Annotated in this window: 65 protein-coding genes and 1 pseudogene (1 of these 66 only partly in view); 31 read left to right on the top strand and 35 right to left on the bottom strand. The window is 42.2% G+C overall.

Annotation, left to right across the window (positions count from 1 at the left end; genetic code table 11):
• Positions 1 to 232, bottom strand: partial view of a ribosomal protein S18-alanine N-acetyltransferase gene (gene rimI / locus V7K36_RS19815; protein ID WP_335118496.1) — the beginning only. It extends 320 nt beyond the left edge of the window; the window shows 232 of its 552 coding nt (coding positions 1-232); it begins with the start codon at positions 230 to 232; its stop codon lies beyond the left edge, outside the window.
• A 605-nt stretch (positions 233 to 837) separates the two neighbouring features.
• On the opposite strand from rimI, the gene lysA reads away from it, so the two are divergent.
• The 3 genes from lysA to V7K36_RS19800 all read left to right on the top strand — a co-directional run bounded on the left by lysA (position 838) and on the right by V7K36_RS19800 (position 4100).
• Positions 838 to 2235 (top strand): diaminopimelate decarboxylase, encoded by a 1398-nt coding sequence (lysA, locus tag V7K36_RS19810; RefSeq protein ID WP_335118494.1) that lies wholly within the window; start codon positions 838 to 840, stop codon positions 2233 to 2235.
• Between the two features lie 195 nt (positions 2236 to 2430).
• Positions 2431 to 3354 carry a diadenylate cyclase CdaA gene (gene cdaA / locus V7K36_RS19805; protein WP_335118493.1) on the top strand — a complete coding sequence of 308 codons (924 nt, stop codon included), beginning with the start codon at positions 2431 to 2433 and terminating at the stop codon, positions 3352 to 3354.
• On the top strand, positions 3351 to 4100 hold the full coding sequence (locus V7K36_RS19800; RefSeq protein ID WP_335118491.1) for an isoprenyl transferase: 750 nt from the start codon (positions 3351 to 3353) through the stop codon (positions 4098 to 4100). The genes cdaA and V7K36_RS19800 overlap by 4 nt, the downstream gene beginning before the upstream one ends.
• Positions 4101 to 4162: 62 nt before the next feature.
• Here the strand turns inward: V7K36_RS19800 and V7K36_RS19795 are convergent, their stop codons facing one another.
• A complete protein-coding gene (locus V7K36_RS19795; protein ID WP_335118489.1) occupies positions 4163 to 4381 on the bottom strand; it encodes a type II toxin-antitoxin system RelE/ParE family toxin in 219 nt (72 codons plus the stop codon).
• Complete coding sequence (locus V7K36_RS19790) at positions 4378 to 4650, bottom strand: ribbon-helix-helix domain-containing protein (RefSeq protein WP_335118487.1); 273 nt, start codon at positions 4648 to 4650, stop codon at positions 4378 to 4380. The genes V7K36_RS19795 and V7K36_RS19790 overlap by 4 nt, the downstream gene beginning before the upstream one ends.
• Between V7K36_RS19790 and V7K36_RS19785 the strand changes: the two genes are divergently transcribed.
• The 6 genes from V7K36_RS19785 to V7K36_RS19760 all read left to right on the top strand — a co-directional run bounded on the left by V7K36_RS19785 (position 4649) and on the right by V7K36_RS19760 (position 6210).
• Positions 4649 to 4846 (top strand): hypothetical protein, encoded by a 198-nt coding sequence (locus tag V7K36_RS19785; RefSeq protein WP_335118485.1) that lies wholly within the window; start codon positions 4649 to 4651, stop codon positions 4844 to 4846. The two genes, V7K36_RS19790 and V7K36_RS19785, sit on opposite strands and share 2 nt — an antisense overlap.
• A gap of 28 nt (positions 4847 to 4874) precedes the next feature.
• Positions 4875 to 5123: a type II toxin-antitoxin system toxin DhiT gene (dhiT, locus tag V7K36_RS19780; protein ID WP_335118482.1), complete on the top strand. Its 249-nt coding sequence runs from the start codon at positions 4875 to 4877 to the stop codon at positions 5121 to 5123.
• 19 nt (positions 5124 to 5142) lie between these two features.
• The gene (locus V7K36_RS19775) at positions 5143 to 5430 is read left to right on the top strand and encodes a DUF2442 domain-containing protein (protein WP_335118480.1); all 288 of its coding nucleotides are present in this window, start codon (positions 5143 to 5145) and stop codon (positions 5428 to 5430) included.
• A 99-nt stretch (positions 5431 to 5529) separates the two neighbouring features.
• Positions 5530 to 5769 (top strand): hypothetical protein, encoded by a 240-nt coding sequence (locus V7K36_RS19770; RefSeq protein ID WP_335118478.1) that lies wholly within the window; start codon positions 5530 to 5532, stop codon positions 5767 to 5769.
• The gene (locus V7K36_RS19765; protein WP_335118475.1) at positions 5766 to 5975 is read left to right on the top strand and encodes a putative toxin-antitoxin system toxin component, PIN family; all 210 of its coding nucleotides are present in this window, start codon (positions 5766 to 5768) and stop codon (positions 5973 to 5975) included. The genes V7K36_RS19770 and V7K36_RS19765 overlap by 4 nt, the downstream gene beginning before the upstream one ends.
• A gap of 31 nt (positions 5976 to 6006) precedes the next feature.
• A complete protein-coding gene (locus tag V7K36_RS19760; protein ID WP_335118473.1) occupies positions 6007 to 6210 on the top strand; it encodes a PIN domain-containing protein in 204 nt (67 codons plus the stop codon).
• A 121-nt stretch (positions 6211 to 6331) separates the two neighbouring features.
• On the opposite strand, the gene V7K36_RS19755 is transcribed toward V7K36_RS19760, so the two are convergent.
• From V7K36_RS19755 to V7K36_RS19740, 4 genes are all read right to left on the bottom strand, one after another.
• Entirely contained in the window at positions 6332 to 6604 is a 273-nt protein-coding gene (locus tag V7K36_RS19755) for a DUF3143 domain-containing protein (protein ID WP_335118471.1), read from the bottom strand.
• Positions 6605 to 6696: 92 nt separating this feature from the next.
• Positions 6697 to 7212, bottom strand: a complete 516-nt coding sequence (locus V7K36_RS19750; RefSeq protein WP_335118502.1) for a J domain-containing protein — start codon at positions 7210 to 7212, stop codon at positions 6697 to 6699.
• A 199-nt stretch (positions 7213 to 7411) separates the two neighbouring features.
• Positions 7412 to 7816 (bottom strand): thiol-disulfide oxidoreductase DCC family protein, encoded by a 405-nt coding sequence (locus V7K36_RS19745; RefSeq protein ID WP_335118469.1) that lies wholly within the window; start codon positions 7814 to 7816, stop codon positions 7412 to 7414.
• Between the two features lie 176 nt (positions 7817 to 7992).
• A complete protein-coding gene (locus V7K36_RS19740; RefSeq protein WP_335118467.1) occupies positions 7993 to 8709 on the bottom strand; it encodes an IS1 family transposase in 717 nt (238 codons plus the stop codon).
• A gap of 286 nt (positions 8710 to 8995) precedes the next feature.
• On the opposite strand from V7K36_RS19740, the gene V7K36_RS19735 reads away from it, so the two are divergent.
• The 4 genes from V7K36_RS19735 (at position 8996) to V7K36_RS19720 (ending at position 11647) form a co-directional block, all read left to right on the top strand.
• Complete coding sequence (locus tag V7K36_RS19735) at positions 8996 to 9205, top strand: hypothetical protein (protein ID WP_335118465.1); 210 nt, start codon at positions 8996 to 8998, stop codon at positions 9203 to 9205.
• Between the two features lie 683 nt (positions 9206 to 9888).
• Positions 9889 to 10479, top strand: coding sequence for a hypothetical protein (locus V7K36_RS19730; protein WP_335118463.1), 591 nt, complete (start codon positions 9889 to 9891; stop codon positions 10477 to 10479).
• An 80-nt stretch (positions 10480 to 10559) separates the two neighbouring features.
• Positions 10560 to 11339 carry an SDR family oxidoreductase gene (locus tag V7K36_RS19725; protein ID WP_335118461.1) on the top strand — a complete coding sequence of 260 codons (780 nt, stop codon included), beginning with the start codon at positions 10560 to 10562 and terminating at the stop codon, positions 11337 to 11339.
• Positions 11340 to 11395: 56 nt separating this feature from the next.
• On the top strand, positions 11396 to 11647 hold the full coding sequence (locus tag V7K36_RS19720; protein ID WP_335118459.1) for a response regulator: 252 nt from the start codon (positions 11396 to 11398) through the stop codon (positions 11645 to 11647).
• Between the two features lie 177 nt (positions 11648 to 11824).
• Here V7K36_RS19720 and V7K36_RS19715 read toward each other — a convergent pair whose 3' ends face one another.
• From V7K36_RS19715 to V7K36_RS19700, 4 genes are all read right to left on the bottom strand, one after another.
• Positions 11825 to 12262, bottom strand: coding sequence for a PIN domain-containing protein (locus tag V7K36_RS19715; RefSeq protein ID WP_335118456.1), 438 nt, complete (start codon positions 12260 to 12262; stop codon positions 11825 to 11827).
• Positions 12263 to 12264: 2 nt separating this feature from the next.
• On the bottom strand, positions 12265 to 12549 hold the full coding sequence (locus tag V7K36_RS19710; protein ID WP_335118454.1) for a hypothetical protein: 285 nt from the start codon (positions 12547 to 12549) through the stop codon (positions 12265 to 12267).
• Between the two features lie 86 nt (positions 12550 to 12635).
• Entirely contained in the window at positions 12636 to 13241 is a 606-nt protein-coding gene (locus V7K36_RS19705; RefSeq protein ID WP_335118452.1) for a Uma2 family endonuclease, read from the bottom strand.
• Between the two features lie 92 nt (positions 13242 to 13333).
• Positions 13334 to 15280, bottom strand: a complete 1947-nt coding sequence (locus tag V7K36_RS19700; RefSeq protein ID WP_335118450.1) for an amino acid transporter — start codon at positions 15278 to 15280, stop codon at positions 13334 to 13336.
• Positions 15281 to 15672: 392 nt separating this feature from the next.
• On the opposite strand from V7K36_RS19700, the gene V7K36_RS19695 reads away from it, so the two are divergent.
• Positions 15673 to 15984 carry a transposase gene (locus tag V7K36_RS19695; protein ID WP_335118448.1) on the top strand — a complete coding sequence of 104 codons (312 nt, stop codon included), beginning with the start codon at positions 15673 to 15675 and terminating at the stop codon, positions 15982 to 15984.
• Positions 15978 to 16526: a transposase gene (locus V7K36_RS19690; protein WP_335118446.1), complete on the top strand. Its 549-nt coding sequence runs from the start codon at positions 15978 to 15980 to the stop codon at positions 16524 to 16526. The genes V7K36_RS19695 and V7K36_RS19690 overlap by 7 nt, the downstream gene beginning before the upstream one ends.
• Before the next feature lie 220 nt (positions 16527 to 16746).
• Here V7K36_RS19690 and V7K36_RS19685 read toward each other — a convergent pair whose 3' ends face one another.
• Together V7K36_RS19685 and V7K36_RS19680 are read right to left on the bottom strand one after the other, a co-directional pair.
• Positions 16747 to 18243: an HlyD family efflux transporter periplasmic adaptor subunit gene (locus V7K36_RS19685; RefSeq protein WP_334948061.1), complete on the bottom strand. Its 1497-nt coding sequence runs from the start codon at positions 18241 to 18243 to the stop codon at positions 16747 to 16749.
• A gap of 102 nt (positions 18244 to 18345) precedes the next feature.
• A complete protein-coding gene (locus V7K36_RS19680) occupies positions 18346 to 19221 on the bottom strand; it encodes an SDR family oxidoreductase (protein ID WP_335118444.1) in 876 nt (291 codons plus the stop codon).
• Between the two features lie 437 nt (positions 19222 to 19658).
• Here V7K36_RS19680 and V7K36_RS19675 point away from each other — a divergent pair, with 437 nt between their 5' ends.
• The 4 genes from V7K36_RS19675 (at position 19659) to V7K36_RS19660 (ending at position 22670) form a co-directional block, all read left to right on the top strand.
• Positions 19659 to 19847 carry a hypothetical protein gene (locus V7K36_RS19675; RefSeq protein WP_109007706.1) on the top strand — a complete coding sequence of 63 codons (189 nt, stop codon included), beginning with the start codon at positions 19659 to 19661 and terminating at the stop codon, positions 19845 to 19847.
• A 639-nt stretch (positions 19848 to 20486) separates the two neighbouring features.
• The gene (locus V7K36_RS19670; protein WP_335118442.1) at positions 20487 to 21194 is read left to right on the top strand and encodes a hypothetical protein; all 708 of its coding nucleotides are present in this window, start codon (positions 20487 to 20489) and stop codon (positions 21192 to 21194) included.
• Positions 21195 to 21746: 552 nt separating this feature from the next.
• On the top strand, positions 21747 to 21917 hold the full coding sequence (locus V7K36_RS19665) for a toll/interleukin-1 receptor domain-containing protein (RefSeq protein WP_335118440.1): 171 nt from the start codon (positions 21747 to 21749) through the stop codon (positions 21915 to 21917).
• 204 nt (positions 21918 to 22121) lie between these two features.
• A complete protein-coding gene (locus tag V7K36_RS19660; RefSeq protein WP_335118438.1) occupies positions 22122 to 22670 on the top strand; it encodes a GUN4 domain-containing protein in 549 nt (182 codons plus the stop codon).
• Between the two features lie 535 nt (positions 22671 to 23205).
• Here the strand turns inward: V7K36_RS19660 and V7K36_RS19655 are convergent.
• Together V7K36_RS19655 and V7K36_RS19650 are read right to left on the bottom strand one after the other, a co-directional pair.
• On the bottom strand, positions 23206 to 24108 hold the full coding sequence (locus V7K36_RS19655) for a S1 RNA-binding domain-containing protein (RefSeq protein ID WP_335118436.1): 903 nt from the start codon (positions 24106 to 24108) through the stop codon (positions 23206 to 23208).
• Between the two features lie 127 nt (positions 24109 to 24235).
• Positions 24236 to 24976 (bottom strand): dienelactone hydrolase family protein, encoded by a 741-nt coding sequence (locus tag V7K36_RS19650; RefSeq protein ID WP_335118434.1) that lies wholly within the window; start codon positions 24974 to 24976, stop codon positions 24236 to 24238.
• 309 nt (positions 24977 to 25285) lie between these two features.
• Here V7K36_RS19650 and V7K36_RS19645 point away from each other — a divergent pair, with 309 nt between their 5' ends.
• Entirely contained in the window at positions 25286 to 26269 is a 984-nt protein-coding gene (locus tag V7K36_RS19645; protein WP_335118500.1) for a GntR family transcriptional regulator, read from the top strand.
• Between the two features lie 605 nt (positions 26270 to 26874).
• On the opposite strand, the gene V7K36_RS19640 is transcribed toward V7K36_RS19645, so the two are convergent.
• From V7K36_RS19640 to tig, 4 genes are all read right to left on the bottom strand, one after another.
• Positions 26875 to 27792 carry an alpha/beta fold hydrolase gene (locus V7K36_RS19640; RefSeq protein ID WP_335118432.1) on the bottom strand — a complete coding sequence of 306 codons (918 nt, stop codon included), beginning with the start codon at positions 27790 to 27792 and terminating at the stop codon, positions 26875 to 26877.
• A 97-nt stretch (positions 27793 to 27889) separates the two neighbouring features.
• On the bottom strand, positions 27890 to 29230 hold the full coding sequence (gene clpX, locus V7K36_RS19635) for an ATP-dependent protease ATP-binding subunit ClpX (RefSeq protein WP_335118430.1): 1341 nt from the start codon (positions 29228 to 29230) through the stop codon (positions 27890 to 27892).
• A 9-nt stretch (positions 29231 to 29239) separates the two neighbouring features.
• Positions 29240 to 29938, bottom strand: coding sequence for an ATP-dependent Clp endopeptidase proteolytic subunit ClpP (gene clpP / locus V7K36_RS19630; protein ID WP_335118428.1), 699 nt, complete (start codon positions 29936 to 29938; stop codon positions 29240 to 29242).
• Positions 29939 to 30210: 272 nt separating this feature from the next.
• The gene (gene tig / locus V7K36_RS19625; protein ID WP_335118426.1) at positions 30211 to 31644 is read right to left on the bottom strand and encodes a trigger factor; all 1434 of its coding nucleotides are present in this window, start codon (positions 31642 to 31644) and stop codon (positions 30211 to 30213) included.
• A gap of 97 nt (positions 31645 to 31741) precedes the next feature.
• Here tig and V7K36_RS19620 point away from each other — a divergent pair, with 97 nt between their 5' ends.
• From V7K36_RS19620 to V7K36_RS19600, 5 genes are all read left to right on the top strand, one after another.
• Positions 31742 to 31954: a hypothetical protein gene (locus V7K36_RS19620; RefSeq protein ID WP_335118424.1), complete on the top strand. Its 213-nt coding sequence runs from the start codon at positions 31742 to 31744 to the stop codon at positions 31952 to 31954.
• 523 nt (positions 31955 to 32477) lie between these two features.
• Positions 32478 to 33515 carry an aspartate-semialdehyde dehydrogenase gene (locus tag V7K36_RS19615; RefSeq protein ID WP_335118422.1) on the top strand — a complete coding sequence of 346 codons (1038 nt, stop codon included), beginning with the start codon at positions 32478 to 32480 and terminating at the stop codon, positions 33513 to 33515.
• Between the two features lie 113 nt (positions 33516 to 33628).
• Positions 33629 to 34513 (top strand): 4-hydroxy-tetrahydrodipicolinate synthase, encoded by an 885-nt coding sequence (dapA, locus tag V7K36_RS19610; RefSeq protein WP_335118420.1) that lies wholly within the window; start codon positions 33629 to 33631, stop codon positions 34511 to 34513.
• 279 nt (positions 34514 to 34792) lie between these two features.
• Positions 34793 to 36565, top strand: coding sequence for a ribonuclease J (locus tag V7K36_RS19605; protein WP_334948082.1), 1773 nt, complete (start codon positions 34793 to 34795; stop codon positions 36563 to 36565).
• 244 nt (positions 36566 to 36809) lie between these two features.
• Positions 36810 to 37136, top strand: coding sequence for a hypothetical protein (locus V7K36_RS19600; protein WP_335118418.1), 327 nt, complete (start codon positions 36810 to 36812; stop codon positions 37134 to 37136).
• 163 nt (positions 37137 to 37299) lie between these two features.
• Here the strand turns inward: V7K36_RS19600 and V7K36_RS19595 are convergent.
• Positions 37300 to 37449 (bottom strand): annotated as a pseudogene (locus V7K36_RS19595) (anion transporter); the annotation flags it as partial.
• Positions 37450 to 38003: 554 nt separating this feature from the next.
• Between V7K36_RS19595 and V7K36_RS19590 the strand changes: the two are divergent.
• A complete protein-coding gene (locus V7K36_RS19590; RefSeq protein ID WP_334833504.1) occupies positions 38004 to 38381 on the top strand; it encodes a Mo-dependent nitrogenase C-terminal domain-containing protein in 378 nt (125 codons plus the stop codon).
• A 97-nt stretch (positions 38382 to 38478) separates the two neighbouring features.
• Here V7K36_RS19590 and V7K36_RS19585 read toward each other — a convergent pair whose 3' ends face one another.
• Complete coding sequence (locus tag V7K36_RS19585) at positions 38479 to 40350, bottom strand: caspase family protein (protein ID WP_335118416.1); 1872 nt, start codon at positions 40348 to 40350, stop codon at positions 38479 to 38481.
• A gap of 200 nt (positions 40351 to 40550) precedes the next feature.
• Here V7K36_RS19585 and V7K36_RS19580 point away from each other — a divergent pair, with 200 nt between their 5' ends.
• The 3 genes from V7K36_RS19580 to V7K36_RS19570 all read left to right on the top strand — a co-directional run bounded on the left by V7K36_RS19580 (position 40551) and on the right by V7K36_RS19570 (position 42280).
• A complete protein-coding gene (locus V7K36_RS19580; protein ID WP_334833500.1) occupies positions 40551 to 41051 on the top strand; it encodes a hypothetical protein in 501 nt (166 codons plus the stop codon).
• A 163-nt stretch (positions 41052 to 41214) separates the two neighbouring features.
• On the top strand, positions 41215 to 41388 hold the full coding sequence (rpmF, locus tag V7K36_RS19575) for a 50S ribosomal protein L32 (RefSeq protein ID WP_094328804.1): 174 nt from the start codon (positions 41215 to 41217) through the stop codon (positions 41386 to 41388).
• 286 nt (positions 41389 to 41674) lie between these two features.
• Positions 41675 to 42280: a sulfite oxidase-like oxidoreductase gene (locus tag V7K36_RS19570; RefSeq protein WP_335118414.1), complete on the top strand. Its 606-nt coding sequence runs from the start codon at positions 41675 to 41677 to the stop codon at positions 42278 to 42280.
• A 238-nt stretch (positions 42281 to 42518) separates the two neighbouring features.
• Here the strand turns inward: V7K36_RS19570 and V7K36_RS19565 are convergent, their stop codons facing one another.
• Both V7K36_RS19565 and V7K36_RS19560 read right to left on the bottom strand, forming a co-directional pair.
• Positions 42519 to 43901, bottom strand: coding sequence for an aldehyde dehydrogenase (locus V7K36_RS19565; RefSeq protein ID WP_335118412.1), 1383 nt, complete (start codon positions 43899 to 43901; stop codon positions 42519 to 42521).
• A 188-nt stretch (positions 43902 to 44089) separates the two neighbouring features.
• On the bottom strand, positions 44090 to 45235 hold the full coding sequence (locus tag V7K36_RS19560; protein WP_335118410.1) for a hybrid sensor histidine kinase/response regulator: 1146 nt from the start codon (positions 45233 to 45235) through the stop codon (positions 44090 to 44092).
• A gap of 405 nt (positions 45236 to 45640) precedes the next feature.
• Between V7K36_RS19560 and V7K36_RS34195 the strand changes: the two genes are divergently transcribed.
• Together V7K36_RS34195 and V7K36_RS19555 are read left to right on the top strand one after the other, a co-directional pair.
• On the top strand, positions 45641 to 46330 hold the full coding sequence (locus V7K36_RS34195) for an NACHT domain-containing protein (protein ID WP_442948486.1): 690 nt from the start codon (positions 45641 to 45643) through the stop codon (positions 46328 to 46330).
• Complete coding sequence (locus V7K36_RS19555; protein WP_442948487.1) at positions 46219 to 47703, top strand: NACHT domain-containing protein; 1485 nt, start codon at positions 46219 to 46221, stop codon at positions 47701 to 47703. Before V7K36_RS34195 ends, V7K36_RS19555 begins: the two co-directional genes overlap by 112 nt.
• 246 nt (positions 47704 to 47949) lie before the next feature.
• On the opposite strand, the gene V7K36_RS19550 is transcribed toward V7K36_RS19555, so the two are convergent.
• The 12 genes from V7K36_RS19550 to V7K36_RS19495 all read right to left on the bottom strand — a co-directional run bounded on the left by V7K36_RS19550 (position 47950) and on the right by V7K36_RS19495 (position 56317).
• Positions 47950 to 48321 (bottom strand): type II toxin-antitoxin system VapC family toxin, encoded by a 372-nt coding sequence (locus V7K36_RS19550; RefSeq protein ID WP_335118406.1) that lies wholly within the window; start codon positions 48319 to 48321, stop codon positions 47950 to 47952.
• Positions 48315 to 48530 carry a hypothetical protein gene (locus V7K36_RS19545; protein WP_442948485.1) on the bottom strand — a complete coding sequence of 72 codons (216 nt, stop codon included), beginning with the start codon at positions 48528 to 48530 and terminating at the stop codon, positions 48315 to 48317. Before V7K36_RS19545 ends, V7K36_RS19550 begins: the two co-directional genes overlap by 7 nt.
• Positions 48531 to 48654: 124 nt before the next feature.
• Positions 48655 to 49608 (bottom strand): transposase, encoded by a 954-nt coding sequence (locus V7K36_RS19540; RefSeq protein WP_335118402.1) that lies wholly within the window; start codon positions 49606 to 49608, stop codon positions 48655 to 48657.
• A 3-nt stretch (positions 49609 to 49611) separates the two neighbouring features.
• Entirely contained in the window at positions 49612 to 51327 is a 1716-nt protein-coding gene (gene ureC / locus V7K36_RS19535) for an urease subunit alpha (protein ID WP_335118400.1), read from the bottom strand.
• A gap of 13 nt (positions 51328 to 51340) precedes the next feature.
• Positions 51341 to 52009, bottom strand: a complete 669-nt coding sequence (locus tag V7K36_RS19530; RefSeq protein ID WP_335118398.1) for a Coq4 family protein — start codon at positions 52007 to 52009, stop codon at positions 51341 to 51343.
• Positions 52010 to 52040: 31 nt separating this feature from the next.
• Positions 52041 to 52355, bottom strand: a complete 315-nt coding sequence (locus tag V7K36_RS19525) for an urease subunit beta (protein ID WP_335118396.1) — start codon at positions 52353 to 52355, stop codon at positions 52041 to 52043.
• 19 nt (positions 52356 to 52374) lie between these two features.
• Positions 52375 to 53037, bottom strand: coding sequence for a DUF4276 family protein (locus tag V7K36_RS19520; protein ID WP_335118394.1), 663 nt, complete (start codon positions 53035 to 53037; stop codon positions 52375 to 52377).
• Complete coding sequence (locus V7K36_RS19515) at positions 53034 to 54227, bottom strand: AAA family ATPase (protein WP_335118392.1); 1194 nt, start codon at positions 54225 to 54227, stop codon at positions 53034 to 53036. The genes V7K36_RS19520 and V7K36_RS19515 overlap by 4 nt, the downstream gene beginning before the upstream one ends.
• A 55-nt stretch (positions 54228 to 54282) precedes the next feature.
• Positions 54283 to 54585, bottom strand: a complete 303-nt coding sequence (gene ureA / locus V7K36_RS19510) for an urease subunit gamma (RefSeq protein WP_335118390.1) — start codon at positions 54583 to 54585, stop codon at positions 54283 to 54285.
• Positions 54586 to 54624: 39 nt separating this feature from the next.
• Positions 54625 to 55464, bottom strand: a complete 840-nt coding sequence (locus V7K36_RS19505; RefSeq protein WP_335118388.1) for an urease accessory protein UreD — start codon at positions 55462 to 55464, stop codon at positions 54625 to 54627.
• Between the two features lie 65 nt (positions 55465 to 55529).
• Entirely contained in the window at positions 55530 to 55751 is a 222-nt protein-coding gene (locus V7K36_RS19500) for a hypothetical protein (protein ID WP_335118385.1), read from the bottom strand.
• A gap of 227 nt (positions 55752 to 55978) precedes the next feature.
• Positions 55979 to 56317: a hypothetical protein gene (locus tag V7K36_RS19495; RefSeq protein WP_335118383.1), complete on the bottom strand. Its 339-nt coding sequence runs from the start codon at positions 56315 to 56317 to the stop codon at positions 55979 to 55981.
• Positions 56318 to 56382: the final 65 nt, after the last annotated feature.

Genomic DNA, 56382 nt, shown 5'->3' with positions numbered 1-56382 from the left:
CCAAAATTGTAATGTGGGCTTCGTCTAAAATTGACCAAAAGCAACCCATTCCCAGCAGTCTCGAATTAGAGACAGGGGAAAATAAACCCAGCAGATCGCTGTTGGGACTGTCCAACTCTCGTTGATAACCCTCCATTGTCCATAGACCGCCAAAACAGGCTTGATCGAGTTCCAACAATGCATTCAGATGCTCTGGAGTCAGTAATTGAATTTCTAAGTCTAATGAGATCACATTTATTGAATAAGATTACAAGTTCAGAAACCTACTCATATCTAGTCATTGCTAGACGGAGTTAGACAAGCTACATTCGTAATGGGTGAACCACTACAGGCACAAACGACAGTGCCTCTATTCCCTTGATCAAGTCGGGGATTACAAGTTTCCCGGTAAGCGTAAAGCGAGCGTGTCTTTAGACCGGAGAGTGTCAACGAAGAGGCTCTTGGATGGGGGCTAAAAGCTTGGGGAAATGACCCCATGCTTTTAGCTGTGAAGCTGCATCGGAACATGGGTCTGAGTCCCCCACTTCTTATAAGTGGTTCTCGTGGCTGTGGGGTCGAATCCCAATTCTGTTCTATCCCCGCTGCTAAGAGCTCCCTTGCCTCTTTTTCAATTTTCGCCCGATGTACCATCCAGTGAGAGAAAAACTTAAAGTCATCCCCAACTGGCAACAACGGCTGAGGGAATTTGTTGACCAACTTATATCAGACCTACCCAAAAATGACTAGCAATGGTTAGATATGGGTAGGAATTAAGTTATAGTTCCTTTCCCTTTGTAAACTGGGAATGGGGAGACGAACTCAAAGCCCGTAATTTGAACAAGGAAAACTTTTATAGTTATGGTATCGACTCACCCCACTGGGGTTCAACATTCTGGAAGTCAATATTTACCTCAAAGACACGACACCAGCGCAAATCCATCGCCTAATCAAGAACTTTTACCTTTGACTGCCAGAGTTCATCATCATGACCTCCTGGAAATTGGTGGGTGTGATGTGAAAACCCTAGTTGAGCAGTTTGGTTCACCTTTATATATTTTAGATGAAGAAACCCTGCGTTCGGCTTGTCAGCAATACCGAGATGCTTTTAAGCAATACTACAAGGGCGAATCTCAAGTATTGTACGCCTCAAAAGCTTGGAATTGTTTAGCAGTTTGTGCGATCGCTGCATCTCTTGGTTTAGGAATCGATGTAGTTTCTGGGGGCGAACTCTACACTGCCTTGCAAGCGGGTGTTAGTCCCAATAAAATCTACCTCCACGGAAATAATAAATCTCATCAAGAACTAATTTTAGCGATCGAGTCTGGTGTCACCATTGTGGCGGATAACTGGTATGAGTTGCGTACCCTTGTGGAAATAGCCCAACCCTCTCTTCCAATCCGCATCATGCTACGGCTAACTCCCGGTATCGAGTGTCACACCCACGAATATATTCGCACGGGACACTTAGATAGCAAATTTGGCTTTGATCCCAACGATCTAGATGAAGTTTTTACCTTTGTCAGTCAACAACCGGCCCTTAATTGCGTAGGAGTACACGCTCATATAGGTTCCCAAATTTTTGAGCGCCAACCGCATCAAGATTTGGCGGCTGTCATGGTGCAGTGGTTGCGGGATGCTGCAAAGTATGGTTTAAATATTACAGAATTAAATGTTGGTGGCGGTTTAGGGATTAAGTATATAGAATCAGACGATCCCCCTAGCATTGAAGAGTGGGTGAAGGGGATTTGTGAAGTCATCCAAGAAACTTGTGTAGCGGAAAATCTGCCTTTGCCGAAATTACTTAGTGAACCAGGGCGATCGCTAATTGCCACAGCTTGCGTCACTGCCTACACCGTCGGTTCATCCAAACATATCCCAGAAATTCGTACCTACGTAGCGATCGATGGAGGAATGTCTGACAATCCCCGCCCGATTACTTACCAATCAGTTTATCGGGCAGTGATTGCCAATAAAATGTCTTCTCCCTTAACCGAAACAGTCACAATTGCTGGTAAACATTGTGAATCAGGAGATATTCTGATTAAAAATGCCCTACTCCCAAAGACTGAACCAGGAGATATTCTGGTAGTTATGGGAACTGGTGCGTACAATTACAGTATGGCATCTAACTACAACCGCTTGCCCCGACCGGCAGCAGTTGTAGTGGCGAATGGCGAAGCAAATTTAATTTTGCAACGTGAAACTTATCAAGACTTAATTCGACAAGATCGCCTACCAGAAAGACTAAAGATTTAGTCATTTGTCCTTGGTGAGTCCAGCACTGCGGGAGGGTTTCCAACGCCAGTCGCTCATGGGGAAAACCCCCAAGACCGCGCTGGCTCCTTTGCAGGTGACTGGCGAACCCGGAGGGTCATTAGTCATTAGCCAGGAACTAATGACTAATGACTAATGACTAAATGTAATTAGAGGCAAAAGTGTAATCCAGATGTCATGAGAGATTGGTGGAAGCAATGGCTGGCAAACCTAGGATGGTCACAGTCCTTGCTACTTGGGACTCTGGATATTGTCTTAGTGCTGGCGCTGACGTACATGATACTAGTTATTATTAGTGAGCGCCGGACACTGTGGATGGTGCGGGGGTTTATTATTTTAATGCTAGCCTCAGCACTAAGTGCCAGATTAGGACTACTTCTGCTAAGTTTTGTACTAGAAAAGTTGGTGATTGGTTGTGCTGTGGCGATGGCAGTTGCGCTACAGTCAGAGTTTCGGCGGTTTTTGGAGCAATTGGGGCGGGGCGAATTCCGCCAGTTGTTTCAACCCGACCGTCTGGCAATTCCCAAATCTGATAGTGTAATTGATGAAATTGTCGAGGCTGTTAAAGAATTGTCAAAAAACCGCATTGGAGCTTTACTAATTTTGGAAACCACAGGGCCAATTGATGAGCGAGATTTTTCTGTGCCAGGAGTAAAGCTAAATGCGGAGGTTTCTAAGGAACTGATCCAAACAATTTTTCAGCCGAAAACTTTGTTACACGATGGAGCGACATTGATTCGTGGCTCACGCATCGTGTCATCGGGTATAATTTTACCACTTTCGGGACGCACAGCTTCGCGCCAGTTGGGAACACGCCACCGGGCGGCAATGGGAATTACTGAGCGGGTCGAAAATTGCATTTGTGTCGTTGTATCTGAAGAAACGGGTTCCATTTCTTTAGCGGAACGGGGAACCCTCAATAGACCACTGACGATTAAGAAGCTGAAAGAGTCATTAGAGGCTCTTTTGTCCCCAACCGTGGATAGGGAAGCTGTTGCTCCTGGTCTGTTGAGTTTTGTTCATCAGATAGGTGGGAAGACACTAGCACTGGTTTCACGTTTACTCGGATTACCATCGACCGCTTCTCGAGATAAAAAATGACAGGACAACAAACTAAACTGCAAGATTTGCCTACTGACTTAAAACGAGAACTATTGCCCCAGCACGTTGCGGTGATTATGGATGGTAATGGTCGATGGGCTAAACGTCAGGGTCTACCCCGGATTATGGGTCATAAGCGAGGAGTAGATGCTCTCAAGGATTTACTTCGCTGTTGTCAAGATTGGGGAATTCAAGCGCTGACAGCTTATGCTTTCTCGACAGAGAACTGGAAAAGACCACAGGAAGAGGTGGATTTTTTGATGACTCTGTTTCAAAGAGTTTTGCGCCAAGAACTGCGGGAAATGGTCGAAGAGAATGTGCAAATTAAGTTTGTGGGAAATTTGCAAGACTTGCCACGATCGCTCCAACAAGAAATATCCCGTTCAATGGCAGAAACCAAGGATAATCGCGGTATCCGGTTTTCGGTAGCAACTAATTATGGCGGACGCCAGGAGATTTTACAAGCTTGTCAGGCGATCGCCAAGCAAGTTCAGCAAGGTTTGCTACAACCCGATGAAATTGATGAACAGGTGTTTGAGAGCCACTTGTACACAGCAGGAATTACTGACCCAGATTTGTTAATTCGCACCAGTGGAGAAATGCGCCTCTCAAATTTCCTTCTTTGGCAAATGGCCTATGGGGAAATTTATATCACCGATACTCTCTGGCCCGATTTTGACCGGGCTGAGTTTCATCACGCCTTGTGTGCCTACCAGCAACGGGAGCGGCGGTTTGGGAAAGTGTAAATTTACCTTAAACAGCAAGAAGGCTCACACCGTAATCTCTGATTCGGTGTTGAAATGAATTACTATTTAAGGTAATTGTCTATTGAGAGGCTACCGATACCAGGTAAAATTTCATCACGTCCTCGTCCGAGATGAGGGAACTGAGCAATTTGGGCAAATTTCGCGTCCACCTTACTCAAAAAACCCTCAGACTGAGCCAAGTCAGATTGTCTAGCAATGTAATCCGCTATCTGCTCGATATCTTGAATTGCGGGTTTGGTAAGGCGATATTGTGGGGTCATGCTTCGTCTGAAACACCGTAGCGCCATCGCACATTGGCGCGAATTTGAGCCATTGCAGTCGAGCCATCAACAACTTCGCCCCGCCCGGACGCTTCCCACCCAATACGCGCTTCTTGTTGTAGGTATTGCAATCGTCCTTGATAGATATCTTCTTGCTGTTCTAGGAGTTTTATGCCTGCAAGAATAACTGCGATCGCGTTCTGATACTTACCGCTACTGAGTTGGCGTTTAACTAGGGCTTCTACTTCAGGTGGCAGAACGATTTGCATGGATTTTTGTCGGAGTAGGAGTAACTTTAATTGTAAGCGATCGCTTTTGGTGGGTGCTTTTGTTAGCTATACCTACTTTAGAAGATTGGCGATCATGTTGGAAGCGATCGCTTCTCTCGACAATGGCAGCGATGCCTACGGCGGTAAACTACGCACCTCAACTCAAACGATGAGCGATCGCATTTTGGTAAAATAAACGGGTTAAGTATTTGTTAGATGTGGTTATGCCAGAGGTTACACGGTTCTATGGAATTGTGATTAAAGTATTCTTTGGTGATCACCCTCCACCTCATTTTCATGCAATTTATGGCGAGTACAATGCGTTATTCAGCATTGAATCACTTGAAATCATAGAAGGAGATTTGCCAAATCGAGCACAAAAGCTAGTTCTAGAGTGGGCAACTTTATATCAGCAAGAACTGTTGCAAATGTGGAATACCCAAGAGTTTCGTAAGCTACCTCCTTTGGAGTAAATTTAGGTTAGGAGCAGTTATGTTGTATCCCCGAATTCATCAAGCCAAAGCAATCAATGATACTACTCTAGTCATTGAATTTACCAATCAAGAGGTGAAACAATACGATGTTCGTCATCTCTTAGATACTCCAATGTTTTTTCCACTTCGACAACCTGCTTTTTTTAAGAACTTTCAGGTCGAGCAAGGGGGCTATGGGATTGTATGGAATCAGGAGATTGATCTTAGCGAGTATGAGCTTTGGAAGAATGGTGTGTCCTTGATGGAGAGTGAAGACAAGGCTGGCGATCGCATTCAGCAGTCATAGTGCTATCGCTCTCACCTCTGACTTTTTTCTTTGGCACTCTCGTAGGATGCCTTAGCGAAGCTACAAGATCGGCGATCGCACTACAATTTAATAAACTGAATGATGGCTATTGATATGGTATCGATTCCTATCACCCTAGAACAACTCATTACGGCTGTACAACAGTTGCAACCAGACGAACGGGCACAGGTTGCCAGAGCCTTGGTTCTAGTGGATTTACATTCAGATTTGACCGCTTTAATTCAAGAACTTTTTGCTCAACCCCTCGTTGATGACATTACAGACGATAATATCATGGCTGAAATTAAGGCTGTGCGCGAGCAATCTTACCAAGCATGACGTTCCGAGTAGTCATCGATACTAACATTTGGATTCGCATTTTGCTGAAAGGGCGAGTTACATTGCCCATCTTGGAAGCATTTAATCAGAACAAATTCCAGTTGGTGATGAGTCAACCCCTAATGGAAGAACTCCATCTAGTTTGGAATCGCCCCCGGTTAAGAGAACGGATTGACCCAAGTATTGCTATTCACCTTGAACAGTAGTTGCAGTAAGTACCGAGCAATATGGATTGAGTTGCAAACACTTCCTCCTAATTGTCGAGATCCAAAAGATTTAGTTGTGCTTGCTACGGCTATTGATGGCAAAGCGGAGATTATTGTGTCTGCGGATGATGATTTACGTGCTGATGATGAATTGAGGGCGGTAATGGCAACTTATGGCATCCGATTGCTGGGTGTTCATTCTTTCTTGAAATATCTGGATGAAAGAGATTGGTAAACCAAAGCCCCGTGTTGGGTTCCTCAGTGTCCAAGTCCTTAGTGAGAGAAGGGAAGAATCTGAAAGTTATTGCGGCTTGATTTCCGTACCCTTTTTACGGTGAACTGTACTCAGCACTTCCTTATGGCCCAGAAAACACAGCTTGTTCTATATCATCCCGACTAAGGGAATATTTGAATGAGCGTTGGATATCTTGTCCATTTTCCCCAGATTGGACATATCGCACTACGATTTGCTCAACATCAAGCCATAGTTCGGCTTGCCAACTGGGCTGCTGTATATGCCAGCAATGCCTCTGTGTTTCGTCTTGTTGACAACCTTGGTCTTTTAGCCACTGTTCAATTTGTGGTAGAGGATGATTATATAGGGGAGTATCAGAGGGAAGAAGAGGCATAGGAATTTTAGATTTTGGATTTTGGACTTCGGCTTCTCTACGAGACGCTCTTCGCGTTCGCTCAGTCGAATGATTTTGGATTAGGGAATTTTTTAATTTTTAATTATCATTAGTTGCAACACATGGATAAGATGCTGTTGTACAGATGGAGTTGGCTGTAGCAAATGGGTTTGGAAAGCAGCATCGCCACGGGTTAAGCCGATGGCAACTGCTAATAATAGACAACCTACAAATGTTAACACCAGCATAAATAAAGCAAAGATTTCGCCAGATGAGAGGGGGCGATCGCTCGGATCGAGGTAAGCTGATTTTGACCAGTCATGAGAACGCGAGACGGGATGATTCAAATCAGCAGGTGGTTGAATCACTCCAAAGCGGGAATAGCCAATTTTTAAATCGTACCTTAACCGATGTTCTGGATGGCTAAGGGTGGCGTAGGCTTCGTTGATTTCCTGAAATTTGGGAGTGGCGATCGCAGTCGGCAAATCTGTAGTATCAGGATGATAGCGTTTGCTCAGTTGCCGATAAGCGCGGCGAATGTCGATTACCGATGCCGAGGGATGCAGTCCTAGCAGGGAGTAATAAGTTGGTTTACTGCTTTGTGGTATTGCCCCGTTGTGATTCACGGCTGTTTGAGTCACTTTGGTCAAAGAGATTTTTTATATTTTAAATCCTTTATGAATTAGAGAACACAGAAGAAGACACAGCAGTTAACAATTCAAAATTCAAAAATAAAATATCAACCTCCCAAATTCGCACTAGAGCCGCAATCAGGAGCATTTCCAGCCTCTAGATTTTAAAGCTATTTTATGGATTGCAGCTACCATCCGTACAGTATGACGATTCATAAGTATTAGAACGCTTACCGAAGAGTGCATAGCGATGATCGCGGATTTGTTCGTAAAAGCGATCGCCTACCCATTTCATCCCCGGTAAGGCTCGATAAGTGTCTACAAATATATTTCCTACTGGCAATAACCGCCCCATCTCTTCTGCTGCGTTACTACCTTGCCAACGTCTCTGAGGTTCATTGCCATCAATTAAAATAACCCCCTGTTCACAGTCTTGGGCTGTAATTCCCCACTGCAAAAGTGTCTGCTCATCTTGCATGGGAGCGTAGCGAAATAACTTTCCCTTGTCTAAGGTTTCTAGCAATTGCACTAGGGTAACGCAGAGATTACAATTCCCATCGTAGATTATGTAGTAATTCATAGAAATAACGGCTCTTTTGCAATGATAATTAAACAGGACTTACGCAAAAAAGTTCTGAAGTAGCGGTAATTCATGAATTACCGCTATGACAAATCAGGTTTTTGAGAGAATTTTGCGTAAGTTCTATTAAATTAACACTAGACTCTTGATTTGGCGTTGCTGAATTAAAATATGAATTATGCGATCGCCTCAACCTTGCGGGCGCTATACGCCCGCAGCGCTACTGAGCCATACCCAAGATAATGTATTACCAACTGAATTGAATACCTCAATATTTTTACGGATTTAGAATCACAAAAAGTCTTGCGATGGAGTCGAGCGAGATAATGTCTTAAACGACAGTTTTCTCCTTCAACTCTTGTCATATATGTCTTGCTAACAATGTGATCTTCATTACTAATAAAAATTGGGTAAACAGGATACCCGTCTGTTATGTAGAAATAAGAATGCCAACATCTTATTATCAACCACAAATATTTAAAAGTTTTTGCACTTCTATCCCCCATAACCCAAGCTATAATTCCTGGAACACTATGGTTTACGTCCGTCCACAGCCAAACTTTGTTTTTTTTTCCAATAAAAGTTTCTAGCTCATCAACTTCTGTAACTTCGGGGATTTCGCTCCTACTGGATGTATAGGTTATTGCACTACCAACCTCTCTTACCCAATTGATTACTGTGGTATGATGCACTTTTTTGACTCTTTCTATCGCACGAAAACCCAAACCATTTACATACATTTCTAGACACTCACATTTAAAATCTTCGGAATATCCTTTCGGTTCATAGGCATCAATAAACTGACGGCCACATTGAACACATATGTAGTTTTGTTTACTACGTTGCCGACCATTCTTACGGGTGTGAGTTGATGCACATTTTGGACATTGCATAGCGATCGCCCTAATTCATATTTCTATTCTGCAACGCCGAAAATTTTAGATGAATGATTTCCTGTAACGCGAGTGAGGATATTATTAATACTATTAATGTTGCCGATAAAATTCCAGTGACGCTAGGTGAAGTCAGGTCGTGGTCAGTACCAAATTAACGTGAGGGAATAAAAGATGATGACTACAGAGCAGTTTACGATATTGCATTTAAAGCGATCGCCCTTCTTATAAAGACGAAAGTTTGTGTCCATTCGGCGACGTACCAACCTAATGGAATTCAGCTTGGATGACTAGTCGAGCATTTTGTAAGTTAGAGAGGGAGCAACGCGAAAAAGTCAGATCGGGCTTTAGTTCTGAATTACACCCCTATATTCTCAAAAAAACTTGGTTTTTTAGTTGCGATCGCATCCTGAAACAAGCTGTATACGTCCCAGGTTTTAGCACCTCACAAAATCGCGTTGCTCCCGTTAGAGAAACGCTTCTACCTTATCCCTGATTTTTGATTCGATAACTACTTTCAATTCAGAAACGGAGTCTATAGTCATCATGTCTTTAAAAACCTACACAGTTTGCTTTAGCGGAACTGACTGCACGCGAGACGAGGGAGAAGAGACGCGCCCTGGGAACCCTGGGAGTGACAAGAGAATATACTGTAGCGATACGGGTTACATCCCGGTGCGGATTCACATGGAGATTTCCGGCACCCTTAGCGCAACAGACCCAAGCGTCACCGTAAGAGGTGTAGGTGAAAACGACTGGCACCAACCAAGGGATAATAGCGAGCCTCTCCGCTTTGATGGCCCGCTCAAGGCTCCAGATGACCTGCGAAGCTACGTCAAAGGATACTCAGGCGGTGACCAGCGGTCCCCCGGATGGGCCGAGGCGACTGGGTGGGCGGCTGCTGCCCTTGCGTTGCATGGTGCAAACTTCGCGGTCGCCAGTGAGGCTCAGCAGTATAATTTTATCGGGCACAGCCGCGGCGCAGTTGAATGTATCATGGCAGCCTGGTTTCTCTATGCTTACGGCCCCCGAGACATCCCCATCAACATATTTGCGATTGACCCCGTTCCTGGCACAGGAGAATGGTATGGAATACTAACCCAACTGCCTCCCAACGTCGCCAATTATGTCGGAGTCTACGCGTGGGATCATTGTGGCTGGCTTACGGACAAACCTTTTATGGCATTAGTTCCACGGCCCAATGGTCAGATGACCGGGCAACTTCAAAAGGGAGAACTGGGGAGTTCGTGGAAATCTCTCGCTGACAACTGCCAACTAGCCGATCCGCTAGCCCCTAGTAACGTACCACAACCCCAGAGATACGAACTCTATGCGTGCCGGGGAAGGCATAGTACTGTCGCGGGAAGTACCACTGCTGATGCCCAATACGACCCTAACAATGTCAGCGAGAGTGTCGCGCCGGTTCCGAAACTAATTTACAAACTTGCCAGAACCTACCTGAATAACTGGGGAACGATATTTCCCAAGGAGTGTGTAGTCAAAGAAACCGAAACACAACTGAGCGAAAAAATCCGTACAGATCGCCGAGAATTCGATGCCATGGGTGGCGGTGTACCCCGAACAAGCATCAAGCCATACCGACCTTATGTGCGACGAGTATCGTCCATCTCGGGGAGAAACACCTTTGATAGTTACTACATGGATGACGTGGTGGGGGATCCTCCAGATAAATTGGTCTATCCTGTAACTGACCAACGGGAGAATGCGGGTTGGGTGAAATGGAAATTTTTAGGCTTTCCTGAGAAGTAATGATTTTTCGGCGGAAGAATCAGCCTTTGAAGTGTCAATACCATTCGTAATTCAGCAACGCCCTTGATTTTTTACTAACAATGACTTCCCTACAAAATCAAATTATTTTGATCACTGGTGCAAGTAGTGGTATTGGTACTGCTTGTGCAAGAATCTTCGCTGGAGCAGGTGCAAAACTGATCTTAGCAGCACGACGGTTAGAACGTTTGCAGCAGCTAGGAGATACTCTCAATAAAGATTTTAGTACTGAAATTCATTTGTTACAGCTAGATGTGCGCGATCGCAACGCTGTTGAAGAAGCCATTTCTACTCTACCCCGCGCCTGGTCTGACATCGACATTCTGATTAATAATGCTGGTCTAAGTCGTGGTTTAGACAAGTTGCACGAAGGCAACTTTCAAGACTGGGAAGACATGATTGATACTAACATTAAGGGTTTACTTTATCTTTCCCGCTATGTTATTCCTGGAATGGTGAGTCGCGATCGCGGTCATGTGATAAATTTAGGTTCCATTGCTGGACATCAAACCTATCCCGGTGGCAATGTCTACTGTGCTACCAAAGCTGCTGTGAGAGTAATTTCTGAAGGTTTAAAACAAGACCTATTGGGAACGCGGGTACGTGTAACTTCTGTTGACCCTGGTATGGTAGAAACGGAATTTAGCGAGGTGCGCTTTCACGGAGATACTGAACGCGCCAACAAAGTCTACCAGGGAATTACACCCCTGAGAGCAGATGATGTGGCTGATGTGATATTTTTCTGCGTGACGCGATCGCCCCATGTCAATATTAATGAAGTTGTGCTGATGCCTGTTGACCAAGCTAGCGCTACTCTAGTTAATCGGCGAACAGAAAAGTAACCCATCTTAATATACTTGGACTATTTCGTATAAGCCAATCCAATGTTATTCGCATCTTGATTGCTGACGCTCATCCGATTTTAGGACAAGCTTTTACAATGTTTCTCGAATGTGAGCCAGATATGACCGTAGTCGGCTATACTTGCAACGAGCGAGAAGCGCTAGAATTTTTCCGCCAACATCAGCCCGACATAGCACTGATGGATTTGCAGATGGAAGGTGCTGATGCGATCGCTGCCATCTGTGCTAAGTTTAAATACGCGCGGATTATTGTGTTGATCACCTTTGATGGCAATTTTCCCTATTGACGAAACTATACGTATAAATAAGCATTATTTAAAACAGGAGTCAAGGGTTTAAAACTAGCACGCACTTTTAGTAATATGGTAATGGGGTTAAAGCAGGTGATATCTAGGACGGGCTATTCGGCGTCGCACTCCAAAAATCATACTTTTATAAAGGCGATCGCAACTCAAGTAACCTCTCTACCTTGATTTAAATGGATTCACAATTTCTAATTGACCAGCTACTATTAACCCATTCGGCATATCTTCAGAATAAAGAATACTTGCTCTTGCGGAGAGCGCACAAGCAACAATTAAACCATCCCAAAAAGAAAAATTATATCGACTGCGGATATCCGATGCAGATTCAAAAATATTTAAGTTAAACTCTACCATAGTACAGCGACGATAAAGAGACTGAATCACAGCTTTGATTTGCTCTTCGTTAAAGACTGCTTTTTTCAGTAAATTAGCAGAAACCTCATTCACAACCTGCGTACTGATAATTATTCCTTCATCCGACGTAGTTGAAATAGCAATATTACGCTTTCTGTCTCTTTCTGCAACTTCTATCTTTTTGTGATCAAATAGACGATAGAGCCAAACATTCGTATCAATAAAATATAGAACAGCAGTCATAACTAATGACTATAAATTTCCTCACGGGCGAGTACACCATTCACTTGAACAGGATTATCAGTCAATTCATCAATTATGTCTTTTTTTGGAAATGATTTTTTATTCACCAAAACAATTACTTTAATATCATCTCCTTCCCTGAGTTCTTGTTTATACTCATCGGGAATCTGAATTAAACCATTTTGAATCTTTGCTTGAAACTCTAGCGCATTTAACATCATATTCATAATCTCGTCAAGGCGATGTCTGACGACAAGAAGCAAAGCTTCTACGCACTTCTGAATCATAAGGTTTTTGAAAGCGCTGATTGTACCACTCCCATATTCTTCGTCACATCGCTTTGAGTATGTCCAAGAGATTCTGGAACCTACACTTAACGAGGCAGGATATCATCTAGGCGAAGTTGGAGACGAGGCAAAAGCGGTGAGTTAATTAATTGGTTTAGCCGATATTTTTGTTGAGTATAGGTATCTTCAACCAGTTGACAGATAGTAAAGGTAGGTTGTTTGGGTTTACCAATGAATGCCATACCGCCTAATCCTCGATAATCTACAATCCAATATTCAGGAATGCCTAAGAGCGCATATTCCTCAACCTTGCGAGCATAGTCAGTTTCCCAGTTGCTACTAACGACTTCAACCACCAGTTGAATCGAACGTCCCAGCGTAATTACGGCTTCTCGCTCCCAAAGTGGTTCACGGTGGAGAACGGTTTCATCCAGAACTACGACATCAGGACGACGAGCTGTAGCTGCATCTGCAAATGGGTAAATTAAACAAGTGCGAGGAATAAACCAGGGGAGTTGTTCTGCAACAAGGTAGATCCCAATTTGGGTTGCAAGTTTGCCACTCACTGTTTCGTGCGGGCCAGTGAGTTCCATGTCAATTAGTTCTCCATCTGCCAGTTCATAGCGGGGATTATCTCGATATTGAGAGAGAAAATCTTCAAAGGTAAGGGTTTTTGGGGAGATATATGTCATTGAGTCAATCTCCTGAAGGCAGACTTGTTTAGATTATATTTCTTTAATTTTGAATTTTGAAATACTTACGCGACACCCTACACCCTTTTGATTTACCCCCCGACATGAACGCCAGGACGCCTGTGGGAATTCTTTTCAGCCCGACGGAGTACTTCACGGGTAACTACAGCAATATCACCCTCTCCAAACAAGATAAAACGCAGTAAGTATTGTATGGGGTTGCCTTCAACCCAGCCGAAGTAGGCATGGGGAATCTTACCTGTTTGGTCACGAATATACAGCAATAAAGCCGCGATCGCATTAGGAACTGCTGCACTCTCAGCCCGGAGGATGCGGTAATCACCAACTTGCACCCCTTTTACTTTGATCACATCCGCAAACTCCGAAGCATCTGATACATGAATCTCTAGAAAAAGAATTGGATCGTTGGGTGGAATATGGTTATCCTCGCGGACTTCTTTCTCTTTCATAAAATACTCTAGAACATCGCCCTTATTCAACCGATTTGCAATCAATCGTATTGCTCCCTGGCTCTCTTCGGCAAGGAATTGGCTAGCAAGTTCGTCAAATTCGATCTGCTCTGTTCGCAGTTCTGTTGAACGCCAGACACGAGAAACCAGCGAGGTAAAAATGATCGCACCGATGAAGAACCCCGCGATCCTAATACCTTCTGGTCTTTCGATGATATTGATAATAGTGGTATATAAAAACAACAGTGTGATTATGCCAAAAACGAGTTTTGCCTGCTTCTCTCGATGACGGTGGGCTGATAAGGTTACGGCAAAGGCCGCTGAGGTGATCAACACAAGCACACCAGTTGCGTAAGCCCCACCTTGGGCTTCCACATTTGCCCGAAAGATAATTGTCACAACAAAGGCGATCGCTGTATAGACCAAAACTAAAGGTCGTGCTGCTCGTGCCCAATTTGGTGCCATGCCATAGCGTGGTAAGTAGCGGGGCACAATATTCAGCAGCCCTGCCATTGCAGATGCACCTGCAAACCACAAAATGGAAATAGTACTTAGATCGTAAATTGTGCCCAAGCCATTGCCTAGATATAGATGTGCTAAATAAGCAAGGGCCCGTCCGTTAGCTTTGCCCCCAGATGCAAATTCTGCGGTTGGAATCAGTAGAGTAGTTATAAAGCTGGTGGTGAGCAAAAAGAAGCTCATAATCAGAGCAGCACTGGTGAGCAGCTTGCGTGTATTCCGAATCCGCCCTTTGGGATGTTGGGAAGTGTCACTGTTGGTACCTTTGACGAGGGGCATAACGGTCACGCCAGTCTCAAAACCTGACAATCCCAGCGCTAGCTTGGGGAATATCAAAAGAGCTATGCCGAGTAGCATCAAAGGGTTGGAATGGCGTGCAAAAAGTGCCGTCTGCCAGTTAACGATCGCTTCTGGGTGAATTAGGATCTGATACAGACCGACGTTAACGATAATCAAGTTTAACAGCAGATAGACTGCCACTAAAACTACTGCAATCCCAATCGCTTCTCGGAAACCTCTCAAGAAAACTGCGCCTAGTAATGCAACTAAGATGAGAGTGATTGCGATCGTCTGATTGTGAAGCCAAATTGGGGCTAGTGGATTTTCGATGATATGGGCTGTAGCATCAGCAGCCGATAAGGTAATGGTAATAATAAAGTCGGTTGCGACAAAGCCAAGTAGGCACAGCACAAGTAATTTGCCTTGCCACCAGGGGAGCAAACGCTCTAACATTGAGATTGACCCTTCCCCACGAGGGCTTTCGGCAGCAATGCGCCGATAGATTGGCAATGCTCCAAAGAGCGTCAGCAAAACCAGAATCAGGGTAGCTATAGGAGAAAGAGCGCCAGCTGCCAGTGCTGCAATCCCAGGTTGATAGCCAAGGGTCGAGAAATAATCTACACCAGTCAAGCACATCACCTGCCACCAAGAATGCTGGCGATGTGGTTTTTCCTTGCGGTAAGGCCCTTCCTTCTCTCGTCGGTCTTCTTCAAGCAACCAGTCGATTAACTGTTTGCCGAGCCGTTTTGTTGAAACAATTGATTTAGCCATCAAATACGGTTGTGTTGCAAAAGTCGGCTTTGTGATTTTTTTAAGCCTTTATAGTTTATTAAAATTTTGAACTACAAAGATATAGCACTATTATTGTAAGTTAAGCATCCTGTCTGATTTACAAAATATATAATCGCTGCTCGTAGTCGTCTGGGGTATCAAGAGCAATTGTAGCTTTTGGTATCAGAGTAATCAATAATGTAACCGTATATTTTCGTATTAAGGCTTTTGCACCCTTAGCACCATCATCAGTGGTGAGGAATTGTCAGCATTAAAAATTGAAGATGATCATGCCAATATTTTACTGAATGGAAAAGTTCTTTCTATAGAACCCATTTGACATCTTTTACTGTCTTAAAGTAAAGTTAGCGCAAAAGCCGTATCCAGCAGTCATGCCATACTCTAGCAGCCTCACAGACGAAGAGTGGATAATCCTCGAACCCTTATTGCCTCAGATATTACCGATTAAGAAGCAGACAAGACCGCCTAACTGGACAAAGCGAGAAATTTTGGATGATATCTTCTATCAACTCAAGAATGGCTGCAATTGGGAAGACTTACCCAAGGACCTGCCCCCTTACTCGACGGTATATTGGCATTACAAGCAGTGGCGGGCTGAGGGAGTGATCGATAAACTGATGAGCATCTTACACGCTCAAGTACGCGAACAGGTTAAAAAAAAGCCAAGTGGACAACGTTGCTGATCATCGACTCTCAAGCAGTAAAAAACACTTGTAATGCCAGCGCTGCATCGAAAGGATATTGTTTCTACAAATCGACTAATGGCATTAAAAGGCATTTAGCCGTTGATACCCTGGGATTTCCCTTCTTTACTCACTGCACCAAAGCGAATGTATCTGATGATACGGGTTTGATTGAGATGTTAACTGAAAAAATCGATTATTTCAAGTCAAAACCCGTCAATATTCCCAAAATCACCATCCTGCTGGACCACGGTTATCACCCTGAACATCTCACAGAGGAGTTACAAAAGGTTTATCCCCAGATCATGACGAAAATCAGATTTGAACTTTCGGCTAAACCATCAAAACTAGAATTGAAAGCGCAAGGGAAATCTGGGTTTGTTCCGGTTGCAGCAAGATGGGTAATTGAGCGGTCAAATGCTTGGATGGAGAGATGCAAAATTCTCGTCAAGAACTTTGAGAGAACTCTAGCTAATGCGACTACCAAGGTTAATCTTTGTTTTATTCGGCTGATGGTTAAGAGGCTTGCAGCACCTTCTTAGATGTCAAATGGGTTCTATAATAGGTTTGGTAATATCGAAGGTGAGCGCCTTTATGATTACCTACTAGCCCGACGGTGGTTCAAACCCCCGTCTCATAACGCAAGTCTTCTGAAGATGCGATCGCCTTTCTATTACCTGGAATAATAGAGGGCGATCGCTCTTTAGTGTGGGTTGTAGCGATCGCCTTTAAAGCGGTATAAAAACAGCAGAGCCTACAAACCTATCTAACCGAAAATGCCTCGTTGAACCGCCGTGTCACAGGCTCAGTGATGAATGTCAAAATTGACTTTTTACGAGTGACAATTTCACCTGTAGCAGTCATCCCTGGTGTAAATTCTACTTCTTGACCCCGCACGTTCACTGAGTGTTTACTTAACTTAATTCTTGTCGGAAAAACTAAGCCTAATTCTTTATCAACAATTGCATTCGGACTGACTTGCATAACTTCGCCCTCCACAGTGCCAAATTCCTGGAAGGGGAAAGTCGCCATTTTCACTTTTGCCTTCATTCCTTGACGAATAAACCCAATATCGCGGTTAAGAACTTTTACCTCTAGGAGCATTTCTTCCCCTTCCGGCAAAATTGACACCAATTCTTCACCCGATTGTACTGGCCCCCTGGTGGCTTTGACTCTGTAAATTGTACCAGCAACGGGAGCTTCAATCGTTTCTAAAGCTTGCTGCTTCCTCGCCTGATCTAATTGACCTTGAACAGTTGTTAATTCTTCTTTACGCTTGTTGAACTGGGTCAAAATTTCACTTTGGCGTTCTGATGCTACACGTTGGGCTTGACTGCGTGCAGCGTTGTAAGCTTGTTCTGCTTGGTGAATTTCTTGGACTTGGGCAGCAATATCTTTTTCTAATGATGTGACTTTATCTTGAGCCTCTGTGATTTTATTCTGGGCGTTAGTCACTTCATCTTGTGATCTAGTGATTTCTGTCTTTGCACGAGTTAATTTTTCTTGGGCATCCAGGTAATCCACACGAGGTACAGCGCCAGGAGTAATTAGGGTGTGTAGGCTTTTTTCCCTTTGTTGTGCAAGCGTCAAATTACTTTCAATTTTAATTCGGATGCTATCTGCGTTGACAAGATTGGTTTTGGCATTGCCAACGCTGCTTTTGGCATTAACTAAATTGTCTTGCAATCGAGTCAAGCGGACTTTGGCTTGATTGATGAGTGCTATTTGGCGATTTGCTTCTGCTTCCGCCGCAGCTTGACGCGCTTGGTAGTCTTGTAGACGGGAGGTTAAAAGTTCATCTTGCAGTTTTGTCCCAGTAGTTTTGCCTCCGGTGCGTTCTGCATCCAAACGTTGTAAATCGTCTTGAATTAATCTAGTAGATTTAGCTAGGCGGGAAACATCGGTTATTTGCAAGTCTGGATCTTTTTGAATCAGAATTTGACCTTTAGTAACGCGATCGCCTTCTTGCACTTTGACGGCGACAATTGACCCTCCACCCAAGGATGTCACGGGTCTTACCTGTGTGGAAGCAATTAATTCCCCTGGTGCTGTTGCTACTTCATCTATTTGTGAGAAGTACGCCCAAGCGATCGTCCCAAATACGATGGCAGTCATCGTTCCCGCTAATAATCTCGTGTACAGGGGTGGCAATTCCTGTACTGCCTTCCCCAATTCATAGGTGAGTTGTTCCTCTGGTTGGGCGAATCGCTCTTTCGTCTGACGTGCTTGAGCAGCATTTGCAGCTAGGGAAGATTTCATAGAATTTTAGATTATTGGGCATTGGGCATTGGGCATTGGGCATTGGGCATTGGGTATTAGTTTTTCTGCTCATGCCCCATGCCCCATGCCCCATTACCTAATTTAAACTGCTAGATAGCGCCGCAAAAAGTTTTCTAATGTCTCCAACTGGAAGTTAAAAATCGCCTCTAAATTGGCAATTTCATCTTTTGTACAGAGAAATTCATTTGCTAGCAATGTGCGATAAGTTCCCAAAGCTTTTTGGATTTGGGGATTAAATAAGCCTAATGCACTCTGTAACCCATCAATGACAAATAGTGGTGAGTTAATTATTACTGGTTCTTTGATAAAGATCCGACCAAAAATCCGAGGAATATCTTCTCGTAATAAAATCTCCGGGCCTCCCACTGGTAAAATCTGGTTGCGAGCGCCTTCAACTGTCACAGAATCTACCACTATCTTTGCCAAATCATCGGTACTGACAATTGAGGTACGGTTTTTGCGATCGCCAATCAGCAGATACAATCCTGTTTCCCGGAATCGTTCTACTAGTGGCAGCAAGTTAGATGCTAATCCAGCTGGGCGTAAAATTGTGTAATTTAAGCCACTAGCTGCCAAATATCGTTCTACTGCTCGTTTGGCTTTGAACACAGGAGCATCTTCATATCCGCGATCGGCTCCCAATACGGAAATGAAGACAAAATGCTCTACGCCATTGGCTTTTGCTTGGTCAATCAGTTCAATATTGGCGCGGTAATCTAAGGATAGAGCATCGCTATCAGAACCGTGGGCGCTGATAATATACTTCACACCCCGACTAGCTTTCTGAATATCTTTTTCCTCTAGCAAGTCACCGATAAAGATTTCTGCACCCCGGTGTTCTAACTCGCTGTAGCGCGACGTAAGGCGGACAAATGCCCGCACAGACTGTTCTTGTTGTCGTAGGAGTCGCACAACTCTGCGACCAATTCCTCCCGTTGCTCCAGTTACTAGAAACATATAAATACCTAAATTGAATACTTTCAGCGTTTATAGTTCTTGAAATCCTTGATATATGCTCAAAATCCGTTGAACAATACTTAAACAACATGAGCATATCTTTATACTTTGTTACTATGCTCAAGCTCTCCTCACGCCAATTAAGCCAATAGGTCACACCTTATTTATCTTAATACTCTAAAAATTATCCCCCATATCTTTAGTAGATGCAGGGGATAGGTTAATGGGATTAGTTTTACTGGCTCAACAAGTCAATAGCTTGTTCAAGCGACATCTTAGCTTTGTGCAAGTTCAGAACGCGTGAACATAAAATAGTAGTGTCCATTTTTTGAATTGGATATTGGTGGTTGTACTTCCGGCAAGTTGTAGCAACCACCAAAAAACAATTTAATCTGCTGCCTACCAGTGATTCAGCTTATATTTATATTTATACATAAATGCCTAATCCTAAAGGTCATCCAGAAAATTTAAACCCATTTAAATCAGAGAGGGAAGAACCTTTAAGTGAGCGTCTTAACTTACGTGTCACAAAAACTATGAAAGAAGAACTATCTACTAAGGATGATCCTCCAGAATTTTGCCGTCGTGCAATCCAGGAAGCATTAGATAAAGATAGAGAAAAGTAATCTCAAAGGGATAGTTCTCAGGAGTGTGTGAATTACTGGGATGAGTCAGCAATCAAGCATATTGCTATCTCAATATGCTTGATTGCTTGCGGAAAACACCGAAATGAGAAAGCAAACACAGCTTTTGAGTAAGTCAAATGCCATTTTGCTTGCGGAATACACCAAAATGAGTAAGCAAATACAGCTTTTGAGTAAGTCAAATGCCATTTTGCTTATTAAATTCGACTTTAGGGACTCCCAAATAAAAAAATACTCAACTACTTCTTGTGGGCATCTCGCCATTGGTCAACTTAAGCGCAAACCCCTTTAAAACCTCGTTTCCAGCCTCTGGCTGGAAATGCTCTTCAATTGCGGCAGAGCCGCAAGTCTTGAGGCCGCAACCCCCCGATTAGGCATTCCAACTGGGAACGAGATAAAGTAGACCCGCGCTGTAAGGGTTTCTTAAGGGTCATACGTGGGTTGACTTTCGGACAGATACTGAGGCTATGGAGCAGTTAATTTGGGGTATCACTGGAAAACCGCCAGAGCGAAAAGTTCTGTAACAGTTTGCTGAGATATTTATACTCATGAGATAATTTCCTAACTAACTAACAAAATAAATTACTCAATATTAGTATGACCAAAGTATCAATCTCTAGTGTGGAGTTACCAATTCATCTCCGTACTAAAACAATTGCTCGACGTTTAATAGTCATAGTTATCAGCCTCACCTTCGCAGGCGTTTTAAGTGGCTATTTTTGGCTCTCGAAGTTTCCCTTGCCTGCTAGCAAATGGTTTTACCAACTATTTAGCCTTGATGGCGAATTTAATATTCCTGCTTGGTATTCCGCATTCTCTCTATTATTTTGTTCGGGATTACTTAAAGTAATTACTGTTATTAAGACGAAAGACCGCCATTTCTCTTACTGGAAAACCCTATCTTTTATATTTCTATATTTGAGTTTGGATGAAGCATTTAGTTTTCACGAGATTTTGATCATACCGTCAGTGCGACAAGCGCTTCATCTCAATCCTATATTTTTCCAAACCTGGGTTATTCCTGGTGTGGCTTTAGTGGCAGTTTTTGCATTTAAATATCTTAAATTTTGGCTTGCTCTCCCGCCAAAGACTCGGTATTTATTTTTTATTGCCGCAGTTGTTTATGTAGGTGGAGCATTAGGTATGGAAATGATCGGTGGGCTTTTGATAGAAGATTTTGGTCGCCGTAGTATCATAGCGTTAACGGGTATAGTTATTGAAGAGTCTTTGGAAATGATAGGAATTGTGATTTTTATTTATGCGTTGCTAGCTTACCTTAGCAGCTTGAAAGAAAGTATTCAACTGAAAATCTATATCTCTGATCAATAAATTTAGGCGGCTCAATATACCCAACTTTGTGGGTTAAAAAACCTTAATTTTCTCTTAGCCCACGGAGGAAAGCTCTTGTTTGTGTAGCCGCGTTCGCGTCAGCGTGCCGGAGGCTCTATTCCATTCACCCTGGCTCTAAGTTGATACCAATGAATATTGTTAAACCCCTACGAAAAATATGTTTTTTCAAACAATTCATATTTGGTATTTTCTGTCAATACGTAAGTCCTATATTTTTTGAAAATCCCTTATTTATTTTTCCGATGCAGTAACTATTAACTATAGGACTCATATTTTATTTTTGAAATACAGGTAGTGGCGTGGCAAGGCTAACGCACCACTTCAGATTTTAGGTGCGTTACGCTACGCGATAACACACCCTACATATACTTAGATTTTTTCAAAAATCAAATCGAATTGCTATAGTAACTTAAGTAAGTAGGCAAGAATAAATCAAACTATATTACGTAATATAAAATTAATTAAAGCAGTAAAGATAATGCGTTGGCAATTCTTGCCGATATAGAGAAGTGGATGTGAGGAGACTTATAAGTGAGTGACGAAGATCAGTTTGATGTCTTCCTTTGCCACAATAGCAAAGACAAGCCTGAAGTAGAAGAAATTGCTCATGAATTAATAAGACAACGAATTAAACCTTGGCTAGATAAGTGGGAACTTCGTCCTGGTTTAGTATGGCAGTCTTTACTAGAAGAACAAATATAAAATATTAAATCAGCAGCAGTTTTTGTCGGTAGCAGTGGACTTGGCCCCTGGCAAAGTCAAGAGATGAGAGCTTTTTTAAACGAATTTGTAGAGAGAGGCTGTCCCGTGATTCCCGTTTTGCTTGGGAATACACCACAGCAGCCTAAACTTCCAATTTTTCTTAGGGGTAATACGTGGGTTGACTTTAGGACAGATACTGAGGCTATGGAGCAGTTAATTTGGGGTATTACTGGAAAACCGCCAGAGCGAAAACCAAAGCCACCGCCAGTAATTCAAGCCGATGACCTCAGTTCTGAGAAGGGAGTAAACTACACGCGATTGCGAGATTTGCTAGCAGCAGGCGAGTGGAAAGAAGCGGATGAGGAAACTTTAGCTGTTATGCTCAAGGCATCTGGCAGTAAAGAGGGAAACAACTTTACTCAATCCATAAGTATTTTTCCCTGTACTGACTTACGTACTATTGACCAACTCTGGGTAAAATATAGTGATGGGCGCTTTGGCTTCAGCGTTCAGAAGAAGATTTATCTGAGCGTTGGTGGGAAGGCTGACGGTGAATATTATAAAGAAGTCTGGGAAAAATTTGGCGAGCGCGTAGGATGGAGAGTAAAAGAAAACTGGATTTCTGACTCAGATATAGCTTTTAACACTTCAGCACATGAGGGACACCTACCTTGTGCGTATAGGTTTGTGGAGAGTTTCTTTGGTTCTGAGGAAGAAGTTCTCTTTTCTCGCGTTGAGACTTGTGAAGTTTAAAATTTAAGCACTTTAGACTTTTATAAATATTTATAACAGGGTTGTTTTCAACGAGTTAATAAACATTTCAGTGTCCCGGTGGTTGAAATTTCGGGGTAAGCGAGTCATGAAGTGAGATAAGTTCTTGTTTAGTCCTCTTCAGAGGACTTTGGCTATTAGCCGTAGGTTTCTAACCTATGGCGGGTGACGGGTTCAAACGTGAGATTGTGGACTAAGATTTGCACCATTGCAGAATGTTGGCATTGCCCACACGTCCTCCTCAGAAGAAATTCTGCGGCTCATAGCGAAAGTCATCTAAAGCTGACTGAAATTCTTGTTTTAGCGTGAATTCGACGGCTCATATCATGTTCGCTTGATTACTTATTAAACCCGGAGAACCCCACCCCGCCAAAGCTGTGCTTTGTCTCCCTGCCCCTAATCCCCAGAGGGGACCCCGAGTTCCCCGCAGGCGGGGAGGGGTTGGGGGTGGGGTTCTTTTTTTGGGCGTTATCGGAAACGCACTATTTATACTTTATGCAAACAGCCCACCTCAAAACTATTCAGAAGCTTTGTTATTAGCCCTATTGGCACGCGCCTCAGCTGAAGCCATCACTTCATCCATATTCTCTAAGACTTCGCCAGGGAAGTTTTCCAAAACTCTGGTAGAAAGAGCAACCCGCCCTTTACCCTCATCCAAGTCAATAATTACAGCTTTAATTGGCTGACCAACTTTAAATACCTTTTCTAGAGATTCAATGAATTTTTGGCTTACCTGCTTGATATGAAGCAAAGCCCCCATACCATTTAAATCGACAAACACACCAAAAGGTTTGATGCCAGTAACTTTACCTTCCACCAGTTGACCTAGTTCTAATAAGCTGAAGTTGCTAGAACGAGTTGCTAAACGCTGGGAAAGGATGAGTTTGTTGGTATTACGATTAATTTCCAAAAAGCCCACAGTCAGATTTTGACCTTTGAGTGCTTCTAAATTATCACGCTCTGCCAGGTGCGATCGCGGAATAAACCCCCGCAAAGAGAGAATATCGACGGTAACACCACCTTTATTTACACCCATAACCCGTACTTGCACAGTCTGAGCATTTTCCTGCATTTCCGCCAGTCGTTCCCAGATGTGCTGAATTTCCAACTGCTTTCGAGAAAGGGTGACTTGACCTTCTGCATCCTGATCTCGGATAATCAAAAACTGCATATCCTCTTGCAATGGCAGCACCTCCGATAAATCGGTAACTGCTCTCAAAGAAGCCTCATCGCGCGGCAGAAAAGCTGACGACTTGCCACCAATATCGACATAGGCTCCATCGTGGTCAAGTTGGAACACTTTGCCATGTACAACCTGTCCCTTTTGAAACTGGTAGTCGTGTTTTTCTAGTGCTTTGGCAAAATCGTCCATTGTAAATGACGAATTGGCTGTTTGAGAAAGTTGCGATTCGGAATTCATGACTTTTGAAGATTAATTGTTATTTGATCTGGTGCCACTGGAGTTTAGATTGTCCTTTGTCATTTGTTCTTTGTCTCTAATTCTTACTAATAACAAATGATCAAAGACGAACTTGGTTACATAGTTTTTAGGTCAGTTGACCAAAAAGTTGTTTCACTTGCTCCCAAGCATCGGCTGCCGCTTTAGGATTATAACTGGCACGAAGGTTACAGAAAAATCCGTGATTAGCTCCATCGTAGCGAAACACACGATGAGGAATTTTATATTTTTCTAACTCTGCTTCAATCTCATCTACTTGTTCGGCTGGGATGCTAGCATCTTCTTTACCAAAGAAGGCATAGAGAGTGCCTGGAATTTCTCTGGTGCGGGAGATAGTAGGAGCGCCACCTCCTAGTGTGCGGGTGGTAATTCCAGCACCGTAGAAGGAAGCCGTAGCTTTAATATCTGGTAAGGTGGCTGCAAGATATGCGACATGACCACCAAAGCAGAAACCAATACAGCCAAAGCCATCTTTTTTGACTTGGGGCAGATTTTTGAGGTAGTCAATTGCTAATTGAATATCGCTCAATAACTCTGATCCTTTAGTTTGCATAGCGTAGCCTCTGCCCGTTTCCATATCTTCGGGTGTGTATCCGGTTTCAAAACCAGGAGCAACCCGTTGGAAAAGTGCAGGTGCGATGGCTACATACCCAAGTTTGGCAATCCGTTCTGTAACTTCCCGAATGTGAACATTGACACCAAAAATCTCTTGTAGTACCACCACTCCTGGGTAAGATCCAGATTCTTTTGGCTCTGCCAGATAAGCAGACATTTGAACATTATCTTGCAAAAGATTAACCGTTGTGGTAATTATTGCTTGCTCTGTCATAATAATTATTACCAGTGCTATGTGATTAGCCTTGTGTTTATTTGATATAACTATGCCAGTATGGCCAAGTTATTTCCAATTAAATTATTAATTACCAATAATGAACGCATTAGAAATTTTTCCCCGAAGAACTTTATATGTAAATAGAATATTTGATATGTAGCAAATGCAGCTGGAACCAAAAGAGTGCTGAGTTAAAAGTGCTGAGTAGGAAAGCAATACTCCCCACTCCCCACTCCCCATTACCCCTAATCCCCAGAGGGGTCCCCACCTTCCCCACTCCCCACTTAGTATTCAAGAGGTTTGATGATGATTCAATTTCGTATTCAGCCAGACAGCGAAATTCCCGCATCAACCCAGCTGTTTAATCAAATCCGGTTTGCAATCGCTTCTCGGCAATATCCCCCTGCTTACAAATTGCCAAGTACACGCGCGCTAGCAATGCAAACGGGATTACACCGTAATACCATTAGCAAAGTTTACCGTCAACTGGAGGAAGACGGATTTGTTGAAAGTATTGCTGGTTCAGGAATTTATGTTCGTCCCCAAGGTCATGAGGGCGGTAGCAGGCTGCAATCACCAATTCTCAAACAAAATCCTGATGCATATCAAGTTGTCCAGCAAGCACTTGATAATCTGCTCTCTCAAGGATGTTCACTGAATCAAGCTAGAGAACTATTTTTAGCGGAAATTGACTGGCGCTTGCGTTGTAGTGCGCGAGTACTGGTTGCAGTTCCATCTTATGACATGGGTGCTGGTGAGTTGATGGTGTATGAATTAGAACGAGCTTTGAAAATCCCAGTACAGTTGGTAGCAATGGAAGAATTAACATCTGTGCTAGATAAAACTACCTCTGCGACAGTAGTCACAAGTCGGTATTTTATCAGTAATGTGGAAGCGATCGCAGCTCCTAAAGCTGCACGGGTAATTCCTCTAGATATCTACGACTACACCAAAGAACTCAACTTATTAAAAACCCTACCAAAAGAAAACTGTGTAGGCATAGTTAGCCTCAGTTCTGGGATTGCACGAGCCGCAGAAGTAATCCTCCACGGTCTGCGAGGGGATGAACTACTAGTGATGACTTCTCAACCAAAAGATGCTTATAAACTTCAAGCAATGGTTAAACGAGCTGAGGTAATTATAACCGATCAAGCCAGTTTTGCCGCAGTGCAAGCAGCCGTGCAAGCATTTGATGAAGATATTATTCGTAGACCAAAGCTGATTAAGGTTGAAAATTATATCGGCACTAATTCAATTAACTTGCTCAAACGAGAACTGGGTTTGAGTTAATCTAAAACTTAGAATATCAGGTCAAACTGAGTAATCGGCAAGTCGCAAGAGGTTTGATATAGGCAGAACATAAACCGCCAAGTTCCCTTTGTACAGCTTTGTCTAATTGTGGATAGTTTTGTACAGATTTTTAGAAGCGGTACTGAAGAGAGGATAAGAATGGTATAGGCGGACACACCTAACAAATACTCAGGATTATGATTAGACATCTGCTAAAAATAATGTAGAGACCTACCAGCGCTACGTCTCTACAATGCTTCTAGATCACAAATATTTCAATCAAAAACGAAAGCTCAAAAAAGAGCAAAACTAAATAACCAAAAACTTATTTCATTGGTGATTGTAGTTGGTCAAAAATTGAGGTATAATTTGCACAAATAGTCAAAAACCAAGACTAAAAACCAAAAAGTTAGCAACCCTTAGTTAGCTTTTAACAAAAATATTATCTCGTCTTAGATTTTTGAAGTCACAAGTACGGTTGGCCTGACCGAAAATTAACGTCTGGGGACTGTTGTAGCCGACTACCTTGGGCGAAGCAGGAAGATAACATCAAAGTTAGTTTTACCTAAGTTTGAGTAAGTTTATTAGAGCAGATTAACAAATTATCACACCTGTGGTTTTGGTGTGGTAATCTGCAAAAACTCTTGCACCCGTTGCAGGTAAGTTGGAGCGTCTTCCAACATCGGGAAATGCGCTGTACCGGGAATCATCGCAAATTCAACTTTGTCACTCAGTGCAGCTGCTTGACTCCCCATCTCGGCTGAAATAATTTTGTCATACTCCCCTGCCACTAGCAAAGTCGGCACAGTCAGCTTGGCAAACTCTTGCGGCATTAATTCAGCTTGAGCTTTACTGACTGAAGTAAAAATTGTCCCTAAAGCCGCATCATAATCTGCTTCGAGAAAATCTTGCAAAAAAGCTTGACGCTCAGAATGTGGTATGGAACTATGTAAAAATCTTGCCATAAACATCCGGTCAACAAATGGGATTTTACTTAACCACTTGGGACGAAATTTTACTACATAGCCACCGAATTTATGAAAGGCACTAAAAGATTTTTCGTCATACTCAAAAACGCCGCTACACGTTAAAATTCCTCGTTCCACTCGTTCGGGGTAGCGGTTAAAAAATAAAGTGGCAACAGATGCGCCCATTGAGTGAGCATGGATATGCACACGCTCAATATCTAACCCATCTAGCAAAGCTGCCAAATCATCAGCATATTCCTCTAATTCATAGGTTAACTCTCTAATTGCCTCCGATTCTTCCTGGGGGGACTGAGACTCGGCAAAAGATTCACTTGCTTGAGCTATAGTCGCCTTACCACGAGAACGGCCAAATCCCCGCAAATCGTAGAGTAAACAATCAAATTGCTCTGATAAAACATCAGCCGTATTTTGCCAATACCTAGCGGAACCAGCCCAACCGTGCATGAAAACCATGACTGGTTTTACCAAAGAACCAGATGGCTTTTTCACCCATTCGTAGTAATGCTCAACCCCACGAACACTAATATAAGGCATTTATCATTTGTCCTTTGTCGGTTGTCATTTGTCCTTGGTACATGGTTATTAGTCCTTAGTTTTTGACAAATAACCAATGACCAATGACTAATGACCATTAAGCTGACTCTGGCTTCGGTAGTGAAGATGGATGCATTATCAGTTCGGCAGTCGATCGCTTCTCGACCATCTCCCGTGTTACTGTACAGCGTGTCACATCCTTACGGGATGGTAACTCGTACATTACGTCCAGCATCAGTTCTTCGACAATGCCCCGTAACGCTCTAGCACCAGTTTTACGGCGGTAGGCTTCTTGAGCGATCGCTCGCAAAGCATCTGCTTTAAAATCTAACTGGACATTATCCATCTTCAGCAGCTTTTGGTACTGCTTCACTAAGGCGCTGCGTGGTTGGGTGAGAATCGCCATCAGCGCTTCTTCATCTAGCGGATCTACTACTGCTACCATTGGCACGCGCCCAATAAATTCTGGAATCATGCCAAATTTGACTAAATCATCTGGTTCGAGATGGCGGAGAGTGTCTGCGGCTCGTTTCTCCTTCGATTGCCCTTCTCCCGGTTGCACAAAGCCGATTGCTTTTTTGCCAACTCTCTGATCTACAATCTTTTCTAAGCCCACGAAGGCACCACCACAGACGAACAAAATATTACTTGTATCAATCTGGATGCAGTCTTGATAGGGATGCTTGCGTCCTCCTTGGGGTGGTACATTGGCGATCGTTCCCTCTAACATTTTCAGCAAAGCTTGCTGCACGCCTTCGCCAGAAACATCGCGGGTAATTGACGTGTTCTCGCTCTTACGGGCAATTTTGTCAATTTCGTCAATGTAAATAATTCCCCGTTGTGCTTCCTCTATATCCAAATCTGCCACCTGCAACAATCGCAGCAAGATATTTTCCACATCTTCTCCCACATACCCCGCTTCCGTCAGTGTCGTAGCATCAGCGACGGCAAAGGGTACATCCAAGATTTTTGCTAGGGTTTGTGCTAAGAGAGTTTTGCCGCAACCAGTCGGGCCAATTAACAAAATGTTGGACTTTTGCAGTTCTATTGCATCATCTGCCCCAGCTTTGCCACTGGCTTTAGACTGAATCACCGCCAGCCGCTTGTAGTGATTGTAAACAGCTACTGACAGCACTTTCTTCGCTTCGTCTTGACCAATAACATGTTCGTCTAGATATTTTTTAATCTCTCTGGGCTTGGGTATTTGATTAAACGAAATACTAGAAGAATGGGTACGCCGTTTTTGAGGTGGTTCTGCTCTTGGTGCTGGTTGTGCTGCTGCACCAGTGGTATCGAGTAACTCCTCGTCTAGTATTTCATTACACAAGTCAACGCATTCATCGCAGATGTAGACTCCCGGCCCCGCGATTAATTTACGCACTTGCTCTTGAGACTTGCCACAAAATGAACACTTTAAATGGGAGTCGTACTTAGACATACCAGCCTCTTATTTCAGAATGGTGACGTTTTCCCCTGCTGTGGGAAGATTTTGCCTGGAAATGACCTGATCAATCAAACCGTAGTTCTTCGCCTCATCTGCGGACATAAAAAAGTCGCGCTCAGTATCTGCTTCAATTCTTTCTAAGGGTTGACCAGTATGTTGAGACATTAACTGATTCAACTTGGACTTAATGTAAAGAATTTCTCTGGCTTGAATTTCAATGTCAATGGCTTGACCTTGAGCGCCACCAAGTGGTTGGTGAATCATAATCCGGGAGTCGGGCAGAGACATTCGCTTACCGGCAGCCCCTGCTGTCAACAAAAATGCCCCCATGCTCGCGGCTAATCCAAAACAGATGGTAACAACATCAGGGCGAATTTGTTGCATTGTATCATAGATTGCCATCCCTGCGTAGACCGACCCGCCAGGAGAATTAACATACAGTTGGATGTCTTTTTCTGAGTCTTCGGCATCTAGGAATAACAACTGAGCCACGATTGAGTTGGCTACGGCATCGTCTATTGGCGTTCCCAAAAAGATAATCCGCTCTCGCAGCAGGCGGGAGTAGATGTCGAAAGCCCTTTCTCCCATGCCAGACTGTTCTACCACCATCGGCACGATGTTGCTAGGGCTGTTTAACTGGGAGTTAATGTTTATTCGACTTAAGTTGCTGATGGGGTTATTTCCCGACTGCGATAGAAGCATACAACTAAATTTGACGATAATTTAGGACAAATGTTTCAGCAGCAAATGCTGCCTTTTCGACGAATGGGATTTTTATAAGCTACGTGTTAACCATTATGCCTCATATAATTTCCTCTCGTCTAACACAGTATCAAGCTCAGGTAATAACAGGTGTCACTATTTGCGGAAAATTCATTAATTCTTTAATTATTCTGGCTTGATCGCAAAGTCGTGAACCCATTTCACCAGTACTTTAACTCAGAACTGGTGAACTCGTGGCTGTGGGATTTTTATTATCCTTCTGTGACTTCTGTAGAAGCTCCGCTGTTTTCTTGTTCTGTCTGAGGTGCATCAGCATCTGATTCTGTCAGTTCCGTTTCCTCTGTGGGACTCAAGGAGCCTTCGGGTACAAGTTCAACTGAAGAGTGTTCTAAGAGCCAATCGATGATTTTTTCGGTTAATAGTTCGTTTTCCACGATTGAGCGCAGTTTATCTTCATCAACGTCTTGTTCTTCCGGGTATTGCTCCAAAAGTTCTGTAACTCTGGCTGCGACTTCTTCTGATGTTAGCTCGATAGATTCGCGTTTACCGACTTCCCGCAAGGACAAGGAGCGTTTGATGCGTTCAATTGCCTCAGTGCGCGATCGCTCCCGCAACTGAGCAATAATATCTTGAGTAAACAAATTCTTCACATCTAGTCCCTGCTGAGACAGTCGGATTGCTGTTTGCGTTAGCATTGCATCCACTTCTTGCTCAATCAACGTTCCTGGTAAGTCAACTTCTACGTGGTTGAGCAGTTCCGTTAACAAGGCTTCCTGCTTATTGGTTTTTGTTTTGTCGTCCGCCTCTTTTTGATATCGCTCTACCAAAGAAGCGCGTAACTCCTCTAAGGTTTCAAAATCGCTGATTTCTTGGGCGAAATCGTCATTTACTTCTGGTAGCTCCTTTTCCTTCAACTCTTTGAGCGTCACTGTGAAAGTTGCCGCTTTTCCAGCTAAATCTTCGTTAGCATACGGAGCTGGGAATTGCGCCGCAATTTCTTTGGTTTCTTCAGGATTCATCCCCACTATTCCCGAAATAAAGCCTGGTATAAACTTATCTTCCTGCAACTCAACTTGAAAATCAGTTGCTTCGGCTCCGGGAATAGGTTCTAGTTCAGCTGTTTCGTCTTCGCCCTCAACTTTGGAGAATGAACCTTTAAAATCGACTACGGCAATATCGCCGATTTGGGCTGCACGTCCTTCCACAGGAATCAATGTCGCCAATTCTTGACGTTCCTTATCCAGCGTGTTTTCCACTCGTTCTGGATCAAACTTGACTTCTTCTGCCTTAGCCTGTAAATCAGTGTACTGCACTAGATTCACTTCTGGTTCTACATCGACAGCAGCCGAAATCGTCAGGGGTTTTCCAGGTTCATAATTCTTAATCAAATCTTCAAAAGAAGAGAGCAATTGCGGCTGACCGATTGCCGGGATAGCTTCTTGTTTGACTGCTTGCTCAATGCCATCTTGAATTAGTTCTTCCAGTGCTGCTGCCTTGATTCGAGTTGTACCCAGCCGTTGTAGTAATATCGGGCGAGGCACCTTGCCTTTACGAAACCCAGAAATATTGGCAGTACTCGCTAAGTTTTTAATGACCTTTTCGTAAGTTTGCTTGGTAATTTCCGGCGTAATCTCTATTTCCAGTCCAATTTGGCTGGCGGGAAGTTTTTCCTGGGTGACTTTCATGCTTCGTCTCTAGTTTTCTGGTATTTTATACTCCGAGTACACACAAGACGCAATAGAACAATTGCTTGCGTTTATGGCTTGATGTCTCTTAGGGGCAATGGAAGGGTCTGATGACATCCAAGGATGGATGCTTGTCGTGGGGCAAACATCCAGTTTACTGCCAATGACCAAGGACTTGACATTTTACCTTCATAACAATTTAGTTAATGGGGGCATAGGACATTGGGCATTAGGCATTGGGCATTGGGCATTGGCATTAGTTATTCTTTCTTCCCTCATCTCCCCACTTCCCCTGAAACTTAGGAATTAATTATTCACTAGGCTAATGCCGTGATATCCTGGTTCTCAGCGAGTGGTTAGTACCCTCAAGTTAAAGTTATAGTCTTGAGTCTAGCTATTATTAAGTTGTGGCACGAGAACGCATCTGTTGCCTAGCCCCATAGCTCAGTTTTATATTCTGTTGGTTTTATACACTTTTATCTCAGTATATTCATCATCTTGGTAAACAAATTTGCAGCCAATATGTTTGTTCCCTTACAGGTGGAATGCCTGTTAAACGTCTAAGTGCAGATATCTAGATTTTTCTGCTAAATGGCGATTTGTTGTATAATAATATATAGTTTAAATCGATGGAGAAATCAGATAGCCATTGTTGTAGAATGCAACATCACTTAACTTATTAAATAGTCTAGAAAATAAATGTATTAAATCTATAAAGATCGACTAAATTAGAGAAAAATATAAATCTATTCAAAATGTATTTCCAGACTGCGATCGCTATTTAAATATAAGTAAATTGTCAATTGTTCCAAATCTTAAAGGAGGAAGCAAGCTTGTCGAAATCCTATCGTTTAGCTATTTTGGGAGCAACTGGTGCAGTTGGCACAGAGTTGCTGGAATTATTAGAAAGCCGTAATTTCCCGATTGCTAACTTGAAGTTATTAGCATCAGAGCGGAGTGTCGGGCGAGCGCTGCGGTTTAAAGGGGAAAATATAGCAGTGGAGGCAGTGAGTGATCGCGCCTTTGAAAATGTTGATATAGTACTGGCTAGTGCAGGTGGTTCTACCTCTAAAACTTGGGCAGCAATTGCCGTCAAAAAGGGCGCAGTGGTAATTGACAACTCCAGCGCCTTTCGGATGAACCCGGAAGTTCCCTTAGTCGTACCAGAGGTGAATCCAGTAGCCGCAGCTAATCACCAAGGGATTATTGCTAACCCCAACTGCACGACAATTTTAATGGCTGTGGCAGTATGGCCATTGCATAAAGTTAAACCCGTGCAACGCATCGTCGCCTCAACCTACCAATCTGCTAGTGGTGCTGGTGCTCGAGCAATGGCAGAAGTCAAAACCCAAACAAGCGCTATACTACAAGGACAGCTACCAGTTGCCGAAATATTGCCTTACCCATTGGCATTTAATTTATTCCCGCATAACTCCCCATTAAACGATTTGGGTTATTGTGAGGAAGAAATGAAAATGGTCAACGAAACCCGAAAAATATTTGGTACGCAGCAAATCAGAATTACTGCAACCTGTATACGGGTTCCCGTACTCCGCGCCCACTCCGAAGCCATTAATTTAGAATTTGAGACTCCCTTTAGTGCAAAGGAAGCTAGAGAAATTTTAAGTTCCTCCCCTGGAGTGAAATTGGTAGAAGATTGGGGAACTAATCATTTTCCGATGCCAATTGAAGCAACAGGTAAAGATGAAGTTTTAGTGGGAAGAATTCGTCAGGATATTTCTCATCCTTGTGGGTTGGAATTATGGTTGTGTGGCGACCAAATCCGCAAAGGCGCAGCATTGAATGCAATACAAATTGCTGAGTTATTGGTAGAAAAAAATCTACTCAAACCATTAGCTATTAGTCATTAATCATTGATTAAGTGACAAATGATTAACGACACTTGAAAGTAATTTGCAGATAGGTTATCACAATAGAAAACCACCAAGATACAAAAACATGGGTAATCAGGAGTGAAAAAAGGGTGGGAGATTTTGGCAATGTTTTAACCGCGATGATTACGCCGTTTAAACCAGATGGTAGTGTCAACTATGATGTAGCGACAGAACTGGCGGCGCATCTAGTTAACAACGGTACAGATACATTGGTGATGTGCGGCACAACAGGAGAATCCCCGACGCTAAGTTGGGATGAGGAATACCAGTTATTTGTCGAAGTATTGCAGTCTGTGGCAGGAAAAGCTAAGGTAATCGCAGGTTGTGGTTCAAATTCCACCAAAGAAGCGATCGCTGCCACCCAAAAAGCGTCTAAGATAGGAGTACATGGTTCCTTACAAGTTGTTCCTTATTACAACAAACCGCCGCAAGCGGGATTGGAAGCACACTTTCTGGCGATAGCACAAGCCTGTCCCGACCTACCATTGTTGTTATACAATGTCCCCGGTCGTACCGGACAAAACCTTCAGCCAGAAACAGTTGCCCGGTTAGCTGAGGTTAGCAATATTGTCGGAATTAAAGAATCCACTGGTAGTATAGATCAGGCAAGCGAAATTCGTCGCTTGACACCAAAAGAATTCCACATCTATTCTGGTGATGATTACATGACTTTGCCCTTGTTAGCGATCGGGGCAAAGGGTGTGGTAAGTGTGGCTTCTCATCTGGTAGGAAACCAACTACAGCAGATGATCCAAGCTTTTCGTGCGGGGAAAATTCAGGTAGCCAGCGAGATTCATCTCCAACTGTTCCCGTTGTTTAAAGCTCTATTTCTCACTTCAAATCCCATTCCAGTGAAAAAAGCACTGAAACTTCAAGGTTGGGAGGTAGGTTCAACTCGTCCGCCGCTATGTGAAGCTGATTCAGAAGTCACTCAAAAGTTAGAAGCGGTTCTGAAAGAACTTAGTTTAATCTAGCCACCAGCGAGTTAAGCGCTGGTAGTCTGCTCCTTGCCAAAGATACATATAAACAATGACCACAATTGTTCATAAGTTGCAATTTAAAAACCTGTGCTAGGACTGATAGATATACTATGAATCCTTGAATTACAGTCGATTTTATTGAATAAAAAATTGAAATCTTCAATTAAAACTTGATTGCTTTGGGACTGACTTAAGAGACAGATGATGTTGTCTTAAATACAAGGAAAGTTAACTATCAATTTAATTAACCACAAGTAACAATCTAAGGAGAAAATGGCTAAAAACGAAGCTAACAATTCCGCCTTGAAAATTATTCCTTTGGGCGGTTTGCATGAAATTGGGAAAAATACCTGTCTTTTTGAGTATGACGATGAAATTATCTTGTTAGATGCAGGATTGGCTTTTCCCACAGAGGCGATGCATGGAGTAAATATTGTTCTGCCAGATACAACTTATCTGCGGGAAAATCGCCACAAAATTAAAGGGATGATCGTTACTCATGGTCATGAAGACCATATTGGTGGGATTGCTTTTCATCTCAAGCAATTTGATATCCCCGTGATTTATGGGCCAAGACTAGCAATGGCAATGCTAGAGGGTAAACTGGAAGAAGCGGGAGTGCGCGATCGCACAGAAATCAGAACTGTTCTACCCCGTGATGTCGTGCGGATTGGCAAAAACTTTTTGGTGGAATATATCCGTAACACCCACTCCATCGCTGATAGTTTCACCGTTGCCATTCAGACTCCCCTTGGTGTAGTCATTCACACAGGCGATTTTAAAATTGACCATACCCCAGTGGATGGTGAAAAGTTTGACTTGCAACGCCTAGCAGAACATGGTGAAAAAGGCGTTCTTTGCCTCCTAAGTGATTCCACTAACGCCGAAATCCCAGGATTTACACCTTCCGAACGTTCAGTTTATCCCAATCTGGAGAGAGTATTTAGTCAAGCTACTGGGCGATTATTTGTCACTACCTTTTCTTCCAGTGTGCATCGCATCAACATGATTTTGGATATCGCCAAGAAGCAAAACCGTGTAGTGACGATTGTGGGGCGTTCCATGCTGAACTTGATTGCTCATGCCCGCAATTTGGGTTATATCAAGTGTGAAGATAATCTGCTGCAACCATTGCACGCAGTACGTAATCTCCCGGATGAGAAAGTTTTAATTTTAACTACAGGTTCTCAGGGTGAATTGATGGCAGCAATGACCCGCATTGCCAACAAAGAACATCCTCACATTAAAATCCGCCAAGGAGATACGGTAGTATTCTCTGCTAACCCAATTCCCGGAAATACGATCGCTGTAGTCAACACCATCGATAAATTGATGATTCAGGGGGCGAAAGTGGTCTATGGCCGAGATAAAGGGATTCACGTCTCCGGTCACGGCTGTCAGGAAGAACAAAAGCTGATGATTGCCTTAACTCGACCCAAGTTCTTTGTGCCATTTCACGGCGAACATCGGATGCTGGTGAAGCACGCAGAAACGGCTCAGAGTATGGGCATTCCCGCAGAAAACATGATCATCATCCAGAATGGTGATGTTGTCGAACTGACTGAAGATGCCATTCGCGTCGCTGGTAAAGTCCCATGTGGTATCGAACTTGTAGATACTACTAGTTCGGGTATGGTAAGTGCCAAAGTTTTACAAGAACGGCAACGCATGGCTTCAGAAGGCATTATCACGATCGCAGCTGCCATTGATTGGAATGGTAAACTGTTGGCAAAACCAGAAGTTCACCTCCGGGGTGTAGTGACAAGTGTAGAGCGATCGCTGCTACAAACCTGGGTAAAACAACGGATTGAAGAAATCCTCACTGTGCGTTGGTCAGAATTTGCTGCTGGGGAAGGTGAAGCAGCAGATATAGATTGGGGTGGATTGCAAGGAACTTTAGAACGAGAATTGCAACGTTCCATCCGCCGCGAACTGCAATGTCAACCATCTGTGACTTTGTTGATGCAAATTCCTGATCAGCCGCCTGTGAAAGTTGCTGATGGGAGAAGACGCCGGACTCGGACTGCTGCTCAAGTAGCATCATAGGGATAGGGTAAGATAACAATTTAACGCAGAGGCGCAAAGACGCAGAGTTTTTCTTAGTGTCTTTGCGCTTTTGCACGTAATTCCTGAGAAAAAATCAATTAGGCTTAACCGAATTTTCTGTTCAACTACCACTACCAGTGATATTAGAAAATTTGAACTATAGTAGAAAGCAGTATATGAAATCCAATTATGCTTAATCAAGATAATATTAAGACAGCCAGAAAAATTTACTATAGGTGAGCTTTTGCAAAAAGTTGCAGATGAAAGACGAGATAGACTTCAGAACGGTCTTAGGGAAGGAAATTTTTACGTCTACTTCTGCAAAGGTAATCTGACTATTCAAATTAAGCACAATGATGTTTATTTCCTTGAAATTGATCTTGAAACTTGTAACAACTCTCGTGAATTGCTAGATTGGATATTCCATATTCACGGCAAAGCTCTGGCTGGATCTAGTTGTGTATTAGATTTAATTCTGACAGTACTTGATGATGCCTGCTATGATGTGCATGGGAAAGGTGCAGAAACTCTATTTATACGCAGTGAAGCATTAAACTGGCGTAATCCTTAGTATTTCAACATATAGATAAGCTTGGAATACCAAAGCCTCTGGTTAAAACATCAGAGGCTTTAGTATTAATTTTTAGCTTTGGCGTAAGTAAAGTTTGGAACAAGTTTGTGTTACACCCAGTTAGTGCATCATAGTCATCGTGTGTTCCCAAGAGCGATCGCCTTCAATGAACCCAGAAGTATACTAGAACTAAAGTACACACTGTTAACGTCGCTCCAAACCTTAGATGTTCCCAAAAAGTTAGCTTGTAACCTAAATCAGCAGCAGCTTCTACAACTATTAAGTTGGCAACTAAAGCAAACAAAGTCAAATGTTCAATCCGTCGAGTGATTGCAACAGACTACCAGCAACTAAAGCATCCATCGCTAGTAAATAAGGAATCGGATTTCAACCCAAAGCTTGAGTCAGAATTAAGGTTAAGGGTGTAAACCAGCAACGTCTACAGACTTCTCTCTACTTCTACGGTATTCAGCCAGCAATGAACAGGATGCGGGAACGTGGGAAGGTGGGAATACAGAGAGGAAAAACGCCTACTAGGGTATTACCAATATTTATACTTAGCAAAAATACTTGCAGGAAGACCTTATATTAAGGTTTGTAAATGCTACACTAAAACCTATCCAATGACAGATGTCTTTACTAAAATTTAAAGTACATCAAGTTATGAACAAGATCCTAATATTACACTACCGATCCCCAGAAAATTGCGATTAACTTGACGTAGTAACAAATTAGGTTCTGACTTAAGTGGCAATCAGGTATTACATTATATCGCAGTCAGGACACGATTCTTCCGGTAAAGGTCGTCGCCACGTTGGATATATTCATCAAAAAGACGAATAGCCTTAATAACACGGAGGATTAGCCATGAAGGTGTTCAACAATACTACAAAAAAGATTTTTCTGGCAAGCTGGGTATCAATCAATCAAGCAGAGACTAGCGATCATAAAGTAACCCAGCTAAACCGTCCTGTTTCCAAGCCTTACTGGGATATTCTCCAACCCTTACGGCATCGGGTAGAAAACATTCAAGTCCGCGATCGCCAACTAGCTCACCGCTTGTGCAAACTGATTCCATCTCAGTGTCCCTTTGAGCGAGATATCAAATTATTCGGGAAAACTCTGTTTCACATTCCGCCCATGTGCAAGCTCAACCCCTTATATGAAGAAGTGGTTGGTTTACGTTTCCGAGCAATGTGCTATCTAGCCGACGATTGTGGCGAAGATGTATCACAGTACTGTTGAGTGCTGAGTGCTGAGTGCTGAGTGCTGAGGGAAAAATTAAGAGTGAGAAGTGATGAGTGAGGAATTAAAAATAAAACTCCTAACTCCCGACTCATAACTATTTTTTTACTATATTTTTTTGCCATTTTTGGATAGCATCCTGAGCATCTTCGTAAGCGCCTGTCTCCTCTGGCACTAAAGCAGCCGTCGCAATTGCGCCATTACGTTCTCCTTCGACGGCGCGACGCTTGGCCAAATCTAAAATTTTCTCACTCCAGTTATTGATCGATTTTTGGGCAGTATCGAAGCCTGGTTGACCTGGTGGTACTTTCTTAGCAACTTCGATCGCACGATTGTAGGTAGATGCCTGTCCAGATTTAATCAAGGCATTAGCTGCATCTAAAAGAGTTTTGTTACTCACATACTGCTTGCCCTCTAACCGCCACAGGTTAATTGCTGCTTGTGCTTTGGCATAGGGGTCTTGATCTTTGGTGATTAATCGAGCGGCAGCAATAGCGCTAGGATACTGTCTTTGTTTAGCACGACCTTCTGCTAAATCTAAAATCATCCGGCTCCAAATCTTAATATTCTCCTGAGCTTGTTCGTACAGTGGTTCACCGGGTTTAATTTTCCGGGCTGTAGCGATCGCCAAGCCCAAATCACTAGCCTGAGTTTGTCTGAGCGACATTTTCGCCAGGTCTAATACTGCTTGATTCCGCTTTTTTGACTCGGTTTTAGAGGCTATTTGGGCGCTAGATTGGTTGCGATCGCTTGGTAAATTCTGGATAACCTGGCGATCGCTAGTAGTAGCATTAGGTGATGTGTTTGATATTTGCTTAATTCTAAAAGTTTCTTGATTACGGAGAAAAACTACAGCGATTAAACCTGCTACCAGCAAGCTACCTCCGCCCCATAAGATAAACTGTTTCCAAAAAGGGATGCTTGGCTGATTCGATGGCAATCGAGAGACGTAGCCTTGGGAGGAATTGGGGATAAATCTTCCTCTGGTATTCACTCCTAAAGAAGTTTCTGCCATTGGCTGCGAAACTAAGCCGGTAGCTGACTCCTGGACTTTTTGAGCTTTAGACTTCTCGACCTTGTGAGCCTTCACCTGTTGGGAGGACTTCACACTAGCTTCTCCCCATCTGCCCCGATCTGCTGAAGTTCTAGGGTAATCGTCGAGTGTGGGAGCCGCAAGGGCAACAGCAAAGGATTCTTCCGGATAAATCACCGGATTTGCTTGAAAGTCGCTTTCCATTGCCAATTTTGGCAAGATTACCTGCTGCCTTGATGGGATGATAGTGGCAGGGTTTTGGACAGGACGCCAGTGATGTTGACATAATTTTGGCATGAGCAGGCTTAGGTAGCTTTCTAAATCTGCCAAGTTGCTGCCATTACCAGAACGCAAAGCTTCTAACAAAGCTGCTGTAAAAAACCCGTGACCTAATTCGCTACTTTCATGGGAAAATTGCTCTGGTTGGCAAGAAAGAATTGTCGCCAGTTGTAGTTCTTGGACTAGTTCTATTGTTTCTTCACCAACGAGAGCATCCGCTTGAGTGCCAAAAGCGCGGTTGATATCGAGTAGTAGCAATACATTTAGGTCAGCAAGTTGCAGACTTTGCATTAGCGATCGCAATTCTATGCCAGTCTCTTGCACGAGTTCGGGGTTGCCCTCTGCTGGCATTAAGTAATCTTTGCCTTTATAGTTGACTCCATAACCGCTAAAGAATAACCACAGATAGTCTTCCGGTTGCCAACTTGTCGCTGCCAAATCCTCAAGCAGCAGCAGAATATTCTCCTTCGTCGGATAAGTTGACCTATCGCCAATCGGCGGCGAAGTATCTGTCATTAACAGACAGTGTTTGGGGACAAAACCTGCCTCTGTCACCAAAAAATCCTCTAGTGCCTCAGCATCTGCTTGGGCACAACTTAAAGGTTGAAATAACTGATATTGATTGATGCCAATCGCTATTGCCCAGTAATTTGCCATCCCGCTCTTTGTCAGTTATTGTTTGCTGGTCTTAAAATTGTGGTTAGCTTTGCCCAAAAAAATAAAGCTAACCTATGTTTTATAATCTAGGTGATTCTCATCGAATCTTAAGTTAAAATGTAATTTTTATTACGTTAGTTTTTCGGAAAATACTTTCACCTAATTTCAATAACAGATCATCACTAAGGAGATAGAAGGTCATGAGCAAGATTTCTGCTCACCTACCATCATCGATCACTCCCTTTTCAGTTATTAGCCAAATTGCCAGAAGAATCCGGATAATTCCTTTAGTAGTTTTGCTCATATCTACTGTTCCTGCCTGGTTTTTAACGTCAGCGATCGCACCTCAGATTGTGCGAGCTTACACCGCTAGAGTTGATCTAGCTCTTGACCGCTTGCCGGAAGAAAACTATGAAACCGTTCTCCGAAGAGCGGAAGCAGTCGCTAGGGCAGCTGCTCAACGAAGCTTTGACCAAGATATCTTGGTGACAGATGTTTCAATCATTGTGTCCGTACAAAATTATGGATCGATCGCACCAGTTCTGACATTAGAAGTCAGTCGTCCAGAATGGCGATCGCGCCCTGATGCTCAAAATTGGGCGACTTACTTCAAAACTGCGCGATCGCTACTTTTCTTTGAAAAAGAGCCGACAACCTCAAATACAGTTCCAGCAGCTAGCAGTCTGTCAACCCCAAAATAGCGGGTTTAGTATTGATCGACATACTAAAGAAGTTCAAGCGCCGGTGTTCCCACTTCAGTCTCAACCGATCAATTCAACTTACTTATTCCTTACTCAACAGTTGTCCTTCGCGTCAGTAGATGGACTAGAATATGAAGGTTGTGAAGAATCGCGATCTGCTGACATGGCTGTTCCTAAGAAGAAAACTTCCAAATCAAAACGAGATAAACGTCGAGCTACCTGGAGGCATAAAGCCGTAGTCGAAGCTCAGAAAGCTCTCTCTTTGGGCAAGTCAATTTTGACTGGACGTTCTACATTTGTCTATCCAGCTGCTGAAGAAGAGGAAGAAGAATCATAATTTCCCAGTCAGGAAAAGCATGAACAGCACCGATAGATTGGATTGGCAAAAATAACCAATCAAGACTATTACCACTGGATAAACGCTTTTTATTAGCTTTCCTGATTGGATTATGAATAATAAATACTCTACACAAGCTCATTAAATCGAGAAAAATTGGTAGTGAGTAATTGGGAACATCCATTACCCATTACCGATCATTTATGAATAATGATCAAGTAATCATATAAAGAGTATTTACAAAAAAGCTTGTAAATATCTTGAGAAAACTTATTTTTCTCCAACTATGCTAGGAAAATTTTTTCAGAAGCCAGGGAAGGAAGAGAGCGATCGCGTCCCTCCTGGTCAACATTTAGCTAAAGGTTTCCCCGTATTAACTTATGGTGCAACTCCCGAAGTTAGCGCTGAGGGATGGGAGTTTCGAGTTTGGGGTTTGGCAAAACCTGCTACCTTTAGTTGGTCAGACTTTATGGCGCTGCCTCAACATGAATTCACAGCAGACTTCCACTGTGTAACGCGCTGGTCTAAACTGGATGTCAAATGGACTGGCATTAAAGTGACAGATTTCATGGGTCTGATTGAGCTAGACCCCAAAGTAGCCCACATTATGGAACACTGCTATGGTGGCTACACTACCAATATTTCTATAGAAGATTTTATGCGGGAAGATAACTTCTTTGCCTTTAAAGTCTTTGGTGAAGCCCTTCCATCTGAACACGGTGGCCCGATGCGGCTAATTGTACCCCACCTCTACGCTTGGAAAAGTGCTAAGTGGATTAATGGTTTAGAGTTTTTAGCTGGTGAAGAACTTGGTTTTTGGGAGCGCAATGGCTACCACCGCCGTGGTGAACCTTGGGCTGAGGAGCGTTACAGCAACGCTTTTGGGTTTTAATAGTTAGGAATATAGGAGACGCGATTAATCGCGTCTGTAGAGGAGTTAGGAGTTATTCAATTTTGGATTTTAGACTTCGGCGTGACACTTGCGCCTTGGCTCAGTACAAGTCAGTCGAACGATTTTAAATTTTAAATTTTTCCTTCAATCCAAAATTCAAAATCTAAAATGGACAAAGTGAGAAGTTATAGATTTTTATTTTTCACTCATAACTCCTAACTCCTAACTCCTCACTTTTTTAACCCAAAAGTTTCTTTATGAGTGGTAATTTGCCCTCATAAGGAGCGTATCGCCATTTTAAATCCAGCCATAAAGAGTTTTGCAATACACTTTTATTATGGGAAAATGTGTCAAAACTAGCTTTGCCATGATAGTTGCCAATACCGCTATCTCCCACTCCACCAAATGGTAAAGACGAGACACCAAACTGCATCACTGTATCGTTGATACAGACTCCACCAGAGGAAGTTTCCTGCAAAACTCGCTTTTGCAGGTTTTTGTTTTGAGAAAATAAGTATAACGCCAAAGGTTTGGGTCTAGAGTTAATCAAGGCGATCGCTTCTGCAATGTCAGTATATTCAATTATCGGTAGAATGGGTCCAAAAATTTCTTCCTGCATTACAGAATCTTCCAAAGAGACATTATCAATAACTGTGGGGGCAATATAACGCTCTGAAGGTTCAGTTTTTCCACCAATGATAACTTCACCATCTTTGAGAAAGTTCACCAACCGATCAAACTGTTTTTGACTGATAATTCTGGCATAATCATGACTGTTTGCTGGATTATCGCCATAAAATTCTTTTAGGCATTTTCCCAGACCATCTATTAAATCTTTTTTGATTTTTTTATCAACTAAAAGATAGTCAGGGGCAATACAAGTTTGTCCAGCATTAATAAATTTGCCCCAAGTAACTCGTCTGATAGTGTGTTCAAGATTAATGTCAGTATCTACGATACAAGGACTTTTACCACCCAATTCTAAAGTAACTGGTGTGAGATATTTTGCTGCTGCTGCCATGATGATTTTGCCGACGGCTGTGCCACCAGTAAAAAAGATATGGTCAAACTTTTCTGCAAGTAGTTTTTGACTTGCTTCCACGTCTCCTTCAACCACTGCAATATAAGCGGGGTCAAAATGTTTGGCAATAATTTCAGCGATGATACCGGAGGTATGAGAAGCAATTTCTGAAGGTTTGATAATTGCACAATTCCCGGCTGCGATCGCACCTATTAACGGTGAGATAATTAAGTTAAATGGATAGTTCCAAGGCCCAATAATTAAGACAACCCCTAACGGTTCTGGATAAATTCTCGCTGAGTAGGAAAAAAAATCAAAGGAAACGGCTGCTTTTTTGGGCTTACTCCAGGTATTGATATGTTTTATGGCGTAATCAATTTCCTTAATTACGCCGATTTCTGTAATGTAAGTCTCCAATTCTGGTTTATGTAAATCCTCTTGTAATGCCTCGACTATTGACTGTTCATGCTCAATGATTGCTTGCTTAAGAGTTTTGAGTTGTTCAATGCGAAAAGTGACATCTTTAGTTTTGCCAGTTTTAAAAAATTCACGCTGATTCTGGATAATATCGCCAACGTTAGATAATTCAGTAGTGATCATTGTTTTGTCCCATAAAAAATTATTTATTTAATGCTAGCACTGGTATATCAGCATATTTTATTCGTCAGATTTTAGTGTTTGATTTTCTAATTGGAATATTTACTTTAAATTCTTGGTAGAGAATAGTAAAGTTATAAATTATGAATTATCACGGTAAGAAATTCGATAATTCATAATTGCTAATTATCTCATGTTTTGGTGGGTAAAAGTACAAGAAATACACTACCTTTGCCCAAATCTGAATTAAGCAGAATAATGCCTTGATGTGCCTCGACAATTCGACGAGCAAGGTACAGTCCTAAGCCACTACCAGAACTCTTGTGACTGCCTTGGCGAAATCGTTCAAATATAGTGGCTTGTTCTTCAGGAGGAATACCTGGGCCTGTATCCACTATTTCAATTCTAATGTAGTCAACAGAATTGGGTCTTTCAGAGAAGTAAGATTGGCTACTTTTGTCGAACTGGCTTTGAGAAGTCAAACGAATAGTCACAGACCCAAAATCGGTAAATTTGATCGCATTCCCGATAAGATTAGTGAATAGACGATGCAATTCTAAGCGATCGCCCATCACTGTGTTTGTGCTTGACTCCGAAGTTTTATCTAGATTAATCGACAGTGCTTTTTCTTGAGCTAGGGGTGCTAATTCTCCAGTCACTTCCTCTAGCAATCTGTCCAAATTAACCGGTTGAAATGCCAAAGTTTTGCGACCTGCTTCAAAGCGATAAACTTCCAATAAGGTATTGACCATAGAAAGCAGGTTGATATTGCTACGGGCCATGATGGCGATTACTTCCTGCATCTGTGCTGATAATGTTCCCAACGCTCCTTGCTGAAATAGCATCAACATGCGATCGGCGGCTACCAAGGGAGTGCGTAAGTCGTGAGTGAGGCGGGAGACAAAATCTTCTCGCTGGCGGGCAATTTCATCACGTTCATCCATACTATTCTTCAAGCGCAGGAGCGATCGCACTCGTGCCAGCAATTCATCTACTGTTACAGGTTTGCGGATAAAATCATCAGCACCCAAGTCTAATCCGTGGGCGACGTTGGGCGCATCATGGGCAGTTATCAGCAATATGGGGATGTATTGCGGCAATTTCATCTCTCCACGAATGTGCTTGGTGACTTCGTACCCATCCATACCTGGCATCATCAGATCCAGCAGAACCAAGTCACAAGGAGAAGCTTTCAATTCTGCCAAAGCCGAAATCCCATTTTCTGCGGTGCTAATCGTGTAACCTTCTTCCTCCAAAATAGTTTTGATCAAAAACACGTTATCAGGAGAGTCATCAACAACCAGAATTTTGTCAGAACGAGAAGATTGTGAAGTCATATAGATGCAAGGTACGGGGTAAAAGTAAATTTTTGTCAGATTAGCTTTATTTGTATCAATTTGTCTCTCAATTTCTTTAGTTGACCTTCCACGCAAGAATTATTTACTAGTAATTTGGTATTTAGGGACTGTGGAATTTCCTGCTAAGTTCAGATGGGCTGTGTTTTTTGCCAAATAATAACTCACTAATTGAATTATTGCTGGTAAAACTTTATATCAAGATACAGTAGATGGTAGTAATACATAGGTAGCATTTAATGTAGCGGATCAAGTAGGGAACTGGAGATAGAATTGCATAGGTGATCGCTGTAGAGTAAAAGTTCCTTCTAAATTTCTTAGGGGAACATACTTCTTATAGTAGAGTGAGCTTTCCCGTATGTAGGATAGTATCTCCAAAAGCGATATTTGCAGCAGAAGCCTTCGGGTAGCTCAACTGCTGATATTGCACAGGATGACGTTAATGCCCTGGTTCAAGAAATCCGCGAAAAGGTGAAACCCAGCGTCAAAGAAAAGTGTGGAACTATGCGGGTGCTGGATATGCCCCAGCCAATAGAGTTAACGGGTGAACGGGGTATGTATACCAATGTCAACATTTTGGAAAAAATCACCGGACGCAGGCGGCTAGATATCTCTGAACTGCTGCAAGACTCTGACCCAGATGACTTTGAGCGGTTTGGACTTAACAAGGTTAAAGAGAAGGGAGTACCAGGACTGGAAGCAGTACAGCGACATAACAAACTGATGGTTTTGGGTAAACCAGGCGCAGGAAAGAGTACATTTTTGAAGTATCTGGCGATGCAATGTATTGAAGGGCGGTATTTGACAAATCGATTTCCCTTATTTATCACCCTTAAAGATTTTGCAGAAACGCCCAAACAGCCAGATGTGTGGGAATATATTGCTCAAAAGTTGACACTTTGTGGAGTACAAGATGCCAGCGTTAAAACAGACCAGCTTTTGAGACAGGGTAAGGATTGGTTTTATTGGATGGCTTGGATGAAGTCCGAGAGGAAGATACAAAGCGTGTCTTACGGCAAATTAGAGATATTTCCGAGCAGTTTCATAACAATCAGTTTGTCATTACCTGTCGGATAGCTGCTAAAGAATACACCTTTGAAAGGTTCACAGAGGTAGAAGTAGCAGATTTTGACGAGGAGCAAATTGCTATTTTTGCTCAAAATTGGTTCCGGTTAAGCGATCCAGTAAAAGCTGAAAGATTTATGCACAAACTTGAGGATAACGAACCAATTAAAGAACTGGCTAGCAGTCCATTATTATTGACTCTGCTTTGTTTGGTATTCGGGGAAAGTGCAGATTTTCCAGCAAATCGTTCTGAGCTTTATAAGGAAGGTCTAGATATATTGCTAAAAAAATGGGATACCAAACGCAATATTGAGCGCGATCAAGTTTATAAAAATCTGTCGTTGCACCGCAAGGTAGATTTATTGAGTCAAATTGCCCTGACTACCTTTGAGCAGAAGGACTACTTTTTTAAACAAAAAACGGTTGAGACTTATATTGCTACCTTCATTTACAACTTGCGCGATGCTCATACTGAACCCAAAGAATTAGAACTAGATAGTGAAATAATTTTGAAGTCTATTGAAGCTCAGCATGGTCTAGTAGTTGAACGAGCAAAGGGCATTTATTCCTTTTCTCACCTAACGTTTCAAGAGTATTTTTCTGCTAGGGAAATTGTTGCTAACTCTGCCTGGAATAGTTTGGTAAAACATATCACAGAGAGACGCTGGCAAGAGGTATTTTTACTTACTGTAGGCATGATGAGGAAAGCTGATGATTTAGTACTATTGATGAAGGATAAAATTGATGTAATTATCTCTAATGATGAGTATTTACAGGCTTTTTTGGTGAAAATCTATGAAAAATCCTTATCCATAAAATCTAGGTTAAGTTTATCAACAATTAGGTCTTTTTACTTTGAACATCTTCTTTTCTTTGGTTCTGATTATGTACTCGATTCCTTAAACTACAATCTTGCCTCTGCTCTTGGTTTCAATCTTAGTAGCATGGAACTTGAAGAAGAGCTTTTCTTGGATCATTGGCTTACTGATATAATTGAAACTTCTAACTCAAATCGCCACGAAGCATTAACTTGGATTTTGGAATTAAATATTTATATTCAACCTGAATTACGAAAAGCACTTCAAGATTTACAAGAACAAGTTATTCAATTAGAAACTCAAACCAATTGGGAAGATGGCAAAGATAATCTGCCTCCTGAATGCGAAATAAAATTAAGAAATTTAGCAATTAAATATAGAAAAATTTGTTACAACTTGGAATTAAACGATTATCAACATCAATTGTTATCATATTATTATGAAGCTAACAATTTATTGCTAAATTGCCTCAATAGTGATTGTTATGTCAGTCGTGAGGTGAGGCAGGAAATTGAAAATACTTTAGTGTTACCGATAAGTGAATTTAAAAATAGTCAACTTCAATAAATACAAACTCCTGCAATGTTATTGCATCGACTTGCAATGCTAATACATCAGTTTGTTATATTCATGCATCAGAGCGATCGCATTTATTCCTCTGAGGTAATCTTATTCAAAACTTGCTGAAGTTCTGCTGTGGAAAGAATTGTGATCACACTCTCACCACAAAACAGGTGATCGCTCATTCTCTAGAAGCGAGATTATCTAAGAGTTGTTGAAATTCTGCTCTTGAAGGAATTGCGATCGCTCCCATTACACAATTTGCACTGACTGAGTGTTAATTTCTGTTAAATTAGCCAATCTGACATCATTCGTAAACAATGTTGCATTTAGAGATTTTGCAGTTGCTACAATTATTGCGTCAGGAAGCCTGAGTTTGTATTGTTTGCGAAATGCAATTGTTAAATTTTTAATATTACTATCAATACCAATGATTGTAATTTTATTTAAAAAATCAATAATTTGTGTTTCTTCTTCTAAACTGAGACTCGGATAAGAGAGCAATTCAATTTCGGTAATCACTGAAATCAAATATTGTCCTGACGGTAGTGGGTTTACCAAGCGACCACCCAAAAAATACAAAACTACATTTGTATCTAACAAAATCAAAGGTTGTGTCAACACCACTCATCCCTAATTTGTTGCTGATATTCCAAAGGGTCTTGAGTTAGTTGAATTACACCTGCATACTGGTTTAAATTAAACTCTTGTTTTTGTTGTGATTGATGAGCTTCTAATATCTTCTCAATTTGCTGCCAGTCCTGATAATCAATCAACACTGCTACCGGACACATGGCTTCATCAGTCACAATTTTTTTCTTAAAAGGTAGCATGATTTTGTATATCAGATACAACGTTTTACTATTTGATCGTAACCTCAAGACAGAAAATCGATGGGGCAACTTTACTCTCATCTTTAAGATCGATATCTGGCAATCAGCCGCTCGATGCCTACGCTTATTTCCCAGAGTTGAGATTATCTAAAACTTGCTGGAATTCTGTTGTGGAAGGAATAGCGATCGCACTTTTGAGAAGCATTTTTAGCACAGATGGTTCTTCTATCCCATTGATAGCTTCTACAATAGAGGTTGGCACTTCTCCAAATCGCGTCTCTAGGACTGCAATTACACTTTCTCTAGCATTTTGGACAATTCCTTCTTCTTTTGCTAGCCTTTCAATACTAGTTACGTACCGCATTCTATCTGCCTCCTCGTAACTTCTAACTTCTGTTTTAAAACTAAGCGCCAACTCTTTTGGCAAAACCATTATCCAGTCGATAAACCGAAATAATTCCCGAATATCTTCCCGGCTATATCCCCGTTCATACAGCCGTCTGACTAGGCTTAGTTTCCACTGTAGCCGATTTTCTGGGTTTCGTTGCGTTGCTTTGGTCTTGAGATGCGCCATCACAATTACACCAAAGGGATTGGTAGTTTGCTCTAGGGTTTCCCACCCTTGCTCATAGTCCAACAGTTTCGCCACAGGGAACTCTAAGCTGACGCGACATCCCCCCAGTTGATAGCTGTAGCTGGAAGGTCGCGAATTCGCTTGTTCATCTGCTAAAACTGCTAAACTAATGACTCGCTTTTTATGGCGGTCAAACAAGCGGTAATTATATGTGTACATCCGTTCGGCAAATTGGCTGTCATATTGCCCTTGGACTTCCACATGAACCAATACCCAAGCTTCCTCTCCATCCAGTAGCCAAACTTTTGCGACTTTATCAACCAAACGCCGCCCAATTTCTGCATCCGGTTCTAGCTGTTGCAGTTCTGTGTCCAAAAATTCATAAGGTCGCGTCCAGTCGATTTCAGCATAAGCTTGGGTGAAAAAGAATTCCAGAAAACGGGGAAAATATAGCTCAATGACTTCTTTCCAAGGACTATCGTAATCAGTAAGTTGCTCGGTCATGAATTAAAACAAAAAGTACCTCTGCGCCATTGGTAAAACTGTCGCAGGTTCACAAATCAGCAACTCACCATCTGCCCTTACTTCGTATGTTTCTGGATCTACTTCAATGTGCGGTAATGCATCATTCAGCTTCATATCCCGCTTACTCAATTGGCGTGTTCCAGAAACTGCAACTGCTGCCTTTTGTAAACCTAGCTGGCTGGGAATTTCTTTCTCTAAAGCTGCTTGAGAAACAAAAGTCAATGATGTGGCATGACGCGCACCTGCAAAACTACCAAACATCGGTCGCATATGCACTGGTTGCGGTGTGGGAATACTGGCGTTGGCATCGCCCATTTGCGACCATGCAATCATTCCGCCTTTAATCACTATCTCTGGTTTCACGCCAAAAAACGCCGATCGCCACAAACATAAATCTGCTAATTTTCCTTCTTCCACTGAACCCACATATTCAGCAATTCCGTGAGCGATCGCTGGGTTAATAGTATACTTAGCAACATATCTTTTTGCCCTAAAGTTGTCTGCTCTTTGCTCTGTTCCCTGTGGGTTAAGACTTCCTCGTTGCACCTTCATTTTGTGAGATGTCTGCCAGGTGCGAATTATCACTTCGCCTACCCTTCCCATTGCCTGGGAATCGGAAGAAATCATGCTAAATGCACCTAAGTCGTGCAAAATGTCTTCAGCAGCAATGGTTTCTCGGCGGATGCGAGATTCGGCAAAGGCCACATCTTCGGCGATCGCTGGATCGAGGTGATGACATACCATCAACATATCCAGGTGTTCATCTAAGGTGTTGAGGGTGTAAGGACGTGTGGGGTTGGTAGAAGATGGCAGAACATTGGCTTGACCGCAAACTTTGATAATATCTGGTGCGTGTCCGCCGCCTGCGCCTTCAGTGTGGTAGGTGTGGATGGTACGATTCTTAAAAGCAGCGATCGTATCTTCAACAAATCCGGCTTCATTCAGGGTATCAGTATGAATCGCTACCTGCACATCATATTCATCGGCAACGCTGAGGCAAGTATCAATTGCTGCGGGTGTAGTTCCCCAGTCTTCATGCAGCTTTAACCCCATTGCACCGGCAGCTACTTGTTCTACAAGTGCTTGAGGTTGACTGGCGTTACCTTTACCCAAAAATCCTAAGTTGACGGGAAAAGCATCAGCAGCTTGCAGCATCCGATAAATGTTCCAAGGACCGGGGGTGCAGGTAGTGGCATTTGTACCTGTAGCTGGGCCAGTACCGCCACCAATCATAGTGGTAATACCAGAAGCGATCGCAACTTCAATCTGCTGAGGACAAATAAAATGAATATGGGCATCAATACCGCCAGCAGTGAGAATCATCCCTTCCCCTGCTAAGGCTTCAGTTCCAGGGCCGATAATAATATCTACATTATTTTGAATATAAGGATTTCCGGCTTTACCAATTTTGAAAATCTTGCCATCTTTAATGCCAATATCTGCTTTGACAATACCCCACCAATCGAGAATTAAGGCATTAGTAATTACTAAATCAACAGCACCATCGGCGTTAGAAATGGGGGATTGTCCCATCCCGTCTCTGATGACTTTACCGCCGCCGAATTTTACTTCATCGCCGTAGGTGGTGAAGTCTTGTTCAACTTCAATAAATAATTCTGTGTCTGCAAGTCGGATGCGATCGCCTACTGTCGGGCCGTATGTTTCGGCGTAGGCGCTGCGATCCATTCTGTAACTCATTATCTCATTCCTCTTAATTTAAAATATCTGAATCAATTCCTAATTCAGCTCTCCATTCTAATAAAGGTTTATCCCAATGTTCTTCCCACTTTTGCGCTAATAATGGTTTTGCTTTTGAACCCATTGTGTAGCCGACAGCTATCTGTTCTAATAAATCAGGGAGAACATCTGGCGATTTTACGAGGATGGATAATAACCCGCCTCCTACTAAGAAAACAGCTAAATTTCTGCGGGTTTGGGCTAATTCAAAAGCTTTAAGACCTAGTTCTCCCAGTCCATCAGTCTTAAAACCTGTAACTACATGCCAAATATCATGAGTTTGACGGCTGCGTAACAGCACATAACTCACATCGTCTTGTACTTGTATTTGACGATAAAAACCGGGGTCAAAACTAGATTTTTTAATATAAGATGCGTAGGCATATCCTAATGAGTCTTCAGGATATTGCAGCAATACTTCGATATTAGGATATGGTGCAATATAACGTTCTTGAATCAACAATAATACTTCCGGTTGAGCTTTTAACCACTCAACAGCTAGTAAACTCGCCTGAGTGTAACGCAACTCATCTTCCAGATTGTAAATATAGTCTAGATTAGTTGGTTCTCTAAACAGACACACCATTGATTTCAATATAGTTTTAAAATCACGGCTGATGCGTCGCTGTTCTGCTATTAACATATAAAATCCTCAATGAATGTCTGACTCTATTTTAGATTAGTGGCAAGTTTCCGTTAATTTTAGCGTTGAAGCCGTAGACTTGGCGAGTACCAACTAAGGGGACTAAAGTTACTTCTTTTTCGTCGCCTGGTTCAAAGCGAACTGCGGTTCCTGCGGGGATATCGAGGCGCATTCCTTGCGCTTGTTCTCTGTCAAAGTTTAAGGCTGTATTAACTTCATAAAAGTGATAGTGAGAACCTACTTGTATGGGCCGATCGCCTGTATTTGACACTTGTAATTTTACCGTTGGACGACCAACATTTAGTTCAATTTCACCTTCTGGTGTAATAATTTCTCCGGGTATCATATATCGATTGTTCCTAATTTTAAAGATAAAGATTTTCTAAAAAATCCACAAACGGTCTGAAAGCTTGAGGACATTCGTCTGCAATATCGTGATAGTTAGCATTTCCTAATATTCTTGGTGCATCTACAGAACCTTTGTATTTTTTACCACATCTTTGAAACATTCTCTCTACAATATCTTTAGGTGGAACATTATGGTTTTGATCTTCAACTGGTTGTATCCATGTCATTGGCAAAGCATTAATACCAAGTACACTTCTTAATTGGGATTCAGCAGCTAAAATTAATGATTCCAAATCATGTTTAAAGCAAAAAACTTTCAAACACTCTCTTAATCGATTATCATCAATTCCTTTAGAATATAATGCTTGATTAAAGTTGTTGAAAATACCACTTTCTAATTCCCGAACTGTTTCATGAGCGAAACCCTTATTTTTAGGATATAGGTCTGGCATGATTACCACAAGTGTAGCTGGCTTATTCCGTATAATATCGACTGCTTTAATTGGTATCTTTATGAGTAAATCTTTTTTAGCATCCCCCCCTCTATCATTATTATTTCCTTTAACAGCAAAAAAATCGATGCTAATACCCTGCTGTGATTTTTCTTCAAGTAAAGGTGCTAATAATGCTTGCATTGCTAATTTGTCAGATATGCCTTCTACATAAATATCAACTTTCATGGAAGTCGCTCTAATTCATCACTACGGTGTAACTGTTCTATTTCATCTGAGCCAAAATCATCAAGCATATCTATTAAAACTTGAGAATTTCCAGGTTTAATAAACTTTGCTTCCCCATTTTCTTTTCTGAGTACAGCAATTTGAGATATGTCAAATTGAGTTAAGAAATAAGAAGCATGAGTAGCCAATAAAATTTGAGTGCGTTCAGAAGCTTTTTCAAATAAAGCAGCAAGAACAGGAAGCGTTCGAGGATGAACGCCTTGGTCTGGTTCGTCGATGCAAATTAAAGAGGGTGGATTTGGCTGCACACAGAGACAAATCCAACAAATTAAGCGTAGAATACCATCTGATAAATCAGCAAGGCTAAGGTCTTGATCAATTCCTGATTCCTGCCAAAAAGCTATCACTTCTCCTGGTCCACCACGCGCTTTTACTGTCAAACCTTTAAAACCAGGAATCACAGAACGCAAGTGTTGTTGTAGTTCTTCAAATGCTGATCTATGTTCAGTCATTAAGTAATGTAATATTGAACTTAAATTGCCAGCATCTTCATGTAAAACAGGCTCTTGTTCAAGAGGAACGGATTTGCGAATTTTCTCATTTGCTATGTTGAAAGAACTATAAAATCTCCAATCTCGAATATATTCCCGTAGCTCATAAAGAACTTCTAACGCTGGGTTTGTCATTGAGCTTAGGGCTAATTGATTGGGACGTTTTAAGGCAATTTCTTGTTCAATATCTAATTCTGTAAACTTTTTTTTATCAGGTTCTTTAACAACACCTCTATTGCCTTTAATATCCATGTATATATAAGGATTGGCATATTGGTCACTAAATGGTTTTGAGGACTCTACGCGCTCGTAGGAAATTTGAGTACGACCTACAGGCCCCATAAGTTCTCCTAAATATCTAATACCAACTGGACGATCTGTATCAATTTTTATGTTCCATTGAAACTTTTTTAAACCTGGAATATGAAAAATCTCTTGACCAATGGAACCCGGAACTATTTCGGGAGGTATATCTTGATAAAGACTGTCTCGTAAAAATTTGAGAAATTCAAACAAACTTGATTTGCCAGCACCGTTAGCGCCAACAATAATTTCTAGGGGTTGTAATGGTGCTTCTAAATTTCTAAAAGGTCGATAACCTTGGATTTTGACTGATGTTAATCGGTATGGTGATAGCATCTCGTTACCTCTATTTGCCTTCTCTTCTATTTCTCCTATATTAAGTTCTTTTTCATTAACGAATTGGATTATGCACTGTCACTAACTTTGTGCCATCAGGAAAAGTAGCTTCAACCTGTACTTCATGCACCATTTCTGGTATCCCTTCCATGACATCATCCCGCGTTAATAAAGTTGTACCATAACTCATTAATTCTGCTACAGTTTGCCCATCTCTCGCTCCTTCTAAAATAGCAGCAGAAATATAAGCGAGCGCTTCGGGATAATTCAGTTTCAAACCCCTTCCTTTACGTCTTTCTGCTAATAAAGCAGCAGTAAAAATTAATAGCTTATCTTTTTCCTGCGGCGTCAATTGCATTCTTACCTCCTCTGTGTTCTCTGCGCCTCTGCGGTTCGTTCAAACCTGCCACACTCTTGGTATACAATTACCACGATTCAAAAAAGAAACTCGCAGCAACTGCCAAACATCAATAAACCAGTTTCTCACCTCAGATGTAGAAGAACCGCGATATCGACACAATAATCCATGTTGTAATCGGCTAACACCCACTTCTCCCTCCCCATCCCACAAATTTCGCATTTTTTCGACGATTTCTGCTGAAACTGCACCACCAACCCAAACTAGACTACCTACAATTGGTTTTCCAGCCAAGCCGTGGGGACTGTGAAAAATGTCTTCGCTACCCCGTAACCATTGCCGATCAATCCATAAAGGAACATCTTGCTGCCAAATTTCGGTGTGCGATCGCCATTCTCCCTGCAAGAATTTTTCTCCTCTAGCACTGCGACCAAATCGGGTAATTTCCCAGCCTAAGAAGCTAGCCCCGGTTGCTAATTCTACCCGTAAATCTTGCCGATAAATCGCACCGTTAAATAAAATTGTCTCTTGCGGCAACCATTCTAAACAAGCACCAGCATCAACTTGCATTTGGATGGTTTGTCTAGCTTGTAAGCCATTGCTGCGATATATCTTGCTTGCAGCCGCTGTGGTGATTAAGGCTTGGGCTTGGGGTTGGAGGTGGATGTTAGAGGATAAGCGATCGCCTCCCACGACTCCCCCAGCTGTATGTAAAATGACGCTATGACAAACTTTTTCCCCTTCTGGATAAAATGGGCGTTGTACCTTCAGGGGCGCTTGTTGGTGATTGTAAATTAATTGGGTTGCACCTTGGCGATCGGCATAGACTAAATTAAGTTTGCCATGCCAGCCTTCTGCTATTTGTGAGTTGCAGGTCATTTATAAATTCAAGATTAAAGTTCAGATACCTTATATTTATTTAATGCTTTACCTGCAATTTATGATTACTTTTTTGCCAAAATTACATAATCATCTAAGGCATAGTTTGACTGATACTTATGACCAAAATACTGTTGGAGTATTAGACTCATATACGGTTTTTTTGGTAATTTTTCTTGAGCAAACTTAGCAAATTGAGCACCTGGTAAAGATGTTCTTAAACCTGTTGAAGTTAGATATTTATACCAGACTAACTCCAATCCAAGTTCTGCCAGAAATTTATGCACTACATTTTTTTCCTGCTCTTGGTTTTCAACTTGGTGACATCGTAAACTTGGAATAACTTTTTATTTTGCACAATTAGCAAAATATAACCTGGATTTTTTAAGCTGGTAGCAAATATTTGCTTGTAAGTATTATTAGCTTCAAGCCTCTTAGCTGGATCTAAAAAGAAACAGTGGGAAATTATGATAAAGTCGAAAAAGTCTTTGGGTAGATTATTCGATTGAGTTTTTCAAGTAAAAAGATCAGTAGTAACAAAGCGGAAATAAGCATTCACTGTGGTTATACGCGACTCTATATATCGTCGCCAAAACTGAAGTCCACGAAACTGGAAGGCATCTTCTTTTTCTAAAGAGTAGTAGGATATGTGCATTTCCGGGATATCAAAAAAACCGCTACTACTTTGGAGAAATAAAGCTAAACCATAAGCAACTGTTCCTGGTCCCGCTGCAATATCAAGGATATTAACCTTACTTGGTAGTAAAGCATCCTGGTAAATGAGAAACCAAGCTAAATATGTGCAATATACATTTTCTAAAAAATATAGCAACCGCCAAGGTGGTTTGGGCATAAACTAGAAGTAGTCCCTTTCGTTATCCTGCAAAACGCGATCGCTGTAAATATGCCCAAACCCTA

The sequence above is a fragment of the Nostoc sp. genome (assembly GCF_036919555.1).
Taxonomy (GTDB): Bacteria; Cyanobacteriota; Cyanobacteriia; order Cyanobacteriales; family Nostocaceae; genus Nostoc.
The sequence above is the reverse complement of the archived record's forward strand: the minus strand, read 5'-3'. Positions and strand labels throughout refer to the sequence as shown.

Bases quoted from the DNA above. Each gene is read 5' to 3' on its own strand.
- dhiT (WP_335118482.1), top strand. From the start codon at position 4,875: ATGCCAGAGGTTACACGGTTCTATGGAATTGTGATTAAAGTATTCTTT.
- clpP (WP_335118428.1), bottom strand. From the start codon at position 29,938: ATGCTTCTATCGCAGTCGGGAAATAACCCCATCAGCAACTTAAGTCGA.
- tig (WP_335118426.1), bottom strand. From the start codon at position 31,644: ATGAAAGTCACCCAGGAAAAACTTCCCGCCAGCCAAATTGGACTGGAA.
- V7K36_RS19645 (WP_335118500.1), top strand. From the start codon at position 25,286: ATGATTCAATTTCGTATTCAGCCAGACAGCGAAATTCCCGCATCAACC.
- V7K36_RS19755 (WP_335118471.1), bottom strand. From the start codon at position 6,604: ATGCCTCTTCTTCCCTCTGATACTCCCCTATATAATCATCCTCTACCA.
- V7K36_RS19540 (WP_335118402.1), bottom strand. From the start codon at position 49,608: ATGACCGAGCAACTTACTGATTACGATAGTCCTTGGAAAGAAGTCATT.
- V7K36_RS19785 (WP_335118485.1), top strand. From the start codon at position 4,649: ATGGATTTTTGTCGGAGTAGGAGTAACTTTAATTGTAAGCGATCGCTT.
- V7K36_RS19590 (WP_334833504.1), top strand. From the start codon at position 38,004: ATGAAGGTGTTCAACAATACTACAAAAAAGATTTTTCTGGCAAGCTGG.
- V7K36_RS19700 (WP_335118450.1), bottom strand. From the start codon at position 15,280: ATGGCTAAATCAATTGTTTCAACAAAACGGCTCGGCAAACAGTTAATC.
- V7K36_RS19640 (WP_335118432.1), bottom strand. From the start codon at position 27,792: ATGCCTTATATTAGTGTTCGTGGGGTTGAGCATTACTACGAATGGGTG.
- V7K36_RS19770 (WP_335118478.1), top strand. From the start codon at position 5,530: ATGATGGCTATTGATATGGTATCGATTCCTATCACCCTAGAACAACTC.
- V7K36_RS19775 (WP_335118480.1), top strand. From the start codon at position 5,143: ATGTTGTATCCCCGAATTCATCAAGCCAAAGCAATCAATGATACTACT.
- ureA (WP_335118390.1), bottom strand. From the start codon at position 54,585: ATGCAATTGACGCCGCAGGAAAAAGATAAGCTATTAATTTTTACTGCT.
- clpX (WP_335118430.1), bottom strand. From the start codon at position 29,230: ATGTCTAAGTACGACTCCCATTTAAAGTGTTCATTTTGTGGCAAGTCT.
- V7K36_RS19525 (WP_335118396.1), bottom strand. From the start codon at position 52,355: ATGATACCCGGAGAAATTATTACACCAGAAGGTGAAATTGAACTAAAT.
- V7K36_RS19520 (WP_335118394.1), bottom strand. From the start codon at position 53,037: ATGAAAGTTGATATTTATGTAGAAGGCATATCTGACAAATTAGCAATG.
- V7K36_RS19795 (WP_335118489.1), bottom strand. From the start codon at position 4,381: ATGACCCCACAATATCGCCTTACCAAACCCGCAATTCAAGATATCGAG.
- V7K36_RS19515 (WP_335118392.1), bottom strand. From the start codon at position 54,227: ATGCTATCACCATACCGATTAACATCAGTCAAAATCCAAGGTTATCGA.
- V7K36_RS19725 (WP_335118461.1), top strand. From the start codon at position 10,560: ATGACTTCCCTACAAAATCAAATTATTTTGATCACTGGTGCAAGTAGT.
- V7K36_RS19675 (WP_109007706.1), top strand. From the start codon at position 19,659: ATGCCTAATCCTAAAGGTCATCCAGAAAATTTAAACCCATTTAAATCA.
- cdaA (WP_335118493.1), top strand. From the start codon at position 2,431: ATGAGAGATTGGTGGAAGCAATGGCTGGCAAACCTAGGATGGTCACAG.
- V7K36_RS19685 (WP_334948061.1), bottom strand. From the start codon at position 18,243: ATGAAATCTTCCCTAGCTGCAAATGCTGCTCAAGCACGTCAGACGAAA.
- V7K36_RS19660 (WP_335118438.1), top strand. From the start codon at position 22,122: ATGGAGCAGTTAATTTGGGGTATTACTGGAAAACCGCCAGAGCGAAAA.
- V7K36_RS19530 (WP_335118398.1), bottom strand. From the start codon at position 52,009: ATGTTAATAGCAGAACAGCGACGCATCAGCCGTGATTTTAAAACTATA.
- V7K36_RS19765 (WP_335118475.1), top strand. From the start codon at position 5,766: ATGACGTTCCGAGTAGTCATCGATACTAACATTTGGATTCGCATTTTG.
- V7K36_RS19570 (WP_335118414.1), top strand. From the start codon at position 41,675: ATGCTAGGAAAATTTTTTCAGAAGCCAGGGAAGGAAGAGAGCGATCGC.
- V7K36_RS19560 (WP_335118410.1), bottom strand. From the start codon at position 45,235: ATGACTTCACAATCTTCTCGTTCTGACAAAATTCTGGTTGTTGATGAC.
- V7K36_RS19680 (WP_335118444.1), bottom strand. From the start codon at position 19,221: ATGTTTCTAGTAACTGGAGCAACGGGAGGAATTGGTCGCAGAGTTGTG.
- V7K36_RS19655 (WP_335118436.1), bottom strand. From the start codon at position 24,108: ATGAATTCCGAATCGCAACTTTCTCAAACAGCCAATTCGTCATTTACA.
- V7K36_RS19620 (WP_335118424.1), top strand. From the start codon at position 31,742: ATGGAAGGGTCTGATGACATCCAAGGATGGATGCTTGTCGTGGGGCAA.
- V7K36_RS19495 (WP_335118383.1), bottom strand. From the start codon at position 56,317: ATGCCCAAACCACCTTGGCGGTTGCTATATTTTTTAGAAAATGTATAT.
- V7K36_RS19505 (WP_335118388.1), bottom strand. From the start codon at position 55,464: ATGACCTGCAACTCACAAATAGCAGAAGGCTGGCATGGCAAACTTAAT.
- V7K36_RS19605 (WP_334948082.1), top strand. From the start codon at position 34,793: ATGGCTAAAAACGAAGCTAACAATTCCGCCTTGAAAATTATTCCTTTG.
- rpmF (WP_094328804.1), top strand. From the start codon at position 41,215: ATGGCTGTTCCTAAGAAGAAAACTTCCAAATCAAAACGAGATAAACGT.
- V7K36_RS19695 (WP_335118448.1), top strand. From the start codon at position 15,673: ATGCCATACTCTAGCAGCCTCACAGACGAAGAGTGGATAATCCTCGAA.
- V7K36_RS19790 (WP_335118487.1), bottom strand. From the start codon at position 4,650: ATGCAAATCGTTCTGCCACCTGAAGTAGAAGCCCTAGTTAAACGCCAA.
- ureC (WP_335118400.1), bottom strand. From the start codon at position 51,327: ATGAGTTACAGAATGGATCGCAGCGCCTACGCCGAAACATACGGCCCG.
- lysA (WP_335118494.1), top strand. From the start codon at position 838: ATGGTATCGACTCACCCCACTGGGGTTCAACATTCTGGAAGTCAATAT.
- V7K36_RS19745 (WP_335118469.1), bottom strand. From the start codon at position 7,816: ATGAATTACTACATAATCTACGATGGGAATTGTAATCTCTGCGTTACC.
- V7K36_RS19735 (WP_335118465.1), top strand. From the start codon at position 8,996: ATGACTAGTCGAGCATTTTGTAAGTTAGAGAGGGAGCAACGCGAAAAA.
- V7K36_RS19580 (WP_334833500.1), top strand. From the start codon at position 40,551: ATGAGCAAGATTTCTGCTCACCTACCATCATCGATCACTCCCTTTTCA.
- V7K36_RS19740 (WP_335118467.1), bottom strand. From the start codon at position 8,709: ATGCAATGTCCAAAATGTGCATCAACTCACACCCGTAAGAATGGTCGG.
- V7K36_RS19650 (WP_335118434.1), bottom strand. From the start codon at position 24,976: ATGACAGAGCAAGCAATAATTACCACAACGGTTAATCTTTTGCAAGAT.
- V7K36_RS19545 (WP_442948485.1), bottom strand. From the start codon at position 48,530: ATGCTACCTTTTAAGAAAAAAATTGTGACTGATGAAGCCATGTGTCCG.
- V7K36_RS19565 (WP_335118412.1), bottom strand. From the start codon at position 43,901: ATGATCACTACTGAATTATCTAACGTTGGCGATATTATCCAGAATCAG.
- V7K36_RS19705 (WP_335118452.1), bottom strand. From the start codon at position 13,241: ATGACATATATCTCCCCAAAAACCCTTACCTTTGAAGATTTTCTCTCT.
- V7K36_RS19585 (WP_335118416.1), bottom strand. From the start codon at position 40,350: ATGGCAAATTACTGGGCAATAGCGATTGGCATCAATCAATATCAGTTA.
- V7K36_RS19715 (WP_335118456.1), bottom strand. From the start codon at position 12,262: ATGACTGCTGTTCTATATTTTATTGATACGAATGTTTGGCTCTATCGT.
- V7K36_RS19800 (WP_335118491.1), top strand. From the start codon at position 3,351: ATGACAGGACAACAAACTAAACTGCAAGATTTGCCTACTGACTTAAAA.
- V7K36_RS19710 (WP_335118454.1), bottom strand. From the start codon at position 12,549: ATGATTCAGAAGTGCGTAGAAGCTTTGCTTCTTGTCGTCAGACATCGC.
- V7K36_RS19730 (WP_335118463.1), top strand. From the start codon at position 9,889: ATGGCATTAGTTCCACGGCCCAATGGTCAGATGACCGGGCAACTTCAA.